The sequence below is a fragment of the Sphingomonas echinoides ATCC 14820 genome, from assembly GCF_000241465.1.
GTDB lineage: Bacteria > Pseudomonadota > Alphaproteobacteria > Sphingomonadales > Sphingomonadaceae > Sphingomonas > Sphingomonas echinoides.
In genome coordinates this window covers 261385-317476 of sequence record NZ_JH584235.1, presented here as the reverse complement: position 1 = coordinate 317476, position 56092 = coordinate 261385, and the positions used below count along the sequence as shown (strand labels likewise).

59 protein-coding genes, 2 tRNA genes and 2 pseudogenes (1 of these 63 cut by a window edge) are annotated in these 56092 nt (G+C 63.5%); 24 read left to right on the top strand and 39 right to left on the bottom strand.

Annotated features, from left to right (window positions below):
* Positions 1 to 242 carry the 5' end (the start) of an Nramp family divalent metal transporter gene (locus ON00_RS01280; RefSeq protein WP_010402648.1) on the bottom strand. The gene continues 1204 nt to the left of window position 1, outside the view, so the window shows 242 of its 1446 coding nt (coding positions 1-242); the start codon lies at positions 240 to 242; its stop codon lies beyond the left edge, outside the window.
* A gap of 197 nt (positions 243 to 439) precedes the next feature.
* Here ON00_RS01280 and ON00_RS01275 point away from each other — a divergent pair, with 197 nt between their 5' ends.
* The 4 genes from ON00_RS01275 (at position 440) to ON00_RS01260 (ending at position 3247) form a co-directional block, all read left to right on the top strand.
* Positions 440 to 763 (top strand): DUF1476 domain-containing protein, encoded by a 324-nt coding sequence (locus tag ON00_RS01275; protein ID WP_010402647.1) that lies wholly within the window; start codon positions 440 to 442, stop codon positions 761 to 763.
* Entirely contained in the window at positions 763 to 1002 is a 240-nt protein-coding gene (locus ON00_RS01270; protein WP_010402646.1) for a BolA/IbaG family iron-sulfur metabolism protein, read from the top strand. Before ON00_RS01275 ends, ON00_RS01270 begins: the two co-directional genes overlap by 1 nt.
* 4 nt (positions 1003 to 1006) lie before the next feature.
* A complete protein-coding gene (gene grxD / locus ON00_RS01265; RefSeq protein WP_010402645.1) occupies positions 1007 to 1342 on the top strand; it encodes a Grx4 family monothiol glutaredoxin in 336 nt (111 codons plus the stop codon).
* Between the two features lie 243 nt (positions 1343 to 1585).
* On the top strand, positions 1586 to 3247 hold the full coding sequence (locus tag ON00_RS01260) for a thiamine pyrophosphate-binding protein (RefSeq protein WP_010402643.1): 1662 nt from the start codon (positions 1586 to 1588) through the stop codon (positions 3245 to 3247).
* 33 nt (positions 3248 to 3280) lie between these two features.
* Here ON00_RS01260 and ON00_RS01255 read toward each other — a convergent pair whose 3' ends face one another.
* On the bottom strand, positions 3281 to 3451 hold the full coding sequence (locus ON00_RS01255; protein ID WP_029622322.1) for a CsbD family protein: 171 nt from the start codon (positions 3449 to 3451) through the stop codon (positions 3281 to 3283).
* 160 nt (positions 3452 to 3611) lie between these two features.
* Here ON00_RS01255 and ON00_RS01250 point away from each other — a divergent pair, with 160 nt between their 5' ends.
* Positions 3612 to 4109 carry a class I SAM-dependent methyltransferase gene (locus tag ON00_RS01250; RefSeq protein WP_010402639.1) on the top strand — a complete coding sequence of 166 codons (498 nt, stop codon included), beginning with the start codon at positions 3612 to 3614 and terminating at the stop codon, positions 4107 to 4109.
* Here the strand turns inward: ON00_RS01250 and ON00_RS01245 are convergent.
* Together ON00_RS01245 and thiS are read right to left on the bottom strand one after the other, a co-directional pair.
* Positions 4106 to 4861 carry an alpha/beta hydrolase gene (locus ON00_RS01245; protein WP_245535514.1) on the bottom strand — a complete coding sequence of 252 codons (756 nt, stop codon included), beginning with the start codon at positions 4859 to 4861 and terminating at the stop codon, positions 4106 to 4108. The two genes, ON00_RS01250 and ON00_RS01245, sit on opposite strands and share 4 nt — an antisense overlap.
* A gap of 45 nt (positions 4862 to 4906) precedes the next feature.
* On the bottom strand, positions 4907 to 5914 hold the full coding sequence (thiS, locus tag ON00_RS01240) for a sulfur carrier protein ThiS (RefSeq protein WP_010402635.1): 1008 nt from the start codon (positions 5912 to 5914) through the stop codon (positions 4907 to 4909).
* 167 nt (positions 5915 to 6081) lie between these two features.
* Between thiS and aroQ the strand changes: the two genes are divergently transcribed.
* From aroQ to bfr, 8 genes are all read left to right on the top strand, one after another.
* Positions 6082 to 6516, top strand: a complete 435-nt coding sequence (aroQ, locus tag ON00_RS01235) for a type II 3-dehydroquinate dehydratase (RefSeq protein WP_010402634.1) — start codon at positions 6082 to 6084, stop codon at positions 6514 to 6516.
* A gap of 36 nt (positions 6517 to 6552) precedes the next feature.
* Positions 6553 to 7032, top strand: a complete 480-nt coding sequence (gene accB, locus ON00_RS01230) for an acetyl-CoA carboxylase biotin carboxyl carrier protein (protein ID WP_010402633.1) — start codon at positions 6553 to 6555, stop codon at positions 7030 to 7032.
* A 1-nt stretch (position 7033) separates the two neighbouring features.
* Positions 7034 to 8386, top strand: coding sequence for an acetyl-CoA carboxylase biotin carboxylase subunit (gene accC / locus ON00_RS01225; protein WP_010402632.1), 1353 nt, complete (start codon positions 7034 to 7036; stop codon positions 8384 to 8386).
* Between the two features lie 191 nt (positions 8387 to 8577).
* The gene (locus ON00_RS01220) at positions 8578 to 10344 is read left to right on the top strand and encodes an AIPR family protein (RefSeq protein ID WP_010402630.1); all 1767 of its coding nucleotides are present in this window, start codon (positions 8578 to 8580) and stop codon (positions 10342 to 10344) included.
* Positions 10345 to 10667: 323 nt separating this feature from the next.
* The gene (locus ON00_RS01215; protein WP_010402628.1) at positions 10668 to 11621 is read left to right on the top strand and encodes an alpha/beta fold hydrolase; all 954 of its coding nucleotides are present in this window, start codon (positions 10668 to 10670) and stop codon (positions 11619 to 11621) included.
* Positions 11622 to 11715: 94 nt separating this feature from the next.
* Positions 11716 to 13956 (top strand): phosphoribosylformylglycinamidine synthase subunit PurL, encoded by a 2241-nt coding sequence (gene purL, locus ON00_RS01210; RefSeq protein WP_010402627.1) that lies wholly within the window; start codon positions 11716 to 11718, stop codon positions 13954 to 13956.
* A gap of 83 nt (positions 13957 to 14039) precedes the next feature.
* Positions 14040 to 14210 (top strand): (2Fe-2S)-binding protein, encoded by a 171-nt coding sequence (locus tag ON00_RS01205; RefSeq protein WP_010402626.1) that lies wholly within the window; start codon positions 14040 to 14042, stop codon positions 14208 to 14210.
* A 32-nt stretch (positions 14211 to 14242) separates the two neighbouring features.
* Entirely contained in the window at positions 14243 to 14728 is a 486-nt protein-coding gene (gene bfr / locus ON00_RS01200) for a bacterioferritin (RefSeq protein WP_010402625.1), read from the top strand.
* A gap of 145 nt (positions 14729 to 14873) precedes the next feature.
* On the opposite strand, the gene ON00_RS01195 is transcribed toward bfr, so the two are convergent.
* The 24 genes and pseudogenes from ON00_RS01195 to ON00_RS01085 all read right to left on the bottom strand — a co-directional run bounded on the left by ON00_RS01195 (position 14874) and on the right by ON00_RS01085 (position 37134).
* Positions 14874 to 15152, bottom strand: a complete 279-nt coding sequence (locus tag ON00_RS01195; protein ID WP_010402623.1) for a DUF1467 family protein — start codon at positions 15150 to 15152, stop codon at positions 14874 to 14876.
* 5 nt (positions 15153 to 15157) lie between these two features.
* Positions 15158 to 16735, bottom strand: a complete 1578-nt coding sequence (locus tag ON00_RS01190; RefSeq protein WP_211207149.1) for a ribonuclease J — start codon at positions 16733 to 16735, stop codon at positions 15158 to 15160.
* A 201-nt stretch (positions 16736 to 16936) separates the two neighbouring features.
* Positions 16937 to 17719 (bottom strand): type III pantothenate kinase, encoded by a 783-nt coding sequence (locus ON00_RS01185; protein ID WP_010402619.1) that lies wholly within the window; start codon positions 17717 to 17719, stop codon positions 16937 to 16939.
* 99 nt (positions 17720 to 17818) lie between these two features.
* Positions 17819 to 18535, bottom strand: a complete 717-nt coding sequence (locus tag ON00_RS01180; protein ID WP_086010576.1) for a biotin--[acetyl-CoA-carboxylase] ligase — start codon at positions 18533 to 18535, stop codon at positions 17819 to 17821.
* Positions 18536 to 18543: 8 nt separating this feature from the next.
* Entirely contained in the window at positions 18544 to 19983 is a 1440-nt protein-coding gene (gene nuoN / locus ON00_RS01175; protein WP_010402613.1) for an NADH-quinone oxidoreductase subunit NuoN, read from the bottom strand.
* Positions 19980 to 21509, bottom strand: a complete 1530-nt coding sequence (locus ON00_RS01170; RefSeq protein WP_029622320.1) for an NADH-quinone oxidoreductase subunit M — start codon at positions 21507 to 21509, stop codon at positions 19980 to 19982. Before ON00_RS01170 ends, nuoN begins: the two co-directional genes overlap by 4 nt.
* Positions 21506 to 23590: an NADH-quinone oxidoreductase subunit L gene (gene nuoL, locus ON00_RS01165; RefSeq protein ID WP_010402608.1), complete on the bottom strand. Its 2085-nt coding sequence runs from the start codon at positions 23588 to 23590 to the stop codon at positions 21506 to 21508. Before nuoL ends, ON00_RS01170 begins: the two co-directional genes overlap by 4 nt.
* A gap of 7 nt (positions 23591 to 23597) precedes the next feature.
* Positions 23598 to 23903 carry an NADH-quinone oxidoreductase subunit NuoK gene (nuoK, locus tag ON00_RS01160; RefSeq protein WP_010402606.1) on the bottom strand — a complete coding sequence of 102 codons (306 nt, stop codon included), beginning with the start codon at positions 23901 to 23903 and terminating at the stop codon, positions 23598 to 23600.
* Complete coding sequence (locus ON00_RS01155) at positions 23900 to 24511, bottom strand: NADH-quinone oxidoreductase subunit J (protein WP_010402604.1); 612 nt, start codon at positions 24509 to 24511, stop codon at positions 23900 to 23902. Before ON00_RS01155 ends, nuoK begins: the two co-directional genes overlap by 4 nt.
* Positions 24512 to 24544: 33 nt before the next feature.
* Positions 24545 to 25030, bottom strand: a complete 486-nt coding sequence (gene nuoI, locus ON00_RS01150) for an NADH-quinone oxidoreductase subunit NuoI (protein WP_010402602.1) — start codon at positions 25028 to 25030, stop codon at positions 24545 to 24547.
* Positions 25027 to 26082 carry an NADH-quinone oxidoreductase subunit NuoH gene (gene nuoH, locus ON00_RS01145; RefSeq protein ID WP_010402601.1) on the bottom strand — a complete coding sequence of 352 codons (1056 nt, stop codon included), beginning with the start codon at positions 26080 to 26082 and terminating at the stop codon, positions 25027 to 25029. The genes nuoI and nuoH overlap by 4 nt, the downstream gene beginning before the upstream one ends.
* Positions 26079 to 28103 (bottom strand): NADH-quinone oxidoreductase subunit NuoG, encoded by a 2025-nt coding sequence (nuoG, locus tag ON00_RS01140; RefSeq protein WP_010402599.1) that lies wholly within the window; start codon positions 28101 to 28103, stop codon positions 26079 to 26081. The genes nuoH and nuoG overlap by 4 nt, the downstream gene beginning before the upstream one ends.
* Complete coding sequence (gene nuoF, locus ON00_RS01135) at positions 28103 to 29407, bottom strand: NADH-quinone oxidoreductase subunit NuoF (RefSeq protein ID WP_010402597.1); 1305 nt, start codon at positions 29405 to 29407, stop codon at positions 28103 to 28105. The genes nuoG and nuoF overlap by 1 nt, the downstream gene beginning before the upstream one ends.
* Position 29408: 1 nt before the next feature.
* Entirely contained in the window at positions 29409 to 29579 is a 171-nt protein-coding gene (locus ON00_RS20450; RefSeq protein WP_154651252.1) for a hypothetical protein, read from the bottom strand.
* The gene (locus ON00_RS01130) at positions 29576 to 30244 is read right to left on the bottom strand and encodes a complex I 24 kDa subunit family protein (RefSeq protein WP_010402596.1); all 669 of its coding nucleotides are present in this window, start codon (positions 30242 to 30244) and stop codon (positions 29576 to 29578) included. Before ON00_RS01130 ends, ON00_RS20450 begins: the two co-directional genes overlap by 4 nt.
* Positions 30244 to 30582: a nuclear transport factor 2 family protein gene (locus ON00_RS01125; protein WP_010402594.1), complete on the bottom strand. Its 339-nt coding sequence runs from the start codon at positions 30580 to 30582 to the stop codon at positions 30244 to 30246. Before ON00_RS01125 ends, ON00_RS01130 begins: the two co-directional genes overlap by 1 nt.
* Positions 30579 to 31814 carry an NADH-quinone oxidoreductase subunit D gene (locus tag ON00_RS01120; RefSeq protein WP_010402593.1) on the bottom strand — a complete coding sequence of 412 codons (1236 nt, stop codon included), beginning with the start codon at positions 31812 to 31814 and terminating at the stop codon, positions 30579 to 30581. Before ON00_RS01120 ends, ON00_RS01125 begins: the two co-directional genes overlap by 4 nt.
* Positions 31815 to 31935: 121 nt before the next feature.
* Positions 31936 to 32775, bottom strand: a complete 840-nt coding sequence (locus tag ON00_RS01115; protein WP_010402591.1) for an NADH-quinone oxidoreductase subunit C — start codon at positions 32773 to 32775, stop codon at positions 31936 to 31938.
* Positions 32772 to 33314: a NuoB/complex I 20 kDa subunit family protein gene (locus ON00_RS01110; RefSeq protein ID WP_010402589.1), complete on the bottom strand. Its 543-nt coding sequence runs from the start codon at positions 33312 to 33314 to the stop codon at positions 32772 to 32774. Before ON00_RS01110 ends, ON00_RS01115 begins: the two co-directional genes overlap by 4 nt.
* Entirely contained in the window at positions 33305 to 33679 is a 375-nt protein-coding gene (ndhC, locus tag ON00_RS01105; RefSeq protein ID WP_010402587.1) for an NADH-quinone oxidoreductase subunit A, read from the bottom strand. Before ndhC ends, ON00_RS01110 begins: the two co-directional genes overlap by 10 nt.
* A 273-nt stretch (positions 33680 to 33952) precedes the next feature.
* Positions 33953 to 34765, bottom strand: coding sequence for an inositol monophosphatase family protein (locus tag ON00_RS01100; protein WP_010402585.1), 813 nt, complete (start codon positions 34763 to 34765; stop codon positions 33953 to 33955).
* Positions 34766 to 34911: 146 nt separating this feature from the next.
* Positions 34912 to 35475 (bottom strand): elongation factor P, encoded by a 564-nt coding sequence (efp, locus tag ON00_RS01095; protein WP_010402584.1) that lies wholly within the window; start codon positions 35473 to 35475, stop codon positions 34912 to 34914.
* Positions 35476 to 35512: 37 nt separating this feature from the next.
* Positions 35513 to 36115 carry a M23 family metallopeptidase gene (locus ON00_RS01090; RefSeq protein ID WP_010402582.1) on the bottom strand — a complete coding sequence of 201 codons (603 nt, stop codon included), beginning with the start codon at positions 36113 to 36115 and terminating at the stop codon, positions 35513 to 35515.
* Between the two features lie 3 nt (positions 36116 to 36118).
* Positions 36119 to 37134: pseudogene (locus tag ON00_RS01085) on the bottom strand (L,D-transpeptidase family protein).
* Between the two features lie 78 nt (positions 37135 to 37212).
* On the opposite strand from ON00_RS01085, the gene ON00_RS01080 reads away from it, so the two are divergent.
* Complete coding sequence (locus ON00_RS01080; RefSeq protein WP_029622319.1) at positions 37213 to 37758, top strand: peptidoglycan L,D-endopeptidase MepK; 546 nt, start codon at positions 37213 to 37215, stop codon at positions 37756 to 37758.
* A gap of 59 nt (positions 37759 to 37817) precedes the next feature.
* Positions 37818 to 38897 (top strand): potassium channel family protein, encoded by a 1080-nt coding sequence (locus ON00_RS01075; protein WP_010402579.1) that lies wholly within the window; start codon positions 37818 to 37820, stop codon positions 38895 to 38897.
* Between the two features lie 7 nt (positions 38898 to 38904).
* Here the strand turns inward: ON00_RS01075 and thiE are convergent, their stop codons facing one another.
* Genes thiE through ON00_RS01055 form a run of 4 tightly spaced genes read right to left on the bottom strand, consistent with a single transcriptional unit; the run spans position 38905 to position 41657 of the window.
* On the bottom strand, positions 38905 to 39588 hold the full coding sequence (gene thiE, locus ON00_RS01070; RefSeq protein WP_029622317.1) for a thiamine phosphate synthase: 684 nt from the start codon (positions 39586 to 39588) through the stop codon (positions 38905 to 38907).
* On the bottom strand, positions 39578 to 40066 hold the full coding sequence (locus ON00_RS01065; RefSeq protein ID WP_010402577.1) for a hypothetical protein: 489 nt from the start codon (positions 40064 to 40066) through the stop codon (positions 39578 to 39580). Before ON00_RS01065 ends, thiE begins: the two co-directional genes overlap by 11 nt.
* A 5-nt stretch (positions 40067 to 40071) precedes the next feature.
* Positions 40072 to 40743: an O-methyltransferase gene (locus ON00_RS01060; RefSeq protein WP_010402576.1), complete on the bottom strand. Its 672-nt coding sequence runs from the start codon at positions 40741 to 40743 to the stop codon at positions 40072 to 40074.
* 5 nt (positions 40744 to 40748) lie between these two features.
* Complete coding sequence (locus ON00_RS01055; RefSeq protein WP_010402575.1) at positions 40749 to 41657, bottom strand: class I fructose-bisphosphate aldolase; 909 nt, start codon at positions 41655 to 41657, stop codon at positions 40749 to 40751.
* 121 nt (positions 41658 to 41778) lie between these two features.
* On the opposite strand from ON00_RS01055, the pseudogene ON00_RS01050 reads away from it, so the two are divergent.
* Positions 41779 to 42282 (top strand): annotated as a pseudogene (locus tag ON00_RS01050) (TlpA family protein disulfide reductase); the annotation flags it as partial.
* On the opposite strand, the gene ON00_RS01045 reads toward ON00_RS01050, so the two are convergent.
* From ON00_RS01045 to gap, 3 genes are read right to left on the bottom strand one after another with little or no spacing between them, the layout of a single operon-like run.
* Positions 42171 to 43490, bottom strand: coding sequence for a phosphoglycerate kinase (locus tag ON00_RS01045; RefSeq protein ID WP_010402573.1), 1320 nt, complete (start codon positions 43488 to 43490; stop codon positions 42171 to 42173). The pseudogene ON00_RS01050 and the gene ON00_RS01045 sit on opposite strands and share 112 nt — an antisense overlap.
* A gap of 5 nt (positions 43491 to 43495) precedes the next feature.
* Complete coding sequence (locus ON00_RS01040) at positions 43496 to 43954, bottom strand: MOSC domain-containing protein (RefSeq protein ID WP_010402571.1); 459 nt, start codon at positions 43952 to 43954, stop codon at positions 43496 to 43498.
* The gene (gene gap / locus ON00_RS01035) at positions 43954 to 44964 is read right to left on the bottom strand and encodes a type I glyceraldehyde-3-phosphate dehydrogenase (RefSeq protein WP_010402567.1); all 1011 of its coding nucleotides are present in this window, start codon (positions 44962 to 44964) and stop codon (positions 43954 to 43956) included. The genes ON00_RS01040 and gap overlap by 1 nt, the downstream gene beginning before the upstream one ends.
* 198 nt (positions 44965 to 45162) lie before the next feature.
* On the opposite strand from gap, the gene ON00_RS01030 reads away from it, so the two are divergent.
* The 4 genes from ON00_RS01030 (at position 45163) to ON00_RS01015 (ending at position 46639) form a co-directional block, all read left to right on the top strand.
* Positions 45163 to 45348, top strand: coding sequence for a hypothetical protein (locus ON00_RS01030; protein ID WP_029622315.1), 186 nt, complete (start codon positions 45163 to 45165; stop codon positions 45346 to 45348).
* Complete coding sequence (locus ON00_RS01025) at positions 45348 to 45635, top strand: cell division protein ZapA (protein WP_010402565.1); 288 nt, start codon at positions 45348 to 45350, stop codon at positions 45633 to 45635. Before ON00_RS01030 ends, ON00_RS01025 begins: the two co-directional genes overlap by 1 nt.
* A gap of 240 nt (positions 45636 to 45875) precedes the next feature.
* Complete coding sequence (locus ON00_RS01020; RefSeq protein ID WP_010402563.1) at positions 45876 to 46430, top strand: 5-formyltetrahydrofolate cyclo-ligase; 555 nt, start codon at positions 45876 to 45878, stop codon at positions 46428 to 46430.
* The gene (locus ON00_RS01015; protein ID WP_010402562.1) at positions 46427 to 46639 is read left to right on the top strand and encodes a DUF2842 domain-containing protein; all 213 of its coding nucleotides are present in this window, start codon (positions 46427 to 46429) and stop codon (positions 46637 to 46639) included. The genes ON00_RS01020 and ON00_RS01015 overlap by 4 nt, the downstream gene beginning before the upstream one ends.
* A 23-nt stretch (positions 46640 to 46662) precedes the next feature.
* Here ON00_RS01015 and ON00_RS01010 read toward each other — a convergent pair.
* From ON00_RS01010 to ON00_RS01000, 3 genes are all read right to left on the bottom strand, one after another.
* Positions 46663 to 46739, bottom strand: a tRNA-Asp gene (locus ON00_RS01010).
* 172 nt (positions 46740 to 46911) lie between these two features.
* A tRNA-Asp gene (locus ON00_RS01005) sits at positions 46912 to 46988 on the bottom strand.
* Between the two features lie 45 nt (positions 46989 to 47033).
* A complete protein-coding gene (locus ON00_RS01000; RefSeq protein ID WP_010402561.1) occupies positions 47034 to 48248 on the bottom strand; it encodes an AI-2E family transporter in 1215 nt (404 codons plus the stop codon).
* 54 nt (positions 48249 to 48302) lie between these two features.
* Here ON00_RS01000 and ON00_RS00995 point away from each other — a divergent pair, with 54 nt between their 5' ends.
* Entirely contained in the window at positions 48303 to 49769 is a 1467-nt protein-coding gene (locus ON00_RS00995) for an FGGY family carbohydrate kinase (protein WP_010402560.1), read from the top strand.
* Between the two features lie 43 nt (positions 49770 to 49812).
* Positions 49813 to 50787 carry a CPBP family intramembrane glutamic endopeptidase gene (locus tag ON00_RS00990; RefSeq protein ID WP_010402559.1) on the top strand — a complete coding sequence of 325 codons (975 nt, stop codon included), beginning with the start codon at positions 49813 to 49815 and terminating at the stop codon, positions 50785 to 50787.
* Positions 50788 to 50791: 4 nt separating this feature from the next.
* Here ON00_RS00990 and ON00_RS00985 read toward each other — a convergent pair whose 3' ends face one another.
* Positions 50792 to 52537: a class I adenylate-forming enzyme family protein gene (locus tag ON00_RS00985; protein WP_010402558.1), complete on the bottom strand. Its 1746-nt coding sequence runs from the start codon at positions 52535 to 52537 to the stop codon at positions 50792 to 50794.
* A 137-nt stretch (positions 52538 to 52674) separates the two neighbouring features.
* Here ON00_RS00985 and ON00_RS00980 point away from each other — a divergent pair, with 137 nt between their 5' ends.
* Together ON00_RS00980 and ON00_RS00975 are read left to right on the top strand one after the other, a co-directional pair.
* Positions 52675 to 53907: a serine hydrolase domain-containing protein gene (locus tag ON00_RS00980; protein WP_010402556.1), complete on the top strand. Its 1233-nt coding sequence runs from the start codon at positions 52675 to 52677 to the stop codon at positions 53905 to 53907.
* A 132-nt stretch (positions 53908 to 54039) separates the two neighbouring features.
* Positions 54040 to 56073, top strand: coding sequence for a 3-hydroxyacyl-CoA dehydrogenase NAD-binding domain-containing protein (locus ON00_RS00975; protein ID WP_010402555.1), 2034 nt, complete (start codon positions 54040 to 54042; stop codon positions 56071 to 56073).
* Positions 56074 to 56092 lie beyond the last annotated feature (19 nt).

Here is a 56092-nt window from a genome sequence, read left to right as displayed (position 1 = left end):
TAGCCGAACTGGCTGCCGCCCGCGAGATCGGTGCCCCAATTGCCGGGGTCCATATAGCCGACCGAGACCATGAAGCCCGGCCCGGCGAAACCCAGCCATTGCCGCCAGCGCGGCTGACTCGCATCACCGGTTTCCCACACCTTCACCGTGCGGTGCGCCTCCGGCAGCGATGGGATAAAATCCTGTGCGCCGGGCGGCCGAAGGACAATTTTGGGGGAAGGTCGGTCGGGGAAAAGCGGCATTGGGGTTTTGCAATTCCCGATTGAAGCACATACGGTCGGCGGCGTTTATACCGCGCTACGGCGATTGGGCCACCGCCAAGCGCGCGAAAGCAGCGCAAACGGCACCTTTTGCGCGCCCGCTTATTGCAGGCGTTGCGCACGGCCCGGCTCACGCTTATCTCGGTCGGGTTATTCGACAGGCCCAAGGGACCATCCACATGACCACTTTCGACGATCGCGAGCGCGCCTTCGAGACCAAATATGCCCGCGATGAAGAAGTCGCTTTCCGGATCGTGGCCCGCCGCAACCGTCTGCTGGGCCAATGGGCCGCGACACAGATGGGGCTGACTAAGGAAGAATCCGACGCTTATGCAACCGCCGTGGTCCAGGCGGATTTCGAGGAAGCTGGCGACGAGGATGTGATCCGCAAGCTCGTCAGCGATCTGACCGCTGCCAATGTCGCAATCGACGAAGCGGCGATCCGGCGCACGATCGAGGAAAAGACGATCGAAGCACGCCGTCAGTTGATGGGGTCCGAATAATGCCGATGGCGGCCGACGAAATCGAGGCGCTGATCGTCGCGGGCATTCCCGACGCGCGCGTCGAAATGACCGATCTGGCGGGTGATGGCGATCATTGGGCGGCGCGTGTCACCGCCGAGAGTTTTCGCGGGTTGCCGCGGCTGAAACAACAACGCGCGGTCTATGCCGCACTCGGTGATCGCATGGGCGGCGTGCTCCACGCCCTCCAGCTTACGACCGCCGTGCCTGTACAGGAGTAAGATAATGAGCACTGACCCAGACCAGATCCGTATCGCCGAACTCGTCGGCAAAAGTGACGTCCTGCTGTTCATGAAGGGCAGCCCACTCTTCCCGCAATGCGGTTTTTCCAGCCGTGCGGTGGCGATTCTCAACCATCTCGGCGCAGAGTTCGACAGCGTCGACGTACTGCAGGACCAGGGCGTGCGCCAGGGCATCAAGCAATTTTCGGATTGGCCGACGATTCCCCAGCTTTACGTGAAGGGCGAGTTCATCGGCGGTTCCGACATCATGATGGAAATGTATGAAAGCGGCGAGCTTGCGACGTTGCTTGAAGAGCAAGGTGTCGTGAAAGCGGGTTGATGGCCGGGTCGGGCGGGCCGCGCTGAAGCGCTGGCCCGCCCTGCTGAAGCGATTACCGCTCGGCGTGCTCATTGTTATGCAGCCTGCGTGCCAATTGCCGCAAAGCGCTGATTTCCAATACGATCTATAGTTAATCGGTCGCCGGTGACAGCACCGACCGTAAAGAAATCCGACACTGCTGAAAACCGCGCCGTCCGCGATCCCGGCCTACCCAAAGCGCCAACGCCTCGCTAAAAACCGGCGATGCACAGCTCCACCACCCCCCGCACCGGCGGCCGTATCCTGGTCGACCAGCTTGTCGCGCAAGGCTGCGACCGCATCTTCACCGTCCCGGGCGAGAGTTTCCTTGCCGTGCTCGACGCGCTGCACGACACGCCCGAGATCGATCTGGTGGTGTGCCGGCAAGAGGGCGGAGTCGGCTTCATGGCCTGTGCCGATGGCGCGCTGACCGGGCAGCCCGGCGTCGCCTTCGTCACGCGCGGGCCGGGTGCCACCAATGCCTCGATCGGCGTCCATGTCGCGATGCAGGATTCGCAGCCGATGGTGCTGTTTATCGGCGATGTCGACCGCGCCACCAAGGACCGCGAGGCCTTTCAGGAAATCGACTTTCCCGCGATGTTTGGTCCCATCGCCAAATGGGCCGCCAAGATCGACGACGCCCGCCGCATCCCCGAATATGTCGCGCGCGCCTGGAATGTCGCGATGAGCGGGCGGCCAGGGCCGGTGGTGCTGGCGCTGCCCGAGGACATGCTGCTCGATGAAGTGGTGGCCGTAGACCGGCCCCGCATCGATCGCGTGGTGCAAGCTGCAGATTCGCTCCAAATCGCCGCGCTCGCGGGTGCCCTGTCGGCTGCGGAGCGTCCCCTTGCCATCATCGGCGGTGCGGGCTGGACCACCGCCGCCACGCGCGATTTCACGCTTTGGGCGGAGCGCACGGGCCTCCCGGTCGCCGCCGCTTTCCGCCGTCAGGATGCGATCGCCAACACCTCCCCGGTCTGGGCGGGCAATCTCGGCTACGGCCCCAATCCGCGCTTGGTCGAGCGCATCAAGCAGGCCGATCTGCTGCTCGTCATCGGCCCCCGCTTGGGCGAAGCCACCACCGATGGCTATACGCTGATCACCTCTGATCATCCCGGCCAGACGCTGATCCACGTCCACCCCGATCCCGCCGAACTTAACCAGACCTATCGCGCCGATCTCGCAATCTGCGCCGACATGACCTCCTTTGCCGATGCAGTGCTCGCGATCGACCATCCGCCGTTTGACAGCGGTGCCGCCGCCCATGCCGACTATCTCGCCTGGTCCACCCCCGCCTCGCGTGAGGGCGTAAAACTCGATCTCGGCCCCTGCGTCGCAGAAATGCGCGAGCAGCTCCCGGCGGACAGCATCATCTGCAACGGCGCTGGCAATTACAGCGGCTGGTGGCACCGCTACTGGCGCTACGAGCGGAACAGCCAACTCGCCCCCACCGCCGGCGCAATGGGCTATGGCGTCCCCGCCGCCACCGCCGCCGCTTTGCGCCATCCGGATCGTACCGTCGTGGCGCTCGCGGGCGACGGGTGCTTCCTGATGAACGGGCAGGAACTCGCGACGGCGGTGGCGCACGGCGCAAACATGCTCGTCCTCGTCATCGACAATGGTGCTTACGGTACGATCCGGATGCATCAGGAACGCGAATTTCCCGGTCGCGTGAGCGGCACCACGCTCGCCAATCCGGACTTTGCGGCGCTCGGACGCGCTTATGGCTGCTGGGCGGAAACGGTCGATACGACGGCAGAGTTTGCCCCCGCCCTCGCTCGCGCGATGGGCCAGACCGGCGTGCGCCTGCTCCACCTCAAAACCGATGTGGAGACCATCACCGCAGGCACCACGCTGACCGCCATGAAAAAGGCCGCCTCGCGGTAGCGAAGCGGCCTCCTTTCACCACGTCAGGCTGGCTCAGATATCGTCGCCGAGCGCGCCCTTGATCTTGCCTGCGGTCTGCTGGGCCTTGCCCTTCAGCTCCTGTGCAGCGCCTTCGGCCTGCGTATCAGGATTGTCGCTGTGCTGCTTGGCCTTGCCAATGGCTTCGTTGACGTTGCCTTTGATCTTGTCGATGAGTTCGCCCATGAGAGCTTCCTTTCCGTCTTGCGCCAAGAAGGGGCGATGTCGGTTGGACGACATCAGCGGCTTCTGATTGTAAAACAGCTTAAAATCGAACAGGTTCCCAAATACCTTGGCTAAACCCATCCGCCCTGGCGCGTTCGAGGCGCGCGACTGGATCGAACGCATGATCGAGCCGCTGCCGCGCGGTGGCAGGATCCTCGATCTTGGTTGTGGCGCAGGCGAGCCGATCGGGCGCTTTCTGATCGCGCGCGGCCACGCGGTCGTTGGGGTCGATCACGCGCAATCGATGATCAACTTGGCGCAAACGCGGTTTCCGCGCGAGCGCTGGGTCAAGGCCGATATGCGCACCGTCACGCTCGACGGGCAGTTTGACGGCGTGATCGCCTGGAACTCGCTGACCTGGTTTACCCACGCCGACCAGGCGCTGATGGCGCGCCGCGCCGCCGACTGGCTGAAACGCGGCGGGCGGCTCTTGTTCAACGCGCCGCCCGACCGCGACCCGACGCGTGACGACTATCGCAGTGGAACGCCCTATCGCGCCGACTTGGAGGCGGCCAATTACAGCGCGGCGATCCAAGCTGGCGGCATGGTCGAAATGGCGTATGTCGCCGAAGATGCCAGTTGCGGCGGCGCGGGCGTCTGGCTCGCGCGCAAGCCTTAAGGGGCCACTTTCCGCAGAAAAGCGAGCACAGGCAACCAATTGTCTTCCGCGCCCTTTGGGTCTTTGGCGCGGATCAACGTCGAAGAGCCGTGCACGCCCTGCTTGGGGATATAGCGCGTCACCAGGCGGGATGGCATCGCATCGGCAATGCTCTTGGCGGCGGCGGTTTCCTCATCACTGGGGGCGGCGGTAATATAGGCAGGGACCGATAGCTGCGCCGCCGCGCGCTTTATAAGCTGCTTGTCGTCGAAATATTCGCCCGGCGAAAACGACAAAATCGCGGTTATTTTTTGGCGATTGCTCGCCCCCACCACAAAGACCAGCGCAGCCGAATAGCTGCTCCCCCACAGGATCACCGGGGCGTGCTGCTGCGTCGCCCAGTCAATCGCGGCTTGCAGATCGGGAACCGCCTCCAGATAGGTTGCGGGATGCGGATATTGCGCGCTGGTCTCGTTCGGGCCGTACAGCGTGCCACCGGCGCGCTGATCGATCGCCAACGCGCTATAGCCTGCGGCCACCAGCCGCGGCGCGATCGTGCGATATTCGTCCTTGCTTGATCCCGCTTGGTGAAACAGCAGGATCGTCGCCTTGGGATGCTCGGCACGGAACAGCCGCCCAAAGACGCGCTTTCCATCCGCCGCCGTCAGCGTCACCGCCTGGGCTGGTGCCTCGAACGCTGAAGCGGTGGTGTCGGCCTGCGGCGCGCTGCACGCCGTTAGGAGCATAGCGATGGGAAGAAGGCGGTGCATCATGCGCGCAAGGCTAGGCCGATCGTCGCCGGAATAACAGCGCGTGGGTTAAATGAGCCCCGCTAAAGGACTGGACGGATCGGCATAGCGCCGCTTGCCCATCCGCCCCGCCAGATAGGCCATGCGCCCGGCCTCGACGCCCGCCTTCATCGCCGCCGCCATCAGCACCGGGTCCTTGGCCTCGGCAATCGCGGTGTTCATCAACACGCCGTCGCAACCCAGTTCCATCGCCGCCGCCGCATCGGACGCGGTGCCGACCCCGGCATCGACCAGCACGGGCACGCTCGCCCCTTCCACGATCAGCCGGATCGTCACTTGGTTCTGGATGCCCAGGCCCGATCCGATCGGCGCGCCCAGCGGCATGATCGCCACCGCGCCCGCATTTTCCAGCCGCTTCGCCGCAATCGGATCATCGACGCAGTACACCATCGGCAGGAAGCCTTCCTTGGCCAGCACCTCGGTCGCGCGCAGCGTCTCCACCATGTCCGGGTACAGCGTCTTGGCCTCGCCCAGCACTTCCAGCTTCACCAGATCCCAGCCGCCCGCCTCGCGCGCCAGCCGCAGCGTGCGAATCGCCGATTCGGCATCGAAACACCCCGCCGTGTTCGGCAGATAGGTCACTTTCTTGGGGTCGATGAAATCGGTCAGCATCGGCGCATTGCGATCCGACACGTTGACACGTCGTACCGCTACCGTAACGATCTCCGCGCCCGAGGCTTCCAGCGCCGCCGCATTCTGCGCGAAATCCTTATATTTGCCGGTGCCCACGATCAGGCGCGAACGGAACGTCCGGCCCGCCACCGTCCACGTATCGGCCTTGACCACCGGCGCATGGTCGCCGCCGCCGACGAAATGGACGATCTCCAGCGTATCGCCATCTTCCACCTGCACCTGCGCCAGCGTCGAGCGCGGCACCACTTCCAGATTGCGCTCCACCGCCACCTTTTCCGGCAGCAAGCCAAGGTCGGCGGCAAGATCGGCCAGGCTCAACCCAGCGCGCACACGGCGATGCTCGCCATTGATCTGGATCGTCAGGGTTCCATCGGTATGGGGCATCTGTAACCGGGGACTATCCCCGCCTCCGTTCGGGCTGAGCGTGTCGAAGCCCTCTCCGCCCCCACCCGTTGAGAGGACGAAGAGCCCTTCGACAAGCTCAGGGCGAACGGGCTATGGCTGCGCATCACCTAGGCGTCTGCCTCACGTCATTCAACCGGAAGACTCACATGCGCGAAACCATCTTCGTCCTCAACGGCCCGAACCTGAACCTGCTCGGCACGCGCGAGCCGGAAATTTACGGCCATGAAACGCTCGACGACATCGCCGGTCAGTTGGAAGATCGCGCCCGCGACCTCGGGCTGGACATCGACCTGCGCCAGTCCAACCATGAAGGGCATTTGATCGACTGGCTGCACGAAGCCCAGGCGTTGCCCGCCAAGGCCGTGCTGCTCAACGCCGGGGCCTTCACCCACACCTCGATCGCGCTGTACGATGCGATCAAGGCGATCCGCACGCCGGTGATCGAAGTCCACCTCTCCAACCCGCATGCGCGCGAAGCTTTTCGCCATATCAGCCGTATCTCGCCTGTGGCAAAGGGCACGATCTGCGGTTTTGGGGCACTTTCCTATCTGCTGGCGCTTGAAGCGGCGGCACGACTCTGACAGGACGCGCCGCAATAAGGGAGATAATGGGGTCGTATGGCCGAAGAAACACACACCGATGCAATGCGGATCGATGTCGATCTGGTGCGTCAGCTCGCCCAGCTGCTGGATGACACGCAGCTGACCGAAATCGAAGTCGAGGATGGCGGTCGCAAGATCCGCATCGCGCGCAAGGCTGCCGCCGTTGCCGCCGCGGTGCAATATGCCCCCGCGCCCGCAGCAAGCGCGCCCGTCGCGGCCATGACCGCACCCGCCGAGATCGTCGCCGCACCGCAGGCCACCTTCAACGCGGTCAAGTCGCCGATGGTCGGCACGGCCTATCTGTCGCCCAACCCGGAGGCTAAGGCCTTCGTCAGCGTTGGCGACACGGTTGCAGCGGGCGATACCCTGCTCATCGTCGAGGCGATGAAGGTGATGAACCCCATTCTCGCCCCCAGCGCCGGCACGGTGAAGGCCGTGCTCGTCGAAAGCGGCCAGCCGGTCGAATTCGACCAACCACTGGTCGTCGTCGAATAATATGGCCGAAATCAAGAAACTGCTGATCGCGAATCGCGGCGAGATCGCGCTGCGCATCCACCGTGCCTGCCATGAAATGGGCATCCAGACGGTCGCGGTGCATTCGACCGCAGACAGCGATGCGATGCATGTGCGTCTGGCCGATCAGGCGATCTGCATCGGGCCGCCTTCGGCGGTCGAGAGCTATCTCAACATCCCCAACATCATTTCCGCGGCCGAAATTTCGGGCGCGGACGCGATCCATCCGGGCTACGGTTTCCTCAGCGAAAACGCCAAATTCGCCGAGATCGTCGAGGCGCACGACATCATTTTCGTCGGCCCCAAGCCCGAACATATCCGCACCATGGGCGACAAGATCGAGGCCAAGCGCACCGCAGGCGCGCTCGGCCTGCCGCTGGTGCCGGGCTCGGCCGGGCCGATCAGCGATTTGGCCGAGGCCAAGGAAATCGCAGCGGCCGCGGGCTATCCCGTCATCATCAAGGCGGCGTCGGGCGGCGGCGGGCGCGGCATGAAGGTCTGCACCTCCGAGGATCAGCTCGAAACGCTGATGCAACAGGCCGGCAGCGAGGCGAAGGCCGCGTTCGGCGATGCGACCGTCTATCTTGAAAAATATCTCGGCAACCCGCGCCACATCGAATTTCAGGTGTTCGGTGACGGCAATGGCAACGCCATCCACCTGGGCGAGCGCGACTGCTCGCTCCAGCGCCGCCACCAGAAGGTGCTCGAAGAAGCCCCCTCGCCCGTGCTGGGCGAAGAGGACCGCGCGCGCATGGGCGGCATCTGCGCCAAAGCGATGGCCGATATGGGCTATCGCGGTGCCGGCACGATCGAATTCCTGTGGGAAAATGGCGAGTTCTATTTCATCGAAATGAACACGCGCCTGCAGGTCGAACATCCCGTGACAGAAGCGATCACCGGGCTCGATCTGGTGCGCGAGCAGATCCGCATCGCCGAAGGCCATGGCCTGACGCTGCGGCAGGAAGACGTGCAGTTCCGCGGCCACGCCATCGAATGCCGCATCAATGCCGAAGACCCGCGCACCTTCGCGCCGTCGCCCGGCCTGGTGAAGGCCTATCACGCCCCCGGCGGCATGAACGTCCGCGTCGATAGCGGGCTCTATGCCGGCTACCGCGTGCCGCCTTATTACGATTCGATGATCGCCAAATTGATCGTCTACGGCACCACGCGTGCCGGCGCGATCCGCCGCCTGCGCCGCGCGCTCGAAGAGTTCGTGATCGAAGGCCCCACGACGACCATCCCGCTGCACCAGGCCTTGATCGAGGATCCCGACTTCCAGGACGGAAACTATACGATCAAGTGGCTGGAAGAATGGCTGGCGCGCCAGGAGTCCTGAGCGACCTTTATCCTCCAACCGTCACCCCGGCCTCGTGCCGGGGTCCACGCCGCAGCGTCTGAAGGCGCTGGGCTGCGAAATGCGCTGTGTCGTCGGTCAATTACGCCAAAAGAAACGCATAATCAGCTTTACAAGCCAGCATACCTGTTGGCTATGAAGTTGGTAAGATGTGCGCTTTGAGGGGGGCTGCGATGTTTGAGAAGATCAAAGAGCAAGTCGAAAGCGACTATTTCCAGCAGAATTTCCCGAACGATGGCCAGCGCTTTGTAGCTTGGTATCTGCGCAACGTCCTTTTCCGCGACATGAACGAGACGAAGGCCGACATAACAGATGGCGCGGACGATAAGCAGATTGATGCGATTATCGTCGATGACGACAAATCCATCGTTCGCATTATCCAAGGCAAGTTCATCGGGAGCGGTAGCGTCGATGGCGGCCCCCTGCGCGAAGTGCTGTCATCGTGGATTCAAATCAAAGATTTGGCGCGGCTGCAAAACGTAGCCAACAGCAAGCTAAAGGCGAAGCTGCCCGAATTGGCTACCGCACTCGAAGATGATTACGAAGTTTCGTTCGAATTGATAACCACCGGCGCACTGACGTCAGCAGCGCAAGCCGACTTGGCGGCATTCCAAGAGGAACTGGCGAAGCTAAGTGAGAATGAATCGTTCGACGCCACGATTCACGTCATCGACGCGGACGAATTGAGACGGCGCTACGAATACGCCATTGAAGCGGACAATCCCAGCCTAAATTACAAGCTGGACCTGTCCAGCGCGAAACACATGTATCATGAAATCGCTGGGACGCCGATCGTCGTTGTGGCGCTACCGTTGAAGGAGTGCATTAAGCTGCCCGGCATCAAGGACGGCACGCTGTTTCAGAAGAACGTGCGTCAAAGCCTTGGAACCAGCAACGCCGTCAACAAGGGCATTCGCCATTCGATCCTTGGCGACAAACGCAGCGATTTCTTCTTTTTCCACAACGGCGTCACCGCACTGTGCAACAAGATGACGTATGACGACGCCAGCCAGTCGCTTTCGTTGCATGGGCTTAGTGTCGTGAACGGCTGCCAGTCCCTCAACACCATATTGTCGTGCAGCGAAACGGTGAAGAAGGTGGACGATGCCTTCATCCTATTCCGATTCTACGAAATTCCGCAGCGGGACCGAGCTGATAAGATTTCCATCAACACGAACTCACAAAGCGCTGTTAAAGCACGCGATTTGCGCAGCAATGACAAGCGGGTTCTGGCGCTGAAAAAGGCTTTCGAGCTGAAATACCCGACCGGCTATTTCATCACCAAGCGCGGCGAAGCTGCACCGGCTGATCGCAATAAGGCCGAAGTCGTCGACCTGTCGGAATATGCCAAGACTCTCATTGCATGGCAGACGCTAAGACCGAACCTATCGTACGGCGAAACCAAAATTTTCGATAAATATTTTGAGACACTTTTCAAAAACAAGGATTACCCGCCCGAAAACGTCATGGCGCTGAACCGGTGGATGAACGCCGTTCGCCGAACCTGGGTTTCGGATAATCCGCTGAGCTTGAACGAGACGCTCTTGGCGATGAAGGCGTATGCGCCGTATCATCATCTTTATGCAGTCGCGATGTGCTTCGCCATTTCCAGCAATCAGTCAGACCGCATTCCTCACCCGGCGCGCGCATGGAAGGCGGCCGAGGCGGCGGGCATGGTCGATGAGATAGTGCGGCTTGGCGGGACGGCGTTGAATATGGCGCTAGAGGCAGCGGCGAACGAAACGCAGCCGCCCAATCGCGTTTTCAGCCCGCAAAACTGGATCAAAACCAAAGGCTGCTTGTCGAATATCAACATGGCCGTGCGCAACTATTTCAACATGCTGAACGTCATGCCAGGCGGTGCCGAAATGAAAAAGAAGCTGAACGACGCCGCCGTTTTGCCACAGGATGCTTTCGAATATCGTTGGTCCGCAGACTGATCTTTTAGTCGAAATCGGGTTTGGATCGGCTATTATCGTTACCTCCCCCACCTCGTGCCAGGACCTGCTCTATAGCGTATCAAGATCCTGAGACGAGGCGTGAATTGTGCCTCTCAGAGCCGGTCAAAGACGTCCTGTCATATTTCACAATTGCGGGTGTCCGCTTCGCTGGCTCAAAAAAATTCTTTCGGCCGGAAAAGGCAGCGCTTTTAAGACCGGGCAGCGAGCCCCCCCCGGAACACCCGCTTGCCAGCGCCACCAAAACCGGCAACCTTCCCGCCAAGAACCAGTCCGAACACAGGACGGCCAACCGGGGGGATGCAATGCGCTGGCGCGTTTTAGGCTATATCGTTCTGGGCATAGTGGCCGCCACCCTCCTCGCCTTCCTCGCTTTCCGCACTCCCGATACCGATCCCGCCGCGATGCGCGCCAAATATGGGGCGCCGCCCTCGCGCTTCGTCGATCTCGGCGGCGGCCTTACCGTGCATGTCCGCGACACCGGCCCGCGCGATGCGCCCGTCCTGATGCTCATCCACGGCTCCAATGCCTCGCTCCACACCTGGGAACCCTGGGCCACCCGCCTCGACCGCCGCTACCGCGTCATCCGCATGGACTTGCCCGGCCACGGCCTGACCGGGCCGAGCCCGACCGGGGACTATCGCGCCACCGCCTTTGCCGACGTCGTCGAACGCCTCCGTGTTAAACTCGGCGTCGATCATCTCGTGCTGGTCGGCAATTCGATGGGGGGCGGCGTCGCGTGGCATTATGCGCTCGCGCATCCCGACCATCTGCGCGCGCTGGTGCTGGTCGATTCGGTCGGACAGCCTGACCCCGGCGGCGAAACCGCCCCGCTCGCCTTCCGCATCGCGCGCACGCCAGTGTTGCGGAATATCGCCGGTGCGATCACCCCGCGCAGTTTGATCGCGGAAAGCTTGCCCGGTGCCTTTGGCGATCCACGATATGCCGACGCCGCGATGGTCGATCGCTATTGGGAGCTGCTGCGCTATCCCGGCAACCGCCAGGCCACGCTCGACCGCTTCGCCTTGCCGCCCGACAGCGGCACACCCCAGCAATTCGCCAGCCTCAAACTGCCGGTGCTGATCCTGTGGGGCGAGCAGGATCGCTTGATCCCCGTGTCCTCGGCCAAATGGCTCCACGCGCACATTCCGGGCAGCGTGTTGATCGCCTATCCGGCCGTTGGCCATGTGCCGATGGAGGAACATGCCGACCAAAGCGCGCGGGATCTCGACCGATTCGTGCAAGGGCTGGCGCGCTAGTGGCGCAAACGCGCGCGGAAAAGTGCGGCCGCGCGGCCTTGCCCGTTACGCGAGGAGGGTGACGGACACGAAGCACCTCGCTAAAGGCTCTCGCATGACCGACATCACCCCAGAGATCGTCGCCCAGCACGGGCTTTCCCCTGAAGAATATGAGCGCGTCCTGCACGCCATGGGGCGCGAGCCCAATCTGACCGAGCTTGGCATTTTCTCGGTCATGTGGTCTGAGCACTGCTCCTACAAATCCAGCCGTATCCATTTGAAAAAGCTGCCGACTACTGGCCCGCAAGTGATTTGCGGCCCCGGCGAGAATGCCGGCGTGGTCGATATCGGCGATGGCCAGGCCGCGATCTTCAAGATGGAGAGCCACAACCACCCGTCCTATATCGAGCCGTATCAAGGGGCTGCGACCGGCGTCGGCGGCATCCTGCGCGACGTCTTCACCATGGGCGCCCGCCCCATCGCCAACCTAAACGCGCTGCGCTTCGGTCGCCCCGACCACCCCAAGATGCGCCACCTCATCTCCGGCGTCGTCCATGGTATTGGCGGATATGGCAATTGTGTCGGCGTGCCGACCGTCGGCGGCGAAGTGAACTTCCACCCGGCGTATGACGGCAATATCCTCGTCAACGCGATGACGGTCGGCGTCGCCGAAACCAACAAGATCTTCTATTCCGCCGCTTCGGGTATCGGCAATTCGATCGTCTATGTCGGTTCCAAGACCGGTCGCGACGGCATTCACGGCGCGACGATGGCTTCGGCCGATTTCTCCGAAGAAACCGGCGACAAGCGCCCGACCGTGCAGGTCGGCGATCCCTTTACCGAGAAATTGCTGATCGAGGCGTGCCTCGAACTGATGGCCTCGGACGCGATCGTCGCGATCCAGGACATGGGCGCGGCCGGCCTCACCTCCTCCTCGGTCGAAATGGCGTCCAAGGGCGGCGTCGGTATCGAACTCGACATGAACGCCGTGCCGCAGCGCGAAACCGGCATGACGCCCTATGAAATGATGCTGAGCGAAAGCCAGGAGCGGATGCTCATGGTGCTGAAGCCCGGCCGTGAGGATTTCGCCGAAGCCATCTTCCGCAAATGGGAGCTGGATTTCGCGGTTATCGGCCACGTCACCGATACCGGCCATATGGTCTTGAAATTCAACGGCGAAACCGTCGCCGACATCCCCCTCGCGCCGCTTGCAGACGAAGCCCCGCTCTACGATCGCCCCGCCGCGTCGAAGGAAGACTATCAGGCCTGGGCCAAGGTGAAACCGCTCGGCGACATCCCCGAATCGACCGATATCGCCGCGGATCTGCTGAAGCTGATGGGCTCGCCCGACATCGCCTCGCGCCGCTGGATCTACGAGCAATATGACACGCAGGTCGGTGCAGACACGATCCAGCGCCCCGGTGGCGACGCCGCCGTCGTGCGCGTCCACGGCACGCAAAAGGGGCTGGCGATGAGCACCGATTGCACGCCACGTTATTGCTATGCCGACCCGTATGAAGGCGGCAAGCAAGCCATCGCGGAATGCTATCGCAACCTCTCGGCAGTGGGCGCAACCCCGCTCGCCGTCACCAACTGCCTCAACTTCGCCAACCCGCAACGCCCGGAGATCATGGCGCAATTCGTCGGCTGCCTTGATGGTATGGGCGATGCCTGCCGCGCGCTCGACTTCCCGATCGTGTCGGGCAACGTCTCGCTCTACAACGAAAGCAAGGCGACCGGCGGCGGCTCGGCGATCCTCCCCACCCCCGCCATCGGCGCGATCGGACTGCTCGCCGATTGGTCCAAATCCGCGACCATCGCGTTCAAGGGCACGGGCGATGTGATCGTGCTGATCGGCGAGCGCTCGGGCCATCTCGGTCAGTCGCTGTGGCTGCGCGAAGTCCATGGCCGCGAAGAAGGTGCCCCGCCCCCGGTCGACCTCGAGGCCGAGCGCCGCAACAGCGAATTCGTCCGCGCGCATATCGCCAATGGCGCGCTGACTGCGGTGCATGACGTATCCGACGGCGGCATCGCGGTGACGGTTGCTGAGATGGCGCTGGCCGGGAATGTCGGCGCGATGCTGCACGCGCCGCTGCCCTGCGGTGTTGCCTGCGCCTTGTTCGGGGAAGACCAGGGCCTTTACGTCGCCACCATCGCGGATCATCTTCTGCTCGAGACACTGACGGCCGCCGATGCTGCTGGCGTCGAGATCGAACGCATTGGCCGCACCATCGCCAACCGCCTGATCTTCGAACTGCCCGACAATGATTATGTGGTGCCGCTCACCGATCTGCGTGCAGCGCATGAGGGCTTTTTCCCAGCGCTGATGGGCGACGTCGCCCCCATCGAAAGCTGACACTCCTTCTGAGAATGGATCGCAACAGGGCTTGCGATCCATTCGCATTAGCGATACATCATGGGCATCCGAAGGGAGAGCCCATGGTCGTCTGCATCTGCAATGCCATCCGTGAACGCGACGTCCGAGCTGCCGCCCGCAACGGGTCGCGCACCGCGTGCCAAGCCTATCGTGCGATGGGATGCCAGGCAAAATGCGGCCAATGTGTCCCCGTCGCCCGCGCGATTATCGACGAAGAGCGCGCCGTCGCCTAAGGTCATTTGCGAACCGCAAAAAGGGCGAACGCATGCAAGGCGATATTAAGGTCATCGAGTATCTCAATGAGGCGCTCAAGAACGAACTGACCGCGATCAACCAATATTGGCTGCACTATCGGCTGTTCGACCATTGGGGCGTGCGCAAGCTCGCCGCCTTCGAGCGCCACGAATCGATCGATGAGATGAAGCATGCTGACTGGCTGTCGGAGCGCATCCTGTTCCTCGATGGCCTGCCCAATTTCCAGATGCTCGGTCGGCTCCGCATCGGCGAGACCGTCGAGGAAGTGCTCAAGGCCGACCTCGCGCTCGAAATGGACGCGCTGCCGCTGCTGCGCGACGCGATCGAACATTGCGAAAAGGTGCGTGACTATGTCAGCCGCGACCTGTTCCGCCGCATCCTCGATAGCGAGGAAGAGCATGTCGACACGCTCGAACGCCAGTTCGAGATGATCGCGCGCATGGGCATCGAAAATTACGTGCAACTGCAGAGCAAGCCCGCCGACGACGAGGGCTGAGCCCTTGGTCCGCTGTAGCCCCTCCTCTTGGGAGGGGCCTTACGCCGGATCGCGTCCTTTTTCCGTTCGTTTCGAGCGAAGTCGAGAAACAGCAGCAATCGCTATGCCAGGTTTCTCGATCACGCTCGAAACGAACGGGTTTGTGTCACTCCACGCCGTTCCACGCGCCGAACACGTCGATCATCTGCGGCGTCAGCCAGCCGAAATGATAATTTAACATATAGAGCGACCACAAAATGGTCGCGACGATCGTCACGCGGATCGCGACCTTGCGCGGATGGAACTCGTGCGGAGCACTTTCGGCCTGGCCGGGGACGCGTTCGACCCCGGCCTCGTCGCTGGTCTTGACCCCAAAGGGCAAGACGAAGAACACCGAGAACGCCCAGAACAGGAAATAAATCGCCAGCGCCGAGGTCCACCGCATGTCGGTCAGGCCTCGATCAGCAGCACATCGACATTGGGCTTCTTGCCAGTCCAGCGCGTCGCCACCTTGCGCGCGGCAAGCCGGATCGTTTCGCGCAATTTGTCGCGATCACGTCCGTTCTGCTTGGCGGCCGCGATCACAGCATCGACGGTTTCCTCGAGGAACGGCTCACGGTCTTCCTCGACCGGAATGCCCTGAATGCGCACTTGCGGCGTGCCAATCAGCCCGCGCGACCCGATGGCCACCGCGACCGAGATCTGCCCGTTGATCGCCAGCTTGCGGCGTTCGTTGATCGTCTGGCCGTCACCCGGCAGGATCACATCGCCATCGAGCACGAGGCGTCCGACCGGTGCATTGCCGATCTTGGTCGGCGCGCCGGGGGCGAGCCGCACGATGTCGCCATTGGTCTGCACCAACGCACGCGGCACGCCCTCGGACAAGCCGAAGCGCGCCTGCTCCATCAAATGGCGCATTTCGCCATGCACCGGCATCAGCAGCTCCGGCTTCATCCAGCGATACATCTGGAGCAATTCCGGGCGGCCCGGATGGCCCGACACATGCACATGCGCCTGGCGATCGGTGATCATGATCACGCCCTTGGCGGCAAGCTGATTCTGGATGCGGCCGATCGCGACTTCATTGCCGGGGATCTGCTTGGACGAGAAGACGACCGTATCGCCGCTATCGAGCGAAATCGGGTGCTGGCCATTGGCGACCCGCGCCAAGGCTGCGCGATCCTCGCCCTGCCCGCCGGTCGCCACCACCAACACCTTGTCGCGCGGCAGCCGCATCGCCGCCTCGGCATCGATCGTGTCCGGGAAGTCCTTGAGATAGCCGGTCGCGCGCGCGACCTTCAGGATGCGATCGAGCGAGCGCCCCTGCACGCTGAGCTGCCGCTCGGTCTCGCGCGCAACCACGCCAAGCGTGTGGAGCCGCGCCGCATTCGACGCAAACGAGGTGACCATCACGCGGCCTTTGGCCTGGCTGATCACGCCCATCAGGCCCGACAGCACATCGCTTTCCGAACCAGACGCTTCGGCGTTGAACACATTGGTCGAATCGCACACGAGCGCGAGGATGCCTTCGTTCCCGATCGCCTCGAGCGCTTCCGGCGAGGTCGGATGGCCGATCACCGGAGCAGCATCGAGCTTCCAGTCGCCAGTGTGGAACACGCGGCCATAGGGCGTGTCGATCAGCAGTGCGCTGGCCTCGGGAATCGAGTGCGATAGCGGCACGAAGGTCACGCCAAACGGTCCAAGATCGAATTTGGTGTCGGGCTTGATGACCTTCAGCTTGACCCGGTTGGCATTGCCCTCTTCCTCGAGCTTGCCGCGGATCAGCCCGGCGGTGAACGCCGTCGCATACAGCGGCACGCCAAGGTCTTCGGCCAGATAGGGCAAAGCGCCGATATGGTCCTCATGACCATGCGTCAGCACGATCCCGACCAGATCGTCGAGCCGTTCTTCGATGAACTGGAGATCGGGCAGGATGACGTCGATGCCGGGATATTGCGGGTCGGCAAAGGTGATGCCGCAATCGACCATCAACCACTTGCCGTTGCAGCCGTAGAGATTGACGTTCATGCCGATTTCGCCCGACCCGCCAAGGGCCAGGAACAGGAGTTCTTTCTTTGGTGTCGTCACGGAGGTGTCTGTTCTTTCAAAGATGGCCGCGCGAACGCGAACCGGGGAATGTGCGCGGTTAGGCGCGGAATTTCGTAGAGATCGGGGAAGCGGGGCACCGCACAACCACAGGGTTCTGGCGGAGGCGCACGCACGCTGACTCTAGGATGCTATATGGGCGCGATCCCACAGAATCGCCAGCCCCTGAATTGTCAGGTCGGGTTCGACCACATCGAACATAGTGGTATGCTGTTCAAACAGGATCGCGAGGCCTCCCGTCGCGATCACCCGCACGGGCCTGCCCACCTCGGCCTTCATCCGCGCGACCAGCCCCTCGATCATCGCGACATAGCCCCAGAAGATGCCGATCTGCATCTGGCTGACGGTGTCGCGCCCGATCACGCTCTTCGACGCTGGTGCCTCGATCGCAATCCGCGGCAGCTTGGCGGCTGCGGTAACGAGCGCGTCGAGCGACAGGTTGATGCCCGGCGCGATGATCCCGCCTTTATAGGCCCCGCTATAATCGACCAGGTCGAGCGTGGTCGCGGTGCCGAAATCGATCACGATCAGGTCGCCACTGTGCAGAGCATGCGCCGCGATCATGGTGACCGCGCGGTCGGCCCCGACACTGCGCGGCTCGTCGACATCGAGCGCCATGCCCCATTCGACCGGCGGCTCCCCCGCAATCAGCGGCTCGCCGCCGAAATATTTGCGCGCCAGCGTTTGCAGGTTGTGGAGCGCGCGCGGCACGACGGTGGCAATGATGACACCGGTCACCTCGCTCCGGTCATAGCCCTCCAGCGTCAGCAACTGGCTCAGCCACACCGCATATTCATCGGCGGTCCGGCGCGGGTCGGTCGCGATACGCCAGCGCGCCTTGATCGTGCGGCCCTGGACCAGCGCGAAGACGACATTGGTGTTCCCGGCATCGATCGCGAGCAGCATTCGGTCACCCTTCCGTTCGTGTCGAGCGAAGTCGAGACACAGGGATATGCAGTTCCGTGCCGGTTTCTCGACTGCGCTCGAAACGAACGGAGGCGGAGATCACAGCAAAAACACGTCGCCGGCGTGAATGGCACGGGTCGCGCCATCCGCCAAGCGCAGGATGAGCGCGCCGTCCGCATCCAGCCCGTCGAACAAGCCGTCCACCGCCGTGCCATCGGCCAGACGCGCCGTCAGCGCGGTGCCGATCGGATGCGCTCGCTCAAGCCAGCGCGCTCGCACCGGCACCAGCCCCTGTCCGCGCCAGATGCTCAGCCAGCGCGCAAACGCATCGGCCAGCGTCTCGGCGAAGTCGGCAGGGTCGGGTGCCGCACCTTGCGCGGCGAGGCTGGTGGCGCGGCGATCGGTATCATCGGGGTGATGCGCGAGGTTGACGCCGATGCCGACAATCACCGCATCGCCCGCACGTTCAAGCAGGATGCCGGACAGCTTCGCGCCATTGAGGAGGAGGTCGTTGGGCCATTTGATGACCGCACTTCCCCGGCGAAGGCCGGGGAAGTGCGCGAGATAGACCCCGACCACCTCTTCCAACGCCACCGCCGCCACCAGCGCGAGCGTGGCAGCAGCCGGATCGCTACCGCGCACCCGGACCAGCGTCGACCCGTAGAAATTGCCGACCGGAGACACCCACGCCCGCCCCTGCCGCCCGCGCCCGCCCAGCTGCCGCTCGGCGCGCAGCCACAGCCCCTCGCTCACCCCGGAGCGAGCAAGCTGCAGCATATCGGCGTTGGTCGAGCCCGTCTCGGCGACGGTGCGGATAGTACCCGTCAGAAAAGCGCCTTGGCGGCAGTGTTGGTCCACACGCCGAGCGCCCCCAGCGTCAGCCACCCGACCGGCGAAACAAACAGCGCCGCCAGCGTGACCAGCAGGCTCTCCACCGGCGTCGCGCGACCGCTATACGCCTCACCCGGCGCGTCGAAGTACATCACCTTGACCACGCGCAGGTAATAATAGGCACCGATCACCGAAGCGACGAAGCCTGCCACGGCGAGCGGATACAGCCCGCCATGCACCGCCGCGTTGAACACCGCCAACTTCGCGTTGAAGCCCAGCAGCGGCGGAATCCCCGCCAGCGAGAACATGAAGGTCGCCATCGCCAAAGCCAACGCCGGACGCGAGCGCGACAGGCCCGCCAGGCTCGCGATCGTCTCGACCGGTTGCCCCTCGCTATCCTTCATCTGCAACACCACGATGAAGCTGCCCAGCGTCATGACGATATAGACCGTCAGATAGAACAGCACCGCCGCCACGCCTTCCTGCGTACCGGCCGCAAGGCCGATCAGCACGAAGCCGACATTGTTGATCGACGAATAGGCCAGCAGGCGCTTGACGTTGGTCTGCCCGATCGCGGCCACCGCACCGAAGATGATCGAGGCAAGCGCCGCGAAGATCACGATCTGCCGCCACTGGTCGGTCGCCGGGCCCATCGCTTCCACGGCCACGCGCACCGCAAGGCCGATCGCCGCCACTTTGGGGGCCGAGGCGAAGAAGGCAGTCACCGGCGTGGGCGCGCCTTCATACACGTCGGGGGTCCACATGTGGAACGGCACCGCGCTCATCTTGAACGCCAGCCCGGCAAACACGAACACCAGCCCGAAGGTGAGCCCAAGCGACTGGCCCGCGCCATAAGCGGTCGCAATCGACGAAAACAAGGTGGTCCCGCTGAAGCCATAGACCAGGCTGATGCCGTAAAGCAGGATGCCGCTCGCCAGCGCGCCCAGCACGAAATATTTGAGGCCCGCTTCGGCCGAGCGCACATCGCGCCGCATGAAGCTCGCCAGCACATAAGCGGCAAGGCTCTGCAGTTCGAGGCCAACATACAGCGTCAGCAAATCGCCCGCCGACACCATCATGCCCATGCCCGCTGCCGACAGCAGGATCAGCACGGGATATTCGGGGCGCAGATCGTCACCACTGCCAATCGCGAAGAAGCGCGGGGCGAGGATGATGGCAACCGCAGACGCGCCATAAATCAGCACCTTGGCAAAGGCCGCAAAGGCGTCCGCGCGGTACAAACCACCAAAGGCCGATCCGCCCGACGAGGCCGGGCCCATCAACGCAATGCCTGCGCCGATCAGGACTGCAACCGATGCCCAGGACACCAACCGCGTAGACGCCTGTCCACCCCAGGCCGATACCAGCATCAAGGCGATCGCGCCGACCGACAGCACCAGCTCCGGCAACGACATCAACAGCGACGCGTTCATGGCCGTACCTCCGCATGTTCGGCGGGTGTCGCCAGCGCCTTGCCAGCGGTCGGCAGCGAATCCCCAGCCGGGGCCGCCCGTGCGATCCGTGCCTGCAACGTCGCCACATCGCCCCGCATCGGCGAGAGGAAGCTCTCAGGGTATACCCCCATCCACAACACAACGGCGGCAATCGGGGCCAGCAACGCAATCTCCCGCAGGCTCAAATCCGGCATGGCGCGGACATCGTCATGGACGATCTCGCCAAACACCACGCGGCGATACAGATACAGCATATAGGCAGCCCCCAGGATGATCCCGGTGGTGCACAGCAAGGTCGCCAGCGTCGATACGCGATAGGTCCCGGCCAGCGACAGGAATTCGCCCACGAACCCGCTCGTGCCCGGCAAACCGACCGATGCCATGGTGAACAGCATGAACAGCAAGGCGTAACGCGGCATGTTGATCGCAAGGCCACCATAACGGCTGATCTCGCGGGTGTGCAGCCGGTCGTAAATTACGCCGACGCACAGGAACAATGCCGCCGATACCAGACCATGGCTCAGCATGACGATCATCGCGCCTTCCAGGCCCTGGCGGTTGAAGGCGAACAGGCCGATCGTCACGATCGCCATGTGCGCAACCGACGAATAGGCGATCAGCTTCTTCATGTCGGACTGCACCAACGCGACCAGCGAGGTGTAGATCACTGCAATCGCCGACAGCGACAGGATCAGCCAGCCGAACTGCGCCGATGCTTCGGGGAACATCGGCAGCGAGAAGCGCAGGAAGCCGTATCCACCGAGCTTCAGCAACACGCCCGCCAGGATCACCGAGCCTGCCGTCGGTGCCTGCACGTGCGCGTCGGGCAACCAGGTGTGGAACGGCCACATCGGCATCTTCACCGCGAACGAGGCGAAGAACGCGAGCCACAGCCACGGCTGCACGCGCACCGGGAAATCGGTGTTGAGCAGCGTCGGAATGTCGCTCGTGCCCGAGAAGCTGACCATCCACAGCATCGCCACCAGCATAAGCACCGAGCCGAGCAACGTGTAGAGGAAGAATTTGTACGACGCGTAGATCCGGTTCGCGCCGCCCCAGATGCCGATGATCAGGTACATCGGGATCAGGCCGGCTTCGAAGAAGATGTAGAACAGGAACATGTCCTGCGCCGTGAAGGTGCCGATCATCAGCATTTCGGTGATGAGGAACGCCGCCATATATTCCTGCACGCGCTCGGTGATCGCCACCCAGCTCGCGCCGATGCAGATCGGCATCAGGAACACGCTCAGCATCACCAGCATCAGCGCGAAGCCGTCGATACCGAGCTTCCAGCTGAACACGCCCAGGCTGCCGGCATTTTCGACGAACTGCCACTGCGGCCCGCCAATGTCGAAATTGGCCCACAGCCCGATCCCGAGCACGAGATCAACTAGGGTCGCGATCAACGCGATCCAGCGCGCGCCCTGCGCACTTGCAAAGAGACAGGCAATGGCTGCGATCGCGGGGATCGCGAGCATGATCGATAGCATGGGAAGGCCGCTCACTTGCTCGTCGCCCAAATGTTGATCGCCCAGGTCACGGCCCCGGTTAGCCCCAGCAGCATGACGAACGCATACGTGTATACATATCCCGATTGGACCCTGCCCGCGACGCGCGCACTCCGCTCGACCACCCACGCGGCACCATCGGGGCCGAGGCGGTTGATCGTCTTCTCGTCACCACGGTGCCAGAAGAAGCGGCCGAGCGCGAAGGCAGGCTTCACAAACAGCAGGTTATAGAGCTCGTCGAAATACCATTTGTTCAACAGGAACAGGTAGATCGGACGATAGGTCGCGGCCAGCCTGCCCGGTGCTTCCGGCGAACGGATGTAGAAGATGTACGCGCCCAGCAGGCCCAGCAGCATCGCCACCGAGGCCGACAGCTTCACGCCCAGCGGCACCTCGTGCATTGCGTGCATCAGATGCTCGTTGAACGCGATCGCGCCGTGCCAATAGGCTTCCCCAGCACTCGGCTCGATGAAATAGCCGTGGAACACGAAGCCAGCGAGCACCGCACCGACCGACAATAGGATCAGCGGGATCAGCATCGGGAACGGGCTCTCATGCGGATGATAGCCACCCGTCCCGTCGCTATGCGCCGCAGGACCATGGCCATGATCGGCATGGGCGTGCGCATGGTCGTGACCGTGATCGTCATGGCCGTGGCCGTGCGCATCGTGCAGCGCGTGCTGGATATGCTCGGACTGCTCCCAGCGCGGCTTGCCCCAGAAGGTGAGGAACATCAGGCGCCACGAATAGAAGCTGGTCAGCAAGGCGACGATGATGCCGACGATCGACGCGCCATGCTGACCGGCAGCCCAGGCGCCCTCGATGATCGCGTCCTTCGAATGGAAGCCCGCAAAGCCAAAGGCGACCGGATTGCCGAACACCGCCGGAAGGCCAACGCCGGTAATCGCCAGCGTTCCCATCATCATGCCCCAGAAGGTCAGCGGGATGTGTTTCCGCAGGCCGCCATAATAGCGCATGTCCTGCTCGTGATGCATCGCATGGATCACCGAACCGGCACCCAGGAACAGCAGCGCCTTGAAGAAAGCGTGCGTGAACAGGTGGAACATCGCCGCGCCATAAGCGCCGCAGCCAGCCGCGAAGAACATATAACCGAGCTGCGAACAGGTCGAATAGGCGATCACGCGCTTGATGTCGGTCTGCACCAGCCCGACCGTCGCCGCGAACAGGCAGGTCGCCGCACCGATCGTCATCACGACATGCAGCGCGAAGGGCGAGGTCTCGAACATCGGCGACAGGCGGCACACCATGAACACACCCGCAGTGACCATCGTCGCCGCGTGGATCAGCGCCGACACCGGGGTCGGGCCTTCCATCGCGTCGGGCAACCAGGTGTGCAGGCCGAGCTGCGCCGACTTGCCCATCGCACCGAGGAACAGCAGCAGGCATAGCAGCGTCATCGTATCGATACGATAGCCGACGAACCCGATCGTCGAACCCGCCATCCCGGGCGCGAGCCGCAGGATCTCGGGGATCGAGATGGTGTGGAACACCAGATAGGTGCCGAAAATGCCGAGCATGAAGCCCAAATCGCCGACACGGTTGACGACGAACGCCTTGATCGCGGCGGCATTGGCGCTGGGCTTGCGGAACCAGAAGCCGATCAGCAGGTAGGACGCGAGACCCACGCCTTCCCAGCCGAAGAACATCTGCACCAAATTATCAGCGGTCACCAGCATCAGCATGGCGAAGGTGAACAGCGACAGATAGGCGAAGAAGCGCGGCTGGTCCGGATCCTCATCCATATAGCCCCAGCTATACAGATGGACGAGCGCCGAGACGCTGGTGATGACGACGAGCATCACCGCGGTCAGCGCGTCAACGCGCAGCGCCCAGTCGATGCGCATGTCGCCCGAATGAATCCAGTCGAGCACCGGCGTCACCGTGGCTTCGCCACCGCTCAGATACGGAAGGAACACCGTCCAGCTCAGCACCGCGGACACGAACAGCGCGCCCGTCGTCACGATCTTCGGCAGCACCGCCCCGAACGTCTTGTTCGAGAAGCCCGCGACGATCGCCGCCAGCAGCGGCAGGAAAACGATGAAAAGGATCGAAGTCACGTCGCGATCACCCCTTCATCCGGTTGACATCGTCAACCGAGATCGTCCCGCGGCTGCGGAAATAGATAACGAGAATGGCCAGGCCGATCGCGGCCTCGCCAGCCGCCACCGTCAGCACGAACATCGCGAACACTTGGCCCACCAGATCGTGCAGATAGCCCGAAAAGGCCACGAAATTGAGGTTCACCGCCAGCAGGATCAACTCGATCGCCATCAGCATGACGATCAGGTTCTTGCGATTGGCGATGATGCCGAACACGCCGAGCGCGAACAGGATCGCCCCGACGACGAGATAATGGCCGAGCCCAATCACAGGTCTATCCCTCCGCCGACAGTCGGCTGCGTATTGCGCGTCGCATCCTGCGGACGCCGCGCATTCTGGCGTGCGATGTTCTGCTTGCGCGAACCCGTGCGGTCACGGTGCGTCAGCACGATCGCGCCGATCATGGCGACCAGCAGCACCAGGCCCGCCCCTTCGAACACGAACAGGTAGCGCGTGTAGAGCAGCATCCCGATCGCCTCGATATTCGGCACAGTTTCCGGCGTCGGCGCGGCGCGGCGGGCGAGTTCGATCTTGCCCGCGCTCCACGCCCCGAAGGCGACCATGATCTCCGCCGCCAGCCCGATCGCGAGCACCGCGCCGAGCGCTGCATAGCGCACGAAACCGGCGCGCAGCTCGGCGAAATCGATGTTGAGCATCATCACCACGAACAGGAACAGCACGGCGACTGCGCCCACGTAAACGATGACGAGCAGCATCGCGATGAACTCCGCCCCCACCAGCACCATCAGGCCGGCGGCGTTGAAGAAAGCGAGGATCAGCCACAGCACGGCATGGACCGGGTTGCGGGCGGTAATCGTCAACGCGGCCGACACGATAACGATCGTCGCGAAGAGATAAAAGGCGAGTGCCTGTATCACGGAATCAGTGGGCCCCTTACAGTCGGCTGGCGATTAACGGTACGGCGCATCGGCGGCAAGGTTCGCCGCGATGGCGCTTTCCCAGCGATCCCCGTTGGCGAGCAATTTCGCCTTGTCGTAAATCAGTTCCTCGCGCGTTTCGGTCGCATATTCGAAATTCGGCCCCTCGACGACGGCATCAACCGGGCAGGCTTCCTGGCACAGGCCACAGAAGATGCACTTGGTCATGTCGATGTCATAGCGCGTGGTGCGGCGGCTGCCGTCATCGCGCGGTTCGGCCTCGATCGTGATCGCCTGTGCCGGGCACACCGCTTCGCACAGCTTGCACGCAATGCAGCGTTCCTCGCCATTCGGGTAGCGCCGCAGCACATGCTCACCGCGAAAACGCGGGCTGAGCGGGTTCTTCTCGAACGGATAGTTGATCGTCGCCTTCGCCTTGAAGAAATACTTCAGGGTCAGCGTGTGCGCCTTGAGGAACTCCCAAAGCGTGTAGGATTTGATGATCTGAGCAAGGCTCATGACGGAACTCCAACGCGGGTCAGCATGAGGAAGCCGGACACCAGGAACACCCAGAACAGCGACAGCGGCAGGAAGATCTTCCACCCCAGCCGCATCAGCTGGTCATAGCGATAGCGCGGGACGGTCGCCTTCACCCAACTGAACACGAAGAAGAACAGCAGGATCTTGATGAACAGCCAGAGGATCCCGGGCACCGCATACAGGATCGGAATATCCAGCGGCGGCAGATAGCCCCCCCAAAACAACGTCGCGTTCAGCGCGCACATCAAAATGACGTTGGCATATTCGCCAAGCCAGTAGAGCGCGAACGCCATCGACGAATATTCGGTCTGATAGCCCGCGACCAGCTCGCTCTCGGCCTCGGCCAGATCGAACGGCGCGCGCTGCGTTTCGGCGAGCGACGAGATGAAGAACACCACCGCCATCGGGAACAGCAAGGGGTTGAGGAAGAAGCCGTTGACCGGCGTCCCCATCACGCTCTTCTGCGCTTCGACGATCGTGGTCAGGTTGAAGCTGCCCGCCCACATCACGATCGAAATCAGCACGAAGCCGATCGCGACTTCGTATGACACCATCTGCGCCGCCGCGCGGATCGCCGAGAAGAACGGATATTTCGAGTTGGACGCCCAACCGGCGAGGATGATGCCGTAAACGCCAAGCGATGAGGCCGCGAGCACATAGAGCAAGCCGACATTGATATCGGCCAGTGCCGCGCGCGCATCGAACGGCACCACCGCCCACACGATCAGGGCGACCGTAAAGGTGATGATCGGCGCGATCAGGAACAGCGCCTTGTTCGCAGCGGCCGGAACAATGGTTTCCTGCAGGAACACCTTGAGGCCGTCGGCAAAGGACTGCAGCAGCCCGAGCGGGCCGACCACGTTCGGCCCACGCCGCAGCGCCATCGACGCCCAGATCTTGCGATCGGCATAGATCAGCATCGCCACTGCCAGCATCACCGGCAGCGCGATCAGCAAGATGTCCATCAGCGTGGCAAGGAACCACGCCCAGCCAAACGGCAGGCCGAAACGGTAGGTGAAGAAACTGGTCATTCCGCCGCCTCCGCGAATTCCTGGCCGTGGACAAGTTCAGCCGAGCAGCGCTGCATCGTCGGCGACGCACGACAGATCGCGTTCGTCAGATAGAAGTCCTTGATCGGATAGCCTGCGATCTCGCCCGCAGCCGCTGCATCCAGCGCAGGCGGCGCCCAATCGAACGTCGCCAGCCCCAGCGTCCCCAGCGCAGGCGTGTCGACCGCCATCGCCGCGCGCAGTTCCTCGATCGTGTCGAACGGCAGCGTCTTGCCCAGCACGCCCGACAGGGCGCGCAGGATCGTCCAGTCCTCGCGTGCATCGCCCGGCGGGAACACCGCACGCTCGCCGCGCTGCACCCGGCCTTCGAGATTGACATAGGTGCCGGATTTCTCGGCATAGCTCGCCGCCGGCAGAACCACGTCCGCTGCCGCAGCCCCCTTGTCGCCGTGATGGCCGATATAGACTTTGAACGTGTCCGCAAACGCGCCGAAATCGACCTCGTCCGCGCCCAGGAAGAAAGCGAGCTTCGGCTTGGCCGCAACCAGGTCGGCAATGCCGCCCTTCTGCGCATAGCCCAGCATCAGGCCGCCCATGCGGCTCGCCGCCATGTGCAGAACGTTGAAGCCGTTCCAGCCCTGTCCTGAGCCCGTCGAAGCGGCATCTTTCAGCAGACCCAGCGACGGCACCAGCGCCAGCGCCGCGCCCAACACCTTGAGGCCAGCCCCGCCGACGATCACCATCGGACGCTCAGCCTTGGCGAACGCCTCGGTCACCGCTTCCGGCAGAGCGCCGAGCACGCCGAGATCGGCACCCAACCACTCGACCTTATAGGTCAGCTCGGTTTCCGGCCCGATCGCGAAGACCTTTGCGCCCTTCTTGATCGCCTTGCGGATGCGCGTGTTCACCAGCGGCGCTTCCCAGCGCACATTGCTGCCCACGATCAGGATCACATCGGCCTTTTCGGTGCCCGCGATCGTCGTGTTGAAATTGACCGCAGCCAGGCTCGACGTGTCATAATCCATGCCGGTCTGGCGGCCTTCGAGCAGGGTCGAGCCGAAGCTGCCGAGCAACGCCTTGGTGGCATACATCGTCTCGCAATCGACCAGATCACCCGCGACCGCAGCCACGCTCGCGCCCGCATCGACCTGCGAAATCGCCAGGAACGCCGCATCCCACGATGCTTCGGTCAGGCGGCCATCCTTGCGGATATACGGCTTGTCGAGCCGACGGCGGACGAGCCCGTCAACCGCGTGGCGCGTCTTGTCGCTCGCCCATTCCTCGTTCACGTCCTCGTTGATGCGCGGCAGAGCGCGGAGCACCTGGCGACCGCGTGAATCGAGCCGGATGTTGGTGCCGACCGCGTCCATTACGTCGATCGTCAGCGTCTTCTTCAGCTCCCACGGGCGCGCCTCGAATGCATAAGGCTTAGAGGTCAGCGCGCCGACCGGGCACAGGTCCACGACATTGCCCGACAATTCGCTCGTCACGGCATGTTCGAGATACGACACGATCTGCATGTTCTCGCCACGCCCGATCGCACCGATTTCCTCGACGCCGGCGACTTCCTCGGCAAAGCGGATGCAGCGCGTGCACTGGATGCAGCGTGTCATCACCGTCTTCACGATCGGCCCCATATATTTCTCGGTGACCGCGCGCTTATTCTCGTCATAGCGCGACGTGCCACGGCCATAAGCGACCGACTGGTCCTGCAGGTCGCATTCGCCGCCCTGATCGCAAATCGGGCAATCGAGCGGATGGTTGATGAGCAGGAACTCCATCACCCCTTCGCGCGCGTTCTTCACCATCGGCGAATTGGTAAAGATCTCCTGCTTGTCAGCCGCCGGCAGCGCGCAGGATGCCTGCGGCTTGGGCGGCCCCGGCTTCACCTCGACCAGGCACATGCGGCAATTGCCCGCAATGCTCAGCCGCTCATGATAGCAGAAGCGCGGGATTTCCTTGCCGGCGAGCTCGCACGCCTGGAGCACAGTGGCCCCGGCGGGAACTTCAATCTCGACACCATCGACTTTGACAATAGGCATTATTCGGCCGCTTCCATCATCGGGCTCAACCCGCCGCCACGCTTTTCGGTGATGCGCCGCTCCATCTCGGGGCGGAAGTGCTTGATCAGGCCCTGGATCGGCCAGGCCGCCGCATCGCCGAGCGCGCAGATCGTGTGGCCTTCGACCTGCTTGGTCACCTGATACAGCGTATCGATCTCGGAGATGTCCGCATCGCCGGTGCGCATCCGCTCCATCACGCGCCACATCCAGCCGGTGCCTTCGCGGCACGGCGTGCACTGGCCGCAGCTCTCATGCTTGTAGAAGTAGGAGAGACGGCTGATCGCGCGGACGATGTCGGTCGACTTGTCCATGACGATGACCGCTGCCGTGCCCAGACCCGAGCCGACCTTCTTGAGGCCGTCGAAGTCCATCGGGCAGTCCATGATCTCGGCAGCCGGCACCAAGGGCACCGACGACCCGCCCGGGATGACCGCGAGCAGATTGTCCCACCCGCCGCGGATCCCGCCGCAATGCGTTTCGATCAGTTCGCGGAAGGTGATGCTCATCGCCTCCTCGACCACGCACGGCTTGTTCACATGTCCGCTGATCTGGAACAGCTTGGTGCCGCGATTGTTCTCCGCACCAAAGCTGGCGAACCATTCCGGCGAGCGCCGCAGGATCGTCGGCACCACCGCGATCGACTCGACGTTGTTCACCGTGGTCGGGCAGCCATAGAGGCCCGCCCCCGCCGGGAAGGGCGGCTTCAGCCGCGGCTGGCCCTTCTTGCCCTCCAGGCTTTCGAGCATCGCGGTTTCTTCACCGCAGATATACGCACCCGCGCCGCGATGCACGAAAACGTCGAAATCATAGCCCGATCCGCTCGCATTCCTGCCGATCAGCCCCTTGGCATAAGCCTCGGCGACCGCCGCAAACAGCACTTCGGCTTCACGGATATATTCGCCGCGAATGTAGATATAGGCCGCCCGCGCGCGCATCGCATAGCCCGCGATCAGCGCGCCTTCGATCAGCTTGTGCGGATCATGTCGGATGATCTCGCGGTCCTTGCACGAACCCGGCTCGGATTCGTCGGCGTTGATCACCAGGAAGTTCGGGCGATCTGCCTTCGGCTCCTTGGGCATGAACGACCATTTGGTGCCGGTCGGGAAACCCGCGCCGCCACGGCCACGCAGCCCCGATGCCTTGACCGCGTCGATCAGGGCATCCTGCCCGCGCGCCATCAGGCCCTTGGTGTCGTCCCAATCGCCACGCATGATCGCGGCGTCGAGCGTCCACGGCTGAAAACCGTAAACGTTGGTGAAAATGCGATCTTTGTCCGCGAGCACGTTACTTGCCCCCCCCGATCCGCTTGTTGCCGGTGAGCGCGAGATAAATCACCACGCCAAGACCGATCACGATCAACGGCCCGAGCAGCGACAGCGTCAGCCGCAACACCCAACCCGCGACCACGATGCCGCCGATGATCGCCAGGATCAGTACGATGGTGTTTTTGTTCATGCCCATTCCCCGCGATAATCGTGGTTCTCGGCAACCATGTCCTTGAGCGAGGTCGGCCCGCCTGCCGGGCAGCTGTCGCGGCGCCCGGTCTGCGAACCCGGCGTCACCGGCTTGCCCTCGGCCAGCGCCTCAAGCAGCGCGATCGTCTTGTCGTAATCCAGGTCTTCGAAATTATCGTCGTTGATCTGGACCATCGGCGCATTGGCGCACGCGCCCAGGCACTCGACCTCGGTCAGCGTGAACAGGCCATCCGGGGTGGTATGCCCCTTGGACAGGCCCTTATTCTTGCACGCCGACAGCACGTCGTCGCTGCCACCCAACAGGCACGGCGTCGTGCCGCACACCTGCACATGATAGCGACCGACAGGTGCCATGTTGAACATCGTGTAGAAGGTGGCAACCTCGTACACGCGCATATACGGCACACCGATTTGCCGCGCGACGAACTCGATCACCGGGACCGGCAGCCAGCCTTGCGTCTGCGTCTCCGCCCCAACCTGGCGCTGGGCAAGGTCGAGGAACGGGATCGACGCCGATTGCTCGCGGCCCTTGGGATAGCGACCGAGAATCTCGTTCGCCTTCTTCTGGTTTTCCTCGGTCCACGCAAACGCGCCCCAGCGCGCGCGGGTTTCGGCTTCGTCAGGAATTTTGGGCGCGTCGGCCATTAGCGGATGAACTCCACGCGGGCGACCTTGTCGCCCTCAAACGAATAAATGGACATGACTTCGAACTGTTCGGCACCGGGGCCGCGCGAGACGTTCTCGTGCAACACGACCGTGTCGCCGAGGACATAGGACGACAGCACTTCGGCCCGGTTCTCGGGATATTGCGCGAACATCGTCTTCAAGCCCGCGCGAACGCCCTCCTGCCCGTCGCGGATGACCGCCCCGCGATAGGTCGCCTCGCACGCATCGCCGGTCATCTCCGCGACATAGCCATCGGCATCCTGCGCATTGTAGCGCGCGATCATGCGATGCGCGGTAGCGAGACGGGCGCTGCTCACCGGTCACACTCCCCGAACACGATATCCATCGCGCCCAGAATGGCCGTTGTGTCCGCCAGCATATGGCCCTTGGCCATGAAGTCCATCGCCTGCAGATGCGAGAACGCCGTCGGACGGATCTTGCAGCGATACGGCTTGTTGGTGCCGTCGGCGACCAGATACACGCCGAACTCGCCCTTGGGGCTTTCGGTAGCGACATACACGTCGCCCGGAGGCACGTGATAGCCCTCGGTGTAGAGCTTGAAGTGATGGATCAGCGCTTCCATCGAGCGCTTCATCTCGGCGCGCTTGGGCGGCACCACCTTGCGGTCGAGCGAGGCGATCGGCCCCTCGGGCATGTCGCGCAGGCACTGCTTCATGATCCGCGCCGACTGACGGACTTCCTCGACGCGCACCATGAACCGGTCGTAGCAATCGCCGCGCGTGCCGACCGGCACCTCAAAGTCCATCTTGGCGTAAACGTCATAAGGCTGCGCCTTGCGCAGATCCCAAGCGATGCCCGAACCGCGGATCATCGGGCCCGAAAAGCCCCATTTGATCGCGTCGTCGCGGCTGACGGTGGCGATATCGACGTTGCGCTGCTTGAAGATGCGGTTGTCGGCAACGAGCGAGATCGCATCCTCGAACAAACGCGGCAGGCGCGTGTCGAGCCAGTCGGCGATATCCGTCAGCAGCTTGAGCGGCGCATCCTGATGGACGCCGCCCGGCCGGAAATAGGCGCTGTGCATCCGCGCGCCCGAGACGCGCTCGAAGAAGTTCATGCAATCTTCGCGGATTTCGAACAGCCACAGGTTCGGCGTCATCGCGCCGACGTCCATGACGTGCGAACCGAGGTTCAGCATGTGGTTCGAAATGCGCGTCAGTTCGGCGAACAACACGCGCAGATATTGCGCGCGCAGCGGCACTTCGAGATCGAGCAATTTCTCGACCGCCAGCACATAGCTATGCTCCATGCACAAAGGCGAACAGTAATCGAGCCGGTCGAAATACGGCAAAGCCTGGGTGTAGGTCTTGTACTCGATCAGCTTCTCGGTGCCGCGGTGCAGCAAGCCGACATGCGGGTCGACCCGCTCGACGATTTCACCGTCCAGCTCCATCACCAGACGCAAAACGCCGTGCGCGGCAGGATGCTGCGGGCCGAAATTGATCGTGTAATTCTGGATCTCGACATCGCCGACTTCGGGATCTTCCCCGTCAAGGCGATGTTCGATCTGGTCGAGATATTCGGTCATGCGACCACCTCTGAGTGTACAGCCACCCCCGCCCCGTTCGTTTCGAGCGACGTCGAGAAACAGGAGGCGGGCGCGCGTGTCGGTTTCTCGACTTCGCTCGAAACGAACGGAAGAACAGTGCTCACTGGTTCTGTCCTCCCCCAGTGCCGGCGCCCTTCAAAGCGACGACATCAAGATTGGCCGGCTTATCGCCCGCATCGGGCCCCGCCTTACCGGCACCGGACTGCGCAGTGCTGTCGGTCGTCTTGGGCTGGCTCGATGCCTGTTTGGGCGAGGCAGCCGCATCCGCCTTGACGACCTCGTCGGCCTTGAGCGGCGTCGGCGCGCCCTTTTCCTCAGGCAGCTTGGCCTTTTCATCGCCGGGCAGGACGTATTCCGCGCCTTCCCAGGGACTCATGAAATCGAAGGTGCGGAAATCCTGCGCAAGCGCGACGGGTTCATACACAACGCGCTTGGCCTCTTCGGAATAGCGCAGTTCGACATAGCCGCTGAGCGGGAAGTCCTTGCGCTGCGGATGCCCCCGGAATCCGTAATCGGTCAGGATGCGGCGGAGATCGCCATTGCCCGAGAACAGCACGCCATACATGTCGTACACTTCGCGCTCGAGCCATCCGGCAACCGGCCAAATGCCGGTTACCGACGGCACCGGCTTTTCGTCATCGGTCTGCACATGCACGCGGATGCGGTGATTGCGCGTCAGCGATAGCAGGCAATAGACGACCTCGAACCGATCGACACCGCGATCGGGATAATCGACGCCCGCGATTTCCATCAGCTGCTGATATTCGAGGCCCGGCGTGTCGCGCAACGCGACCATCGTCTCGACCAGCGAGGCACGATCGACATGCAGCGCGACTTCACCCACCGCCTCGACCGGCGCGAGCAACTTGTCGCCCAGCGCCGCGCGCGCGGTGTCGATCACGCCATCATTGGCGACATAGGCTGGTGCGGGGGCCCTCACCGTTCGATCGTCCCGACACGGCGGATCTTCCGCTGCAGCTGCATGATGCCATAGAGCAAGGCTTCGGCAGTTGGCGGACAACCGGGCACATAAATGTCGACCGGCACGATCCGGTCGCAACCGCGCACCACAGAATAGCTGTAATGGTAATAGCCGCCGCCATTGGCGCAGCTGCCCATCGAAATCACATATTTCGGCTCCGACATCTGGTCATAGACCTTGCGCAGCGCCGGGGCCATCTTGTTGCACAGCGTGCCCGCCACGATCATCACGTCGGACTGACGCGGCGACGCGCGCGGGGCGGCGCCGAAGCGCTCGAGATCATAACGCGGCATGTTCACATGGATCATCTCGACTGCGCAGCAAGCGAGACCGAAGGTCATCCACCACAGCGAACCGGTGCGCGCCCACTGGAACAGCTCTTCGGTCGAGGTGACCAGGAAACCCTTGTCGCCGAGTTCGCCATTGAGATCGTTGAAGAACGACGCGTCGGGCTGGACGATATCCTGACCGGACGGACGGATGAGTTCTACTCCCATTCGAGCGCTCCCTTCTTCCACGCATAGACCAGGCCAAGCGCCAGTTCGACGATGAACAGCATCATCGAACCCCAGGCGACCCAGCCGAGTTTGAACACCGATACGGCCCAGGGATACAGAAACGCCGCTTCCAGATCGAAGATGATGAACAGGATCGCGACGAGGTAGAAGCGCACGTCGAACTGGCTGCGCGGATCCTCGAAGGCGGGGAAACCGCACTCATATTCGCTCAGCTTTTCAGGGGTCGGCTTGTGCGCGCCGGTCAGGCGGGCAACAATCATCGGCAGGAACACGAACGCGCTGGAGAGCGCGAGTGCCACGCCGAGGAACAGCAGGATCGGCAGATAATGGGACAGGTCAACCAATGGGTTTCTCGCATGTGCGAACAGGTGTTCGTGGGCTTTAGGACGATGCACTTTGAGGGGCAAGGGTCGCGGGAGTGAGAATGAATCGCAACTGAACACCCTCCACTAGGGAAGACGGTCTCGCGCTGTTAGCGCAACCGATCACAAACGGTTGTGCCCTTTGTGGCTTTAGGCCCTGGTGCGAGCAGAGACGGTTTCTCGCACGCGGGCACAAAGCCACAAAACAGTCGCCTTTACGCCGGGCTAGGCTCCCAAACGGGGACCGAACGAGTGTTAGCGGAGCGCGCCCGCCAGCAACTTGTGCAAGCGCGATTGCAAGGCATCATTGGCGGCCAGGAACTCGCTGCGCTCCATCATACGGTCGCCGCCTCGGAAATCGGTGACGAATCCGCCCGCTTCCTTGACCAGCAACAGGCCCGCCGCAACGTCCCACGGCTTCAGCGACGATTCCCAATAGCCGTCATACCGCCCCGCCGCGACCCAGGCGAGATCGAGCGCGGCCGATCCCATCCGGCGGATGCCCGCAACTTCCGGCGCAATCGCACCGAAAATGCGGCTCCATTCGACGAAATTGCCATGGCCCAGGAACGGGATGCCGGTCGCGATCAGCGAATCGGCCAGGTCGCGCCGCGCCGACACGCGCAGCCGCTGCTCCTGCACCCACGCGCCGCGCCCCTTTTCGGCCCAGAACGCTTCGTCAGTGATCGGCTGATAGATCAGCCCCGAGGTGATCTCGCGCTTGCCATTGGGCATTGGCTCCTCGACCGCGATCGAGATCGCGAAATGCGGAATGCCGTGGAGGAAGTTGGTGGTGCCATCGAGCGGATCGACGATGAAGCGCGGCTTGTTGGGGTCACCCGCAACTTCGCCGCGTTCTTCCATCAGAAAGCCCCAATCGGGGCGCGCGCGCGACAATTCCTCATACAGCGTTTGCTCGGCACGCTGGTCGGCCATCGATACGAAGTCGGCGGGCCCCTTGCGGCTGACCTGCAACTGCTGAACCTCGTTGAAATCGCGACGCAAGCGCGGCCCCGCCTTGCGCGCGGCGCGGTCCATGATGGTCATCAGACCGGAATGGGATGCCATAATCTTACTTTCTTTCTCCCTCTCCCCTTTAGGGGAGAGGGTCGGGGAGAGGGGCAGCGCCGAACATTACCGTCCGAAACTGCCCCTCTCCCGCGCTTCGCTTCGCTCGCTTGCCCTCTCCCCGCCAGCGGGGAGAGGGAGATGAATTAATCCGCGCGGCGGACGTAGCTCTGCTCATACACATCGACGACGATGCGCGTGCCAGCACCAATGTGCGGCGGCACCATCACGCGCACGCCGTTTTCTAGGATCGCGGGCTTGTAGCTCGATGAGGCGGTCTGCCCCTTCACCACCGCGTCCGCTTCGACGATCAGGGCTTCGATCGTGTCGGGCAATTGCACCGAAATCGGGCGTTCTTCCCACAGCTCCATCACCACATCCATGCCGTCCTGCAGGAAAGCGGCGGCATCGCCGAGGATGTCGGCGTCGAGCGTGATCTGCTCGTAATTGATCTTGTCCATGAAGGTCAGCGTGTCGCCTTCGCGGAACAGGAACTGGAAATCGACCGTGTCGAGCCGGACCTTCTCGACGCTTTCGGCCGACCGGAAGCGGACGTTGGTCTTGCGGCCGTCGATGAGGTTCTTCATCTCGACCTGCATATAGGCCCCGCCCTTGCCCGGCTGGGTGTGCTGGATCTTGACGGTTTTCCAGATGCCGCCTTCATATTCCAGAATGTTGCCGGGACGGATTTCGACCGCGTTGATCTTCATGGGGGAGCCTGTAGTTGGAAAGAGCGAGGCGCGGCCTTTAGCCGGGCAAGCGCCTTCCGGCAAGATAGGGGTAAGGGTCGATATCCACCCCTTCATACCAATGTTGATCGGGCGTGGTGCGCGCCAGGCCAAAATGCAGATGAAAATTGCCGGCGCCCGCATTCCCGGTGTCTCCGACATAGCCGAGAAGCGCGCCCGCTTGCACGACCTGCCCTTCGCGCAGGCCCGGCGCATAGGACGCCAGATGGGCATAATAATATGTCCAGGCTTTGTCGGGCGAGCGGACATAAAGCGTAGTGCCGCCAGCGGCGCTAACGAACAGCTTCTCGACCGTTCCCGGTGCTGCGGCGCGCACAGGCGTGTTGGCAGGGGCTGCGATATCTGTGCCGTGATGCGCGCGCTGGCCATTGTCACGCGGATCGCCCCAAGTGTCGCGCAGGTCGCGGCGCGCAATCCCGTCAACCGGCACGCGCAACACGCCTTGGGCTTCCGCGCCCCGCTCCGCTACGGGCGTGGCGGGCGCGGAAGAGATCGACTCCGCTGAGCGCGATGGCACCTTTGGCAGCACCACGAGCAGCCCGATCCACCCCGCCGCCATCAAAGCCAGGACACATAAGACGATCCGACCGAAGCGACCCATCGCTTACTCCTGAAAGACCGCGGGCGTGCCCGGCTTCACCATCAGGGCCAGTCGCGCCGCATCCCAATTGGTCAGGCGGATGCAGCCATGGCTTTCCGCCCGGCCGATCGTCTCAGGCGAGGGCGTACCGTGGATGCCGTAATGCGGCTTGGACAGATCAAGCCACACCACGCCCACCGGCCCATTCGGCCCGGGCGGCAACAACGCCGCCTTTGCCCCCTTCTTCGCGTCCCAGAACAGCTTTGGGTTGTAGTGGAAGGGCGGGTTGTAGGATGGCCCCAGGATCTTCCAGGTGCCGATCGGCAAGGGATCATGCTCGCTCCCCATCGTCGCCATGAACTGCGCGACCAGCTTGCCGTCCTTGTCCAGAACGCGCAGCACCTCCTCGGACTTGTCGACCACCACCTTGGCCCCCGTCGGCTGGGTCGAGTCGACGTTGAGGTCGCTTAGCGTCTGCCGCCATGTCTCAGGGAGCTTGGGATCATAAGCATGGTCGGCGGCGATCGCGTTGGGCACCACGATCTTGCTGCCGGGCACCAGCCGGGTTTGCGGACTGTTCAACTCGAGCAAGACCGACGGCTTGGTGTGAAACATCTCGCCGAGCTTCTCCATCGGCGATCGATATCCGAGCGTGGTCAGTTTCGCTTGCATTTGCGGGTTCTTGGGCAGCGGATTGACGAACGGCCCGGCCAGCATCTCGGCGGTCAACACGATCGTCTGGGTCGGCCGCCACTGCGCATAGGGATGCAGCGCGCGCAGCGTCGTCAGATCCATCTCCCCGTTTGCGGAAGCCCGCGCGTTTCCTGAAAGCCCTTGAGCGCCGCCACCAGCGATTTCCCGGCACGACCATCCAGCACGCCGGGCGAGAAGCCAAGATGATCGAGGATGACCTGCACATGTAACGTCGAAAGATCGAGTGCAGGAGTGGCCGCTTCGCTGATGGTTCCCACGGGCGCGGCCGCAACAAGGCCAAGCGATGCTATTGCCAGACAAGCCGATCCGGCCAAGGTTTTTCGCATCGCTTCAATCTCCTACATAGTAAGCTACCAGACGAACGATTGGAATGGCGGCTTGTGTCCAGCGCGATGCCTGAAGCGATGATAATGTCCCGACGCGCGATGCTGGGCGGCGCGCTGGTCGGCGGTGCGGCGCTTGCGCTTCCTTTTCCGGCGATGGCGGTCGGCACGGAATGGCGCCTCGCCATTCGCAACGTCCACAATAACGAAACCGTCGATGCGCTGTTCGCGCGGAACGGGACTTTCCTGCCCGAGGGGTTGGCCGAGCTGAACCATGGCTTGCGCGACTGGCGCACGGGCGAAGCGACGGTGATGGACCGCCGCTTGCTCGCCTTGCTGGTGCAGTTGCGCGACAAATTGGAGCTGAGCGGCAGCAGCAAGATCAATCTGATCTCGGGCTATCGCTCCCCCGCGACCAATGCCGCGCTCCGCGCCAAGGGCGGCGAACATACCGGCGTCGCCAGCCAGAGCCAGCACATGCTGGGCAAGGCGACCGACATCATGGTGCCCGGCGTGACGCTCGACCGGCTGCATGGCGCGGCCCTTGCCCTGGGCGGCGGCGGTGTCGGCTATTATCCGCGCGACGGCTTCGTCCATGTCGATACCGGGCGCGTGCGGCACTGGTAACCGTGAGCCGTTAATCGCCCACTGGACTTGCCTGTCCCGCTGGGCAACAGTCCCGGCCCGTGCGCAAGATCCTAGCCGACGCTGAAGCCGTCCTCGGCTCCCCCGCCCGAAATCTGATCACGATTCTCGGCTATGTCGGGCTCGTCATCGTCCTGGCGACGCTCGGCTATATGGCGGCGGGGTGGAGCTTCGTCGACGCGTCGTACATGGTGCTGCTGACGGTCTTCTCGGTCGGGTATGACGAAGTCAGGCCGATCGACACCGGCTATTTGCACACCATCACGATCGCGACGATCGTGTTCGGCTGCACCGGCATGATCCTGTTAACCGGCGCGCTCGTCCAGTTTTTCACCGTCCTGCAACTACGCCAGATCCTGGGAGCCAACCGTATGCGCGCGCGAATCGACAAATTGTCCGGCCATGTCGTGATTTGCGGCTTCGGACGCATCGGGACGATGCTGGCACGCGACCTTGCCGAGGCGAACATGCCGCTGGTCGTGATCGAACGCAGCGCCGATCGTCTGGCCGAAATCGAAGCGGCAGGACATTTGTGCATCGGCGGCGACGCGACCGAGGAAGAGATCCTGTTCGCCGCCGGGATCGACCGAGCGCACGTGCTGGCAACGGTTCTGCCCGACGATGCGGCGAACGTGTTCATCACGCTCAGCGCGCGCAATCTCAACCCGACGCTCGAAATCATCGCGCGCGGCGAGGCACCGACCACCGAACGCAAGTTGCGCCGGGCCGGGGCGGACCATGTCGTGCTACCCACGCATATCGGGGCCGAACGCATTGCGCGCATGGTGCTGTTCCCGAAAAGCGCCGATCTCGGGTCGGACGCGGCGCTCAAGCGGGCGCGCGGCGAACTTGGCGAAATGGGGCTGGATCTGGAAATCGTATCGGCGCGGGCGGGTTCGGCAATGTGCGCGCTGACCGTCGGCGAGGCGGAACGTCAGGCGGCCGGAGCCTTCTTCATCGTCCAGATCAAGCGCGGCGGTGCCACAATCCTGCGGCCCTCGCCGGACGAGAAAATCCAGGTCGAGGACGAAGTGATGGTTCTGGTCCGCGATGCCGGCACCGCCGCGCGCAAGCTGTTCACCGCCAAGGCCGAAATTCGCGCCGGGCGGAATACCTACTGAAACTCCATCAGGCGGCGAGCACGGCCTCGAACGCGCGCACGGCAGCCGCCTCGTCCCCGCCCCACACCGCGCCCGACACCGCGAGGAAATCGGCCCCGGCGCGGATCAACGGCGGCGCATTGACCGGCGTGATCCCGCCGATCGCGACGCACGGAATCTCGAACACCGTCGACCACCAGCTCAGCAACACCGGATCGGCGACATGCTCGGTCGTCTTGGTCGTGGTCGGATAAAACGCCCCGAACGCGACATAGTCGGCCCCCGCCTCACCCGCTTCCATCGCGAGGTGGCGGCTGTCGTGGCAGGTCACGCCGATTTGCGCCGCCGGTCCAAGCTGCGCGCGCGCCTCGCGCGGGTCCCCGTCACCCTGCCCCAGATGGACGCCGTCAGCCCCCAGCCGCTTGGCGAGCGATATGCTGTCATTGACGATGAAGGCGACGTCGGCAGCGGCGCAAATGCGCTGCAACGGCTCGGCAAGGGCTGCCGCGCTATGCTGATCGATGTCTTTCACGCGAAACTGAAAGGCCGCGACCGGGCCAGCGCTCAGCGCGCGCTTCAGGCGATCGGGAAAGCCGCCGCCCACGTCGAGCGGCGACACCAGATAGAGCTGGCAGCGCGGGCGACGGTCGTCGCGCTGGAATTGCACCGCGAAATCGGGGTCGAGCGGGCCTAGCGGGTCTTCAATGTCCATGGTCGCGCGATAGCGCGGCGATCGCGGCATGGAAAGCGGCGGGATCGTCAAGCTTGTGCGCGATCGCGTGGATCGGTTTGCCGCGCCGCGTAAGAACAGGCGGGTGAAGATCGACCACGACGCTCGGCCAACTCGCCAAAGCAAGGTTCAGCACGCCGGATTCCTTGAGCGCCGCGGCGTCCCACGTCGCGCGCAAACCCGCAATCTGGCGCGTTGGGACGGTGACCGACTTCAGCACGCCAGCCCGCATCGTCAGCACGCCCCCCGTCAGCGTCACCGGCAACCGCCGGAGCGAGCGCAGCACCAGGATCAGGCCAAGCACCAGTGACAGGTCAAGCACGCCGACACCGAGCGCAACCGCCCAGCCGAACAGGGTGCCCACCACCAGATGGACCACGCACATCTCGACAATGGCAATCCCGAGAAGGACGCCGATCATCGGGCCGAGGCTGCGATGATAGGCGAACTCTTGGCGCATCGCGCTCAGATCGTTTCCACCACGGCCAGCACGAAACCATCCCACTTCTTCGCGCCAACGGTCTGCACAGCGGTGGCGCTCAAGCGTGGCTCGCTTGCGATCATGTCGAACAGCGCGCGGACTCCGTGAACGCGCGAATCGGTGCTTGCCGGATCGAGCACCTCGCCCTCGCGCACCACATTATCGACGACAATCGTCGTGCCCGGTCGCGCAAGCGCCATCGCCGCGCGGACATAGGGAACACAATTTTCCTTGTCGGCATCGACAAACACCAGGTCGAAGGGCGCCTCGCCCTGCGCGATCATCGCCTCAAGCGATTGCAGCGCCGCACCGACGCGGATCTCGACACGGTCGCCAAGGCCAGCCCGTGCAATGTTGTCGCCCGCGACCGCCGCATGGTGCGGATCGATCTCCAGCGTCACCACGCGTCCGCCTTCGGGTAACGCGCGCGCCAGCCAGATCGTCGAATAGCCGCCCAGCGTGCCGATCTCCAAAATGCGGCGTGCGCCTACCATCCGCGCGAACAGATGCAGCATCTTGCCCTGTGCGGGCGACACATCGATCTGCGGCAGTCCGGCGGCGGCGTTGGCGGCGAGGGCTGCGTCCAGCACCGCATCATCACCCAGCAAATGGTCGACGATATAGCCATCGACCGCATCCCACGCCGCCCCCGACATTCGGCTTACTCCTCGTTTTTGTAGATCGCGATGATCTTGGCCAGCATCTCAAGCGCCTCGGCGCGCGGGCGCTGGAAGGTGTTGCGGCCGATGATCGAGCCGTTGCCACCACCATCGCGAATGTCGCGCGCGTCCTGATAGACCGCATCAGCGCCCTTGGCCGCGCCGCCCGAGAACACCACGATCCGCCGTCCGGCAAAGCTCGCTTGCACGACATGGCGGACGCGATCCGACTGCTTCGACCAGTCGGTGCCCTCATACATCGGCTTGGCTTCTTTCTGCTCGATATGGTCGCTCGGCAGCTTCACCTTGATGATGTGCGCGCCCAGCAACGCCGCCATGTGCGCGGCATAAGCGCCGACATCGAGCGCCAGCTCGCCCGATTTGGGCAGGATGCCGCCGCGTGGATAGGACCAGATCACGGTGGCGATGCCGACCGACTTGGCCTCGGCCGACAATTCGCGGATCTGCCCGATCATGTCGAACAAATCGTCCGAACCGGGATAGATGGTAAAGCCGATCGCCGCGCAGCCCAGCCGCACCGCATCCTCGACGCTGCCGGTCAACGCCTGATTGGCACCCTGCGCCCAGCTGTTCGAGCTGTTGACCTTGAGGATCGTCGGGATCTGCCCGGCAAAGGTCTCGGCTCCCGCCTCCAACATGCCAAGCGGCGCGGCATAAGCCGACAGGCCGGCATCGATCGCGAGCTGATAGTGATAATGGGGGTCATATGCGGGCGGGTTGACCGCGAAGCTGCGCGCGGGCCCGTGTTCGAAACCCTGGTCGACCGGCAGGATCACCAGCTTGCCGGTGCCGCCGAGCTTCCCCTGCATCAGGATGCGGGCGAGATTGGCCTTGGTTGCAGGGTTGTCCGACTCATATTTGTCGAGAATGGCCTTGACCTGTGGCGTCATCGGAAGCTCCCATTACCTATGATTGTTGCAGCGGCTGTTAGCCCTGCACGGCATTTGGGGCAACGCTTGACGCACCGTTATCGACGCGTCACCTTCGCGCTCCTGTCCGGGGGGGAATCCGATGCTGCCTTTGTCCAAGATATCGCAGCGCCTTGCACTGGGGCTTGCCGCAATCGCTTTGCTCGGGGGCAGCGGGCCGCCCAAAGTCGGCGACATCGCACCGCCATTCGAACTGACGCTGATCGATGGTACAAAGGTCTCGTCGGAGGCTTTGCGCGGTCAGGTGGTCGTGCTCAATTTCTGGGCGACATGGTGCGGGCCGTGCAAACGCGAACTGCCCACGCTCGACACCTATTACGAGATGCAAAAGGTCCACGGCCTCAAGGTGTTCACCATCGCCACCGAGGATTCGCTGCCGCTCTTCCAGTTGAAGAAGCTGTTTGCGGTGATGCACATGCCCTCGGCACGCCGGATCAAGGGCAATTACCCGATCCTGAGCGGGGTTCCGACCAACTATATCATCGATCGCTCGGGCCATGTCCGGTACGCCAAGGCGGCGGCGTTCGATCTCGATTCGCTCAACGCCGAACTCGTCCCGCTGTTGCGGGAACCGGCACCGCCGGCCCCGCAAAGCTGATCACCCGCGCGAGAGAGCGCGGCGACCCCGGGAAGGTCCTTGCCTTCCATCCATTCCAGGAACGCGCCACCGGCGGTCGACACGAAGGTGAAGTCGTCGGCCACGCCCGCCTGATTAAGCGCAGCAACGGTGTCGCCACCGCCCGCCACCGACACGAGCGATCCGCTCTTGGTCAATGCAGCAGCGGTCTTTGCCAGCGCCACCGTGGCCGTGTCGAACGGCGGCGTCTCAAACGCGCCAAGCGGACCGTTCCACACCAAAGTCCGGCAATTCTTGAGCACATCGGCCAGTGCCTCGGTCGCCGCCGGCCCGATGTCGAGGATCATCTCGTCCGCGGCGACTTCATGCACATTAACGGTGCGGACCGGCGGGTTGGCGCGGAATTCCTTCGCCACCACCACATCATAGGGCAAATGGATCGTGCAGTTGGCGCTGTCTGCGGCTTCGAAGATTTCCTCGGCGGTTCCGGTCAAGTCATGCTCGCACAGCGACTTGCCGACATCGACCCCGCGCGCCGCAAGGAAGGTGTTGGCCATCCCGCCACCGATGATGAGGTGATCGACCTTGGTGACCAGATGCTTCAGCACATCGAGCTTGGTCGAAACCTTGGCCCCGCCGACGACGGCGGCCACCGGATGCTCAGGATTGCCCAGCGCCTTGTCGAGCGCGTCGAGTTCGGCCTCCATCGCCCGGCCCGCAAAAGCCGGCAGCGTGTGCGCCAGCCCCTCGGTCGAGGCGTGGGCGCGGTGCGCCGCCGAAAAGGCATCGTTCACATACAGGTCGCCCAGCGCCGCAAAGCGCTCGACCACCGCCGGATCGTTCTTTTCCTCGCCGCCAAAGAAGCGCGTATTTTCCAGCACGGCGATGTCGCCGGGCTGCAACGCCGCCACTGCCGCCGCATCGCCTTCCCAGTCGACATAGGTCACCGGCCGCCCCAGCACGACCGCATAAGGGCCAACCAGTTGCTTCAGCGAAAGCTCAGCGGAGGGAACGCCCTTTGGCCGCCCGAAATGCGCCAGGATCAGCACGATTGCGCCCTTGTCGGCGAGTTCCGTGACGGTCGGGACCGTGGCGCGCAACCGCGTATCGTCGCTCACCGCGCCATCGTGCATCGGCACGTTCAGATCTTCGCGCACCAGCACACGCTTGCCGTGCACGTCGCCCATATCGTCTAACGTCTTGAAGGCCCGGGTCATCGCTATCACTCCTCAAGAACCATAATCGTATCGCCGACGCGGATCGTCCCGCCGACCTGAACCCGCGCGCACGCTCCGCCGCGCCAATAGGGCAGCAACGCTGCCTTCAATCCCGGCGCCAGGGCTTCCATCCGCTCGCACGGATCGGTTTCGCGCGTGATCATCAAGGTCACCGTCTCGCCGATCAGCAGCCGCGTGCCCGCAATTTGCGGCAGATCAAGCCCTTCGACCAGCAAGTTCGCACGGCGTTCGAACCAGGGCAGACTGTGGCCGACCTCGGCCATCGCCGCCTCCCAATCACCGCGCTCCAGCAGCGTGACTTGCCGCCTTCCCCTGCCACCGGGTTTGATCACCCCGCGAAAATCGCCGTGGAGCCCGCCCTCCAGTGTCACGTCGACCTGGGCGAGCGTCTCCATCGGACCTTTCGGGCGGCCATGGCGGGCGATGCCCGCCAGAACCCCCATTAGAGGAACTTGCCCATTGCCGCCGCAGTGTCGACCATGCGGTTGGAGAAGCCCCATTCATTGTCATACCAGCTGACGACGCGCACCAGCTTGCCGTCCATCACGGCGGTCTCCAGGCTGTCGACCGTCGACGAAGCAGGCGTGTGAACGATGTCGGCCGAGACCAGCGGCTCGTCCGAGAAGACCAGCACGCCCTTCAGCGGGCCGTCTTCCGACGCGGCCTTCAGGATCGCGTTGACCTCATCCTTGGTCGTCTCGCGCGACGGCATGAAGGTCAGGTCGATCAGGCTGCCATCGGGAACCGGAACGCGGATCGCCGAGCCATCAAGCTTGCCCTTCAGCTCCGGCAGCACTTCGCCGACCGCGCGGGCAGCACCGGTGGTGGTCGGGATCATCGACATCGCGGCGGCGCGCGCGCGACGCAGATCGGGGTGGATCTGGTCGAGGATCTTCTGGTCGTTGGTGTAGGCGTGGACGGTCGTCATCAGACCGCGCTCGATGCCCAGCGCATCGTTCAGCACCTTGGCGACGGGGGCCAGGCAGTTGGTGGTGCACGACGCGTTCGAGACGATCGTATGCTCGGCGGTCAGCTTGTCATGGTTGACGCCGTAAACGACCGTGAGATCGACGCCCTTGCCGGGGGCCGAGATCAGCACTTTCTTGGCACCGGCATCGAGATGCTTCTGGCAGCTCGCGCGATCGGTGAAGAAGCCGGTGCATTCCAGCACGATGTCGATGCCCTGCTCGGCATGCGGCAGATTGGCGGGGTCGCGCTCGGCGGTGACGCGAATGCGCTTGCCGTCGACGACCAGGTCATTGCCCTCGGCCGATACTTCACCCGGATATTTGCCATGCACCGAGTCGCGGCTGAACAGCCAGGCGTTGGACTTGGCATCGGCCAGATCGTTGATCGTAACCAGCTCGAGGCCGCTATCGCCCCGCTCGAGAATCGCGCGCGCGACCAGGCGGCCGATGCGCCCGAAACCGTTGATCGCTACCTTGATCGTCATAATGCTGGCTCCTTCAAGCGGCTGACCCTGTAGCAGCGCGCCACCGAGTCCTTCGAATGCGCGCGTCTTTGCGGGCGACAGGCGGGCGCGTCAACCGCCCGCCCTCTTCATCGCCCTTCATCGTGCAATCCGAACGGATGACACGAACTCGTCACAAATGCGCCTTGTCCCCGCCTCGCGCCATGCTATCTCGTGAGGATGGCAGACGTCCCTTATCCTGCCGCGCTCGACCGGATCGACCGTGCCCTCGCTCGTATCGACGCCGCAGCCCAAGCGCGGATAACCCACAGCCAAGTATTGGCACGCCGCCATGAAACGCTGCGCACCCGCATGGCGGAAGCCATCGCCGCGCTCGACGCCATCCTGCAGCGCGAGGGCGAGTGATGGGCGACGTTACGCTGACGATCGGCGACCGTCGCCATACCGTGGCCTGTCCCGACGGCCAGGAAGATCAATTGCTTCGTCTCGGCGCGTTGCTGGACGCGAAATGGGCCACCGCAGCGCGCGCCTCGGGCGGAATGAATGGCGAACGCACGATGCTGTTCGTCGCCCTGATGCTGGCAGACGCGCTCGATGAGGCGGAACGTCGCCCGGCCAAGATCCAGGACGAGGTCCTGCTCATCCGCATCGCCGAACGGCTCGAAGCGCTCGCCACATCCCTTGAGCAATAGCGCACAAGCGCCTATATCGGTCGGCGGCGGGCACTGCCCGGTACGAGCCTTTATTATCCCTGAGGCTATTCATCATCCAAGGGGGCTGTCCCTGCCCGGGCCCTGGCCCGACGCACATGGTCCCCACCTGACGTACCGTGCGTCAGAGGATAACCCGGCACACGGCCACGGCGGTCCCGCCACCCCGCTTTCCCGTGGCGCTCAGGCCATGCATTGGCCATCGCCGGACGAGAGACCGTGATGCAGACCACGATCGACAAGCGGGCGTTGCGCGCGCGGATTCGCGCCGAGCGCGACCGCTTTTTCGCGCTTTCCCCCGCACCGATCGCGGCACCGTCGGCCCTGCGTGCGCTGCTGGAACCGGGGCGGATCGTTACCTCCTACATCCCCATCGGCAGTGAAGCCGATCCACAACACCTCGCTGCCGCAGCACTGGCCGCAGGCTGCCGTCTGGCTTTGCCCCATGTAACCACGCGGGAAGCGCCCATGCGCTTTCTGGGCTGGGATGGACGCTCGGCGCTTGTCGAAGGCCGGTACGGGCTCTCCCAGCCCCCCAGTGACGCACCGGACGTTGAGCCCGACATCATCCTCACGCCGTTGCTGGCGTTCGACGCCAAGCTCGATCGGCTGGGGCAAGGTGCGGGCTATTATGACCGCGCCTTTGCGACCTTCCCCAATGCGTGGCGCATCGGGGTTGCGTGGAGCGTGCAACAGGTCGAGACCTTGCCGACGGACGCGTGGGACATGCCGCTCCATGCCGTCATCACCGAATGTGGATGGATTCCCCGACCATGACCCCAACCTGGCGTAAACCCATCGGGATGCTGGCGATCCTCGTGTTGATCGGTGTGTGGTGCATCCTCGTCGCCAGTCTGTCGCGGTATGTCGGCGGCTGGCATCCGCTGCTGCAGGCGGCCTTCTATCTCATCGCTGGCATCGCCTGGATCTGGATCTTGCCGATGCGCCGGATGCTGGCGTGGATGGAAACCGGGAAATTTCGCTGAATTCCCCTTGGCATGAAGGGGAATGGCGCGAGTGACGGGGCTCGAACCCGCGACCTCCGGCGTGACAGGCCGGCGCTCTAACCAACTGAGCTACACCCGCTTGAGAAGCGAGAGGCGCGGCTCCTAAGCGACGCCCCCTACCCTGTCAATGACCTCCGGCGAAGACGATACGATTGACCATCAAACCGGAAACACAAAGGTTTCCGCCAAGGCTCGGCACGTTGAAAAATCGGGGGGTATATCGCTGCCTTTTCCCGGCGCTTTGCGGGGAATGGCGCGAGTGACGGGGCTCGAACCCGCGACCTCCGGCGTGACAGGCCGGCGCTCTAACCAACTGAGCTACACCCGCTTGAAAAGCGTGAGGCGCGGCTCCTAAGCGACGCCCATTGGCCTGTCAACGTTCCGTTTCACTTTCTTCAAAAGAAGCATCGGCGCGCGTGCGGCCAGGCCGGGTCAAAGTGCCGTGTTCGAACAGGAAACCCGCAATATCGGGCTTGCCGGCCGCCCCCAGCACGGTCTGAATGATGATCAGCAACGGCACCGCCAGCAGCGTGCCCGCCGTGCCCCACACCCAGCTCCAGAAACTGATCGAGACCAGAATCATGATCGGGTTGATCGTCAAGCGATGGCCGACGATCAACGGCGTCACCGCATTGGCCTCGATCAAATGGCAGCCGATCATCACAAAGGCGGGCACCAACGCCACCCAGATGTCATGAAACGTCATCAACCCGCCCAGTGCCAGCAGCAACGCCGCCGTGATCGGGCCGAAATACGGGACATAGTTGAGCAAGGCGACGATCCCGCCCCACATCAACGGATAGGGCATGCCCATCACCCACAAGACACCGGCGATGATCAGGCCAAAGGACAAATTGATGATCGTGATCGTGCCCAGATAGGCCGAGGTATCGTCCACGACATCCTGAATGACTCGCGCCGTTGCCATCGCCCCGCCGAAACTGGCGCGGCTGGTGATCGTCTTCTTGCGCAGACCGGTCCAGCCCGAGAGGAAGAAGAACACCACCAGGATGCCGAAGAAGACCTGCACGATCACCGAGGGCGCGAAACTCGCGGCGAGCTCCAGGATCGAGCTCGGCGGCGCAACCGCAGTGGTGGCGGGCGCGCGAACCGGCCCCGACGCAGCGAGATGCTGCACCGTGCGATTGAGATAGCGCTCGAAGCTCGAATAGAAATCGATCAACGGCGCGATGTTCATCTGGATCCGGTCGATCCGCTCGGGCAAGCGACGAAAAAATTCGGTGGCGGGAACGACGATCGCGGCCAGCGCAACGTTCGCCGCCACCAGAAACAGCAGCACGCAAATCAACGCGGCGAGCGCGGACGGGACGCCACGCCGCTCAAACCATTCCAGGATCGGGACCAAGGCGATCGCGATCACCAAGGCGGCGGTGGTTGGCAAAAAGAATTCCGCCCCGGCCTTCAACGCGAACGGGAGCGCCAGCGCCAACCCCACCCCCGCGATCAGGGTCAGCGCCGCCAGCAAGCGGTCGCGCCGCATTCCCACGCGGCGCTCCTCCTCCGTATCGTGGGCCCGCGTCGCGGCCAGGCCGAACGCGTCGCTCTTGCTGTCATCCCGATCTGCCATATCCCGTTCCTAGCGGCATTCCATCGCCGCGCAAACCGCGCTAGCCCTTGTCGCATGTCAGACCTTATTCTTGTGATCGATGAAGGCACGACCTCTACGCGTGCGATGGTGTTTCAGCGCGACGGCGGCTGTGTCGCGACCGCAGGCGCGGAGCTGACCCAGCATTATCCCGAACCCGGCCGAGTCGAGCATGACGCGACCGAAATCTGGGCGAAAACGCTCGCGGTCACGCGCGCGGTGATCGACCAAGTGGGCGGTGCTGAAAAGATCGCTGCGATCGGCATCACCAATCAGCGCGAGACGATCGTGTTCTGGGATCGCGAAACGGGCCAGCCGCTCGCCCCCGCCATCGTCTGGCAGGACCGGCGCACCGCCACGACCTGCCGCGCGCTGAAGGAGGCCGGCAATGAGCCGATGGTGCAGGCCAAGACCGGCCTGTTGCTCGACCCGTATTTCTCGGGGAGCAAGATCGGCTGGGCGATGGCGCATTGGGATGCGGTGAAAACCGCCGGATCACGGCTTGCCGTCGGCACGGTGGAAAGCTGGCTGATCTGGAAGCTGACGGGCGGCCTGCACATCACCGATGCGACCAATGCCAGCCGCACCGCGCTGATGGCGATCGGCAGCGGCCATTGGGATGACGGCCTGATCGAACTGTTCGGCGCACCCCGTTCGGCCTTGCCCGAAATCGTCGATTGCGCCGGGCGTTTCGGCGAAACGCGGCTGTTCGGCGCGCCGATCCCGATTTGTGGCATCGCCGGGGATCAACAAGCAGCAACGATCGGGCAATCCTGTCTGCAGATCGGCGAGACCAAAGCGACCTTTGGCACCGGCGCGTTCGTCCTGAGCCAGGCCGGGCCGATTCCCCCGACCTCGCGCAACCGTTTGCTCTCGACGATCGCGTGGCAGATTGACGGGCGGCGCGCCTACGCGCTGGAAGGATCGGTGTTCGTCGCGGGCAGCCTGATCAAATGGCTGCGCGACGCGGTCGGGTTGATCGGCACCGCTGCGGAAACCGAGGCTTTGGCGCGCAGCGTTCCCGATAATGGCGGAACCTTCCTTGTGCCCGCCCTCTCCGGCTTGGGTGCGCCATGGTGGGAACCGGAGGCGCGCGCCGCCATTTCGGGCTTGAGCTTTTCGACCGGCAAGGCGCACATCGTCCGCGCCGCGCTGGAGGCGATGGCGCATCAGGCGCATGACTTGAAAACCGCCTTTGCCGCCGACGGAGTCGATTGGGCGTCTGTGCGGATCGATGGCGGCATGGTCGCCAATGACTGGATGGCGCAGGACATGGCCGACATTCTTGGCGTGAATGTCGAACGCCCCAAATTTGCCGAGACCACCGCGCTCGGTGCCGCAATGCTGGCGGGGGTCGGCCGTGGTCTTTTCGCCAATCTGGCGGAGGCTAGTGCAATGCGCGGGCATGTTGAAACCTTCACCCCGCACATTGCCGAAACCACGCGCACCGCCCGGCTCGACGGGTGGCGCAGCGCAGTACAGCGGGTTATCGCGCCCGACTGAACGAACACGCATCGCCGACACGGACAATCGCCGGGGGATATTGATGACCGACACCGCGACCATCCAGCCCCGCAACCGGGGGCTTCGCCATATCTTCATCGGCAGCGACGGGTTGCGTGCGGGATGGAGTCTCCTGCTGTTTTGCCTGATCCTGACCGTGCTCACGATTGGCGCGGTGGTGGCGGGAACCTTCATCAACGGAAAGCCGCCCCACGCCCCCGCAGGGTCGGAGCAAGGCGTCATCCCATCGATCAAGGGCGAAGCGCTCACCTTCGTGGTGTTGCTGGTAACCTCGTGGCTGATGTCGTTGATCGAGCGGCGGCCCTTCGCCACCTATGGCCTACGCCGGACGCGCGCTGTGCCCGATCTGCTCGCTGGCATGGCCTGGGGCATCGCGATGCTGTCGCTGCTGGTGGGGATGCTGACGTTGTCCGGCGCGCTGGTGTTCGATGGCTTTGCGATGAGCGGCAGCACAGCGCTGGAATACGGCGCTGCATGGTTTTTCGCTTTCTGCCTGGTTGGCCTGTTCGAGGAATTTCTGACCCGCGGCTTCCTGCAATATACGCTGGCGCGCGGTGTCGCCGGAATCGTGCGGGCGGTTGCTCCCGACAACAAAAACGCCCGCACGATCGGCTTTTGGGTGGCGGCGCTGGTCTTCTCGGTCGGGGTTTTTGCGGGCGGGCACCTCGCCAATAAGGGCGAAACGGCGATGGGCCTGGTCAGCGTCGCGCTCGCCGGGCTCACCTTCGTCTATGTGTTGTATCGCACCGGCTCGCTATGGTGGGCGATCGGCTTTCACGCGACGTGGGACTGGGCGCAGTCCTTTCTTTACGGCGTGCGCGATTCCGGGCTGGCGATGGAGGGGCATTTGCTAGCCTCGCACCCGGCGGGGGCCGCCTTGCTGTCGGGTGGCGACACCGGGCCGGAGGGGAGCATTCTCGTCGTTCCAACGCTGCTGCTGACGGTGTTCATCATCCACCGCACGCTGCCGCGCCGCGCGACCGCCTTCGACGCCTGATCGCTCAGGCGGCGGCGCGATCCTCGAACAGGCCTTTCAGCTCCTTCTTCAGGATCTTGCCATTGGCATTGCGCGGCAGTGTTTCGGGAACGAAGCGGATCGCCACCGGCGTCTTGAACACCGCCAGCCGCGCGCGCACCCACGCCTGCAATTCCGCCTCGGTCGCACTGGTACCGGGGGCAAGATGGACGACCGCCGCCGGTTCCTCGCCCAGCGTGCGATGGGGCAAGCCGATCAGCGCGCAATCGGTCACCGCCGGGTGCGCGTAGAGGACGTTTTCGACCTCTGATGAATAGATGTTCTCGCCGCCGCGGATGATCATGTCCTTGGCGCGATCGACGATATAGACGAAGCCTTCCTCGTCGAGCCGTGCGAGATCGCCCGTGCGGACCCAGCCATCGACAAAGGTGGCGGCGGTCGCTTCGGGCTTGTTCCAATAGCCCTTCACCACCATCGGCCCGCGCGCCCACAATTCGCCGACTTCGCCGATCGGCAGTTCGGTCACGCCGTCCTCGTCCATGATCTTGAGGTCGGCAACGGGCACCGGCGGCCCGGCGCTGGTCGGTCGTGAAAGATAATCCTCGGCACCGTGGCCCGTCACCGTCGCCATCGTTTCGGTCATGCCCCAGCCGTTCGAAGGCAGCGCGCCAAATTCGGTGTAGATTCGCCGTACCAGCTCGGGCGCGGACGGCGCACCGCCATAAGCGATCATCTCCAGCGACGAGAGATCGTATTTGGCGCGGTCTGGGTGCTCCAAAATCTGCCAGGCAATCGTCGGTACGCCGCCCGTCGCATGGACCTTCTCCGCCTCGATAATTTCCATCGCGCGCACCGGATCCCATTTGCGCAGGAACACCAGCGTGTTGCCCGCCGCGATCGATCCCATCATCGTCGCGCTGCACGCGGTCACATGGAACATCGGGATGACGGTGAGATAGGTTTTCGGCTGGGGATCGGGCACCGCCTCGCCACGCCGCACAAAGCCGCGCGCGCCGGAGAAGGCGGAGCTGAGGATATTGGTCATCAAATTGCGATGCGTGCCCAGAGCCCCCTTCGGATGGCCGGTGGTGCCGCTGGTATAAAAGATCGTCGCATCGTCGTCGGTCGCGATTTCGACCCCGGGCAGTTCGGTATCGGGCAAACTCGCATAGCCATGCGGTGTGCCGATCAGATCCTCCAGCCGCCGTGCGCCGTCGCCAAGGGGCCCCGATGCGCGCGCCACGATCATCGTCTCCAACGCAGGCACATCGGGGGCGTGCGCCACCAGCCGCTGATAGCGTTCGTCATCGACGAACAGCACGCGGCAGCCCGAATCGGCGATGCCATATTCCAGCTCACCCGCCGTCCACCACGCATTGAGCGGCACCACGATCGCGCCGATACTGGCGGCGGCGAAGAAGATCACCGGCCATTCCGGCAAATTGCGCATCGCCAGCCCGACCCGATCGCCCTTGCCGATGCCCATCGCGACCAGGGCATGCGCCAGCGCCGCCACCGCGCGGAAATTCGCCGCATAGCTGACGCGTTCGTCCTCATAGATGGTGAACACACGCTCGCCGTGCATCCGCGACGCGGCGATCAGCCAGGCGAGCGACGGCGGCGCATGTTTCCAGACGCGGGTGGGAATGCCACCGATCGTCACCGTCTCCATCTCGAACTTGGTGCCCGCTGCGGTCAGCGCGGCGGTCGCCTGCGCCAGCGTCGTTTTCGGCCATGCCGGATCGAGCGCGACAAGCGGTTCTGTATCCACGATGCATCCTCTTCCACAGCCTGTCGGCCCACCCAAGTTGAAACTCGGGTTTGTCGAAACCAGCGCTCATCACAAGGTTAGTGTTGATTCGTGCGTGACTCAAGGCAATAGGGGGATACAACTTTCGAAGTGAGGGTATGGAAATCGACATGAGCGAGACGATGCCAGGAATCGGGCGATTCGACGCGGCACGGCTGGGGCGGATCGATGCCTTCCTGAAGGAGCGCTATCTCGATTCCGGGCGGCTCGCCAATGCGCAGATTCTCATCGCCCGGGACGGTGAAATCGCGCATTTCTCGTCACAAGGGCCCGCGCGCGAAGGCGGCAAGAGCATCAACGAAGGATCGCTGTTCCGCATCGCCTCGATGACCAAGCCGATCACCTCGATCGCCTTCATGATGCTGCTCGAACAGGGCAAGGTCGCGCTCGATACCCCCGTCCACCACGTGCTGCCCGCATTCAAGGGCATTGGCGTCTACAATGGCGGCGGTGGCGGCGTGCCGTTCCAGACGCGCCCGACGACAGAGCCGATGCGCATGCTCGACTTGCTCCGCCACACATCGGGGCTGACCTACAGTTTCCAGAACCGTTCCTATGTCGATGCGGCGTATCGCGAAGGCAAAATCGAGAATTGGCACGGCAATCTCGATCTGGACGGCTTCATCGAAGCGGTCGCCAACGTGCCGCTCGAATTTTCGCCCGGCGAAGCGTGGAATTATTCGGTGTCGACCGACGTGTTGGGCGCGGTGGTCGAGAAGGTTTCGGGTCAGTCGCTCGCCGACTTCTTCCGCACGCAGATCTTCGCGCCGCTCAAGATGGACGACACCTTCTTTGCGGTGCCCGAAGACAAGATCGACCGACTGACCGATTGCTACACCTTCACCCCGGAAAAGGGCCGCTTCCTCTATGATCGCGGCGAAGCGAGCGCGTGGAGCCGCCCGCCCAAACTGGTGTCGGGCGGCGGCGGCCTGGTCTCGACCGCGCTCGATTATCATCGTTTCTGTTCGATGCTGCTGAACGGCGGAGAACTGGACGACGTGCGCATCGTCGGGCGCAAGACGATCGAGCTAATGACGATGAACCATTTGCCCGGCGGCTCCGACCTGTCGAAAATGTCCAAGTCGCTGTTCAGCGAAACCGCCAATGCCGGCACCGGCTTTGGTCTGGGCTTTGCGGTCAATATCGATGTCGCGCGCTCGATGATTCCGGGTTCGGTCGGCGAATATTATTGGGGCGGCATGTTCTCGACCGCCTTCTTCGTCGATCCCGTCGAGCACGTGCACATGGTGTTCATGACGCAAATGAGCCCGAGTAACGTCTACCCGATCCGGCGCGAGTTGAAGACCTTGATCTACAGTGCGCTGACATAGGCTATTTTTTTACTTCCCCGGCAAAGGCCGGGGCCCAGTTGCGCGAACCTGGATGGGAGAGCGCAACGCCCGGCAAAACCCGTCCCGTAACTGGGCCCCGGCCTTCGCCGGGGAAGGAAACAGGAGAGACACATGACCAGCCCGATCACCACCGAACTGCACGACGACGTCCTCGTCATCATCTCCAACAATCCGCCCGTCAACGCGCTCGGCGCGGCGGTGCGGCAAGGGCTGGAGGCCGGCATCGCGGAAGGCCTCGCCAACCCGCAGGTGAAAGCCATGGTCATCCGCTGCGATGGCCGGACCTTCTTCGCAGGGGCCGACATCACCGAATTCGGCCGCCCGATGCAGGAGCCGGGCCTGCCAACCGTGGTCGACATGATCGAGGCCTCGGACAAGCCCGTCGTCGCCGCGATCCACGGCACCGCGCTCGGCGGCGGGTGCGAGGTGACGCTCGGCTGTCACTACCGCATCGCCGTGCCCTCGGCCAAGATCGGCACGCCCGAGGTCAAGCTCGGTCTGCTCCCGGGCGCGGGCGGCACGCAGCGCCTGCCGCGCATCGCAGGGGTCAAGCTCGCGCTCGAACTCACCGCCAAGGGCGACCCGATCCCGGCCAAGCTCGCTTTGTCTGCTGGGCTGATCGATCGGATCGCGGGCGAAGACACCCTCGCAGCCGACGCAATCGCCTTCGCGCGCGAAGTGGCCGACGCCAAGCCCCTGCCCCGCGCCCGTGACAAGGTGGCGCAGGCTGATCCCGAAGCGGTGGCGGCGTTCAAAAAGGAGAACGCCAAGCGCTTCCGCGGCTTCGACGCGCCAGCCGCCAACATCGCCTGTGTCGAGAAAGCGACCGATGGTTCCAGCTTCGACGAGGGCATCGCCTTCGAGCGGCAGGAGTTCATGAAGCTGATGTTCGGCGTGCAATCCGCCGCGCAGCGCCACATCTTCTTCGCCGAGCGCCAGGCCGCCAAGATCGACGGCATCGACCCCAAGATCGCGCTGCGCGAGATCAAGCGCGTCGGTGTGATCGGTGCGGGCACGATGGGCGGCGGCATTTCGATGAATTTCCTGTCGGCGGGCATCCCGGTGACGATCGTCGAAATGGCGCAGGAAGCGCTCGACCGCGGCACCGGCGTGATCCGCAAGAATTACGAGGCATCCGCCGCCAAGGGCCGCTTGAAGCCCGAGCAGGTCGAGGCTGCGATGGGCGCGCTCACCCCGACGCTCGACTTCAGCGCGCTCGCCGACTGCGACCTGATCATCGAGGCGGTGTATGAAAACATGGACGTGAAGAAGGACATCTTCACCAAGCTCGACGCCATCGCCAAGCCGGGTGCGATCCTCGCCTCCAACACCTCCTATCTCAACATCGATGAGATCGCCTCGGTTACCAAGCGCCCCGGCGATGTGCTTGGTATGCACTTCTTCTCGCCCGCCAATGTGATGAAATTGCTGGAGGTCGTGCGCGGCGCACAGACCGAGGACGACGTGCTCGCAACCGTCATGGCGCTGTCCAAGACGATCCGGAAGGTCGCGGTGGTTGCCGGGGTATGCGACGGCTTTATCGGCAACCGCATGCTGAAACCTCGCCAGGTCGAAGCAATGAAGCTGCTGCTGGAAGGCGCTACCCCTGAGCAGATCGACAAGGTGCATGTCGCCTTCGGCATGCCGATGGGGGCGTTCCAGATGAGCGATCTCGCCGGTGTCGACATTGGCTGGCACCGCGACCCGACGCGCATCGAAAACATCCGCGACGCGCTCGCCGCCGAGGGCCGCTGGGGCCAGAAGACCGGCAAGGGCTTTTACGACTATGACGAGAAGCGCAACCCGACACCTTCCCCGCGCGTGGCCGAAATCATCGAGGATTTCCGCTCCAAATCCAACCTGCAGAAACGCGAGATCAGCGACGAGGAAATCGTCGAAAAGACACTCTACACCATGGTCAATGAAGGCGCGCTGATCCTCGAAGAGAAAATGGCGCAGCGCGCGTCGGACATCGATGTGGTGTGGATCTACGGCTATGGCTGGCCGGTCTATCGCGGCGGGCCAATGTTCTGGGCCGATAGCGAGGGCTTAAAGAAGATCGTCGCGGGGCTTGAGAAGCACGGGTTCGCGGTCGCCGAACTGCTGAAGTCGAAGGCGGAAAGCGGTGGCCGCTTCAATGGATAACGCCCCATCATCTCCCTCT

Coding starts and splice junctions, on each gene's coding strand:
- ON00_RS01270 (WP_010402646.1), top strand. CDS start 763: ATGCCGATGGCGGCCGACGAAATCGAGGCGCTGATCGTCGCGGGCATT.
- ON00_RS20450 (WP_154651252.1), bottom strand. CDS start 29,579: ATGAACAAAAACACCATCGTACTGATCCTGGCGATCATCGGCGGCATC.
- ON00_RS01020 (WP_010402563.1), top strand. CDS start 45,876: ATGCAGACCACGATCGACAAGCGGGCGTTGCGCGCGCGGATTCGCGCC.
- ON00_RS01100 (WP_010402585.1), bottom strand. CDS start 34,765: ATGGCATCCCATTCCGGTCTGATGACCATCATGGACCGCGCCGCGCGC.
- ON00_RS01030 (WP_029622315.1), top strand. CDS start 45,163: ATGGCAGACGTCCCTTATCCTGCCGCGCTCGACCGGATCGACCGTGCC.
- nuoI (WP_010402602.1), bottom strand. CDS start 25,030: ATGAGCCTTGCTCAGATCATCAAATCCTACACGCTTTGGGAGTTCCTC.
- ON00_RS01220 (WP_010402630.1), top strand. CDS start 8,578: ATGTTTGAGAAGATCAAAGAGCAAGTCGAAAGCGACTATTTCCAGCAG.
- ON00_RS01065 (WP_010402577.1), bottom strand. CDS start 40,066: ATGCGCCAAGAGTTCGCCTATCATCGCAGCCTCGGCCCGATGATCGGC.
- ON00_RS01000 (WP_010402561.1), bottom strand. CDS start 48,248: ATGGCAGATCGGGATGACAGCAAGAGCGACGCGTTCGGCCTGGCCGCG.
- nuoN (WP_010402613.1), bottom strand. CDS start 19,983: ATGAACGCGTCGCTGTTGATGTCGTTGCCGGAGCTGGTGCTGTCGGTC.
- ON00_RS01040 (WP_010402571.1), bottom strand. CDS start 43,954: ATGGGGGTTCTGGCGGGCATCGCCCGCCATGGCCGCCCGAAAGGTCCG.
- ON00_RS01245 (WP_245535514.1), bottom strand. CDS start 4,861: ATGATGCACCGCCTTCTTCCCATCGCTATGCTCCTAACGGCGTGCAGC.
- ON00_RS00995 (WP_010402560.1), top strand. CDS start 48,303: ATGTCAGACCTTATTCTTGTGATCGATGAAGGCACGACCTCTACGCGT.
- ON00_RS01190 (WP_211207149.1), bottom strand. CDS start 16,735: ATGAACGTCAATCTCTACGGCTGCAACGGCAAGTGGTTGATGGTCGAT.
- ON00_RS01250 (WP_010402639.1), top strand. CDS start 3,612: ATGATCGAGCCGCTGCCGCGCGGTGGCAGGATCCTCGATCTTGGTTGT.
- ON00_RS01215 (WP_010402628.1), top strand. CDS start 10,668: ATGCGCTGGCGCGTTTTAGGCTATATCGTTCTGGGCATAGTGGCCGCC.
- thiS (WP_010402635.1), bottom strand. CDS start 5,914: ATGCCCCATACCGATGGAACCCTGACGATCCAGATCAATGGCGAGCAT.
- purL (WP_010402627.1), top strand. CDS start 11,716: ATGACCGACATCACCCCAGAGATCGTCGCCCAGCACGGGCTTTCCCCT.
- accB (WP_010402633.1), top strand. CDS start 6,553: ATGGCCGAAGAAACACACACCGATGCAATGCGGATCGATGTCGATCTG.
- ON00_RS00975 (WP_010402555.1), top strand. CDS start 54,040: ATGACCAGCCCGATCACCACCGAACTGCACGACGACGTCCTCGTCATC.
- gap (WP_010402567.1), bottom strand. CDS start 44,964: ATGACGATCAAGGTAGCGATCAACGGTTTCGGGCGCATCGGCCGCCTG.
- nuoG (WP_010402599.1), bottom strand. CDS start 28,103: ATGCCTATTGTCAAAGTCGATGGTGTCGAGATTGAAGTTCCCGCCGGG.
- ON00_RS01260 (WP_010402643.1), top strand. CDS start 1,586: ATGCACAGCTCCACCACCCCCCGCACCGGCGGCCGTATCCTGGTCGAC.
- aroQ (WP_010402634.1), top strand. CDS start 6,082: ATGCGCGAAACCATCTTCGTCCTCAACGGCCCGAACCTGAACCTGCTC.
- ON00_RS01015 (WP_010402562.1), top strand. CDS start 46,427: ATGACCCCAACCTGGCGTAAACCCATCGGGATGCTGGCGATCCTCGTG.
- accC (WP_010402632.1), top strand. CDS start 7,034: ATGGCCGAAATCAAGAAACTGCTGATCGCGAATCGCGGCGAGATCGCG.
- thiE (WP_029622317.1), bottom strand. CDS start 39,588: ATGGACATTGAAGACCCGCTAGGCCCGCTCGACCCCGATTTCGCGGTG.
- ON00_RS01080 (WP_029622319.1), top strand. CDS start 37,213: ATGATAATGTCCCGACGCGCGATGCTGGGCGGCGCGCTGGTCGGCGGT.
- ON00_RS01110 (WP_010402589.1), bottom strand. CDS start 33,314: ATGGGAGTAGAACTCATCCGTCCGTCCGGTCAGGATATCGTCCAGCCC.
- ON00_RS01090 (WP_010402582.1), bottom strand. CDS start 36,115: ATGGGTCGCTTCGGTCGGATCGTCTTATGTGTCCTGGCTTTGATGGCG.
- ON00_RS01205 (WP_010402626.1), top strand. CDS start 14,040: ATGGTCGTCTGCATCTGCAATGCCATCCGTGAACGCGACGTCCGAGCT.
- ON00_RS00980 (WP_010402556.1), top strand. CDS start 52,675: ATGGAAATCGACATGAGCGAGACGATGCCAGGAATCGGGCGATTCGAC.
- ON00_RS01025 (WP_010402565.1), top strand. CDS start 45,348: ATGGGCGACGTTACGCTGACGATCGGCGACCGTCGCCATACCGTGGCC.
- ON00_RS01185 (WP_010402619.1), bottom strand. CDS start 17,719: ATGCTGCTCGCGATCGATGCCGGGAACACCAATGTCGTCTTCGCGCTG.
- ON00_RS01130 (WP_010402596.1), bottom strand. CDS start 30,244: ATGGCCGACGCGCCCAAAATTCCTGACGAAGCCGAAACCCGCGCGCGC.
- ON00_RS01060 (WP_010402576.1), bottom strand. CDS start 40,743: ATGTCGGGGGCGGCGTGGGATGCGGTCGATGGCTATATCGTCGACCAT.
- ON00_RS01055 (WP_010402575.1), bottom strand. CDS start 41,657: ATGACGCCACAGGTCAAGGCCATTCTCGACAAATATGAGTCGGACAAC.
- efp (WP_010402584.1), bottom strand. CDS start 35,475: ATGAAGATCAACGCGGTCGAAATCCGTCCCGGCAACATTCTGGAATAT.
- ON00_RS01120 (WP_010402593.1), bottom strand. CDS start 31,814: ATGACCGAATATCTCGACCAGATCGAACATCGCCTTGACGGGGAAGAT.
- ON00_RS00990 (WP_010402559.1), top strand. CDS start 49,813: ATGACCGACACCGCGACCATCCAGCCCCGCAACCGGGGGCTTCGCCAT.
- nuoH (WP_010402601.1), bottom strand. CDS start 26,082: ATGACCAGTTTCTTCACCTACCGTTTCGGCCTGCCGTTTGGCTGGGCG.
- ON00_RS01275 (WP_010402647.1), top strand. CDS start 440: ATGACCACTTTCGACGATCGCGAGCGCGCCTTCGAGACCAAATATGCC.
- bfr (WP_010402625.1), top strand. CDS start 14,243: ATGCAAGGCGATATTAAGGTCATCGAGTATCTCAATGAGGCGCTCAAG.
- ON00_RS01195 (WP_010402623.1), bottom strand. CDS start 15,152: ATGCGGTGGACCTCGGCGCTGGCGATTTATTTCCTGTTCTGGGCGTTC.
- ON00_RS01255 (WP_029622322.1), bottom strand. CDS start 3,451: ATGGGCGAACTCATCGACAAGATCAAAGGCAACGTCAACGAAGCCATT.
- ON00_RS01045 (WP_010402573.1), bottom strand. CDS start 43,490: ATGACCCGGGCCTTCAAGACGTTAGACGATATGGGCGACGTGCACGGC.
- grxD (WP_010402645.1), top strand. CDS start 1,007: ATGAGCACTGACCCAGACCAGATCCGTATCGCCGAACTCGTCGGCAAA.